Genomic DNA, 57,671 nt, shown 5'->3' with positions numbered 1-57,671 from the left:
TGGCATCATTCCCGGGCTTATGTGGCATGTTTCCGCCTTATTGCGGGCCGACATAAAAAATTGAATGAGCAACTGCAGGGGATATTGCAACTGCTGTGCCAACTTTGAAAAATAAATATCAACCAACTGTTATTAAAGAGAAAATATTTTCACCCCCTGATAAAAATAGTCCTGAATACCGTTATCAGTGCATTATCTTCCGGTTTATTCACTGTTTTACAAAAAAATGTCTCTGATTTGCGACAGTCTTTTTTGCTCTTTTTTACCCTCTTATATATCAGTAAGTTAAATGTCCCCTTTTGACGACACTCAAAAACCCTGTTGTCGTCGTTCTGTGACACACTGAGCATTTATACGGCAGAGAGATAAAAAAAACGGCGGGGATAACCCCGCCGCCGCGATGATAACTGAATGAAAAATCAGCCTAATTGTTTACGGGCATTACGGAAGATCCGCAGCCACGGACCGTCCTCACCCCAGTTCTCCGGATGCCAGGAGTTGCTGACAGTACGGAAAACTCGCTCCGGATGCGGCATCATAATAGTGGCACGACCGTCATCGGTCGTGACCGCCGTGATACCGTCCGGTGAACCGTTCGGGTTGGCCGGATAGCGTTCGGTGACCTGTCCGTAGTTATCCACATATTGCAGCGCCACCAGGCCGCGTTCCGTCAGTGCCTGCTGATGTGCCGCATCACGGAATTCCGCCAGCCCTTCGCCGTGAGACACTGCAATCGGCATCCGCGAACCGGCCATGCCGCTCAGCAGCAGAGACGGGCTTTGTGCCACTTCGACCAGACTGAAACGCGCTTCAAAACGTTCAGAGCGGTTACGGGTAAAGCGCGGCCATAAATCCGCCCCCGGGATCAGATCCCGCAGATTTGACATCATCTGACAGCCGTTACAGACCCCGAGTGATAAGGTATCCGGACGCGCAAAGAACTGTGCAAATTCATCCCGTACCTGCGGATTGAACAGAATCGATTTCGCCCAGCCTTCACCGGCACCCAGCACGTCCCCGTAAGAGAAGCCGCCGCAGGCAACCAGCGCCTGAAAACTGTCCAGCGGAAGATGCCCGTTCAGCAGGTCGCTCATATGCACATCGATGGCATCAAACCCGGCACGGTGGAAAGCAGCCGCCATTTCCACATGGGAGTTAACCCCCTGCTCACGCAGCACCGCGACTCGCGGACGCACACCTTTTACAATATACGGCGCGGCGATATCCTCATTCTGATCGAACGTCAGTACCACGTTGAGACCCGGGTCTGTCAGATCCTGTTTCGCTTCGTGCTCTTCATCCGCACAGGCCGGGTTATCGCGCTGACGCTGCATCTGCCAGGTGGTTTCCGCCCACATGATGCGCAGTTCACGGCAGGACTGATGATAGACTTCTGTATTGTGGCTGCGGACAATAAAATCATCCCCCGGTACAGCTTCACCGAGAACATGCAGCATATCTGCCAGCCCGGCATCGGTGAAGGCCTGCACTACGCCATCCAGATCCGCTTCACGCACCTGGAGCACAGCACCCGGCTCTTCGGTAAACAGCGCACCGAGGATATCCTCATCAAATGCACTGATATCCGCATTCACACCGCAGTGTCCGGCAAACGCCATTTCCGCCAGTGTAACAAACAGACCGCCGTCTGAACGGTCATGATACGCCAGCAGTTTTTCATCCCGCACCAGCGTCTGCGTGGTGTCAAAGAATGCGCGCAGCGCCTGCGGATTACGCAGATCCGCGCCTTTCTGTCCCAGCTGTCGATACACCTGAGCCAGCGCAGTTGCGCCGAGGGTATTACGGCCTTCCCCCAGATCCACCAGCAGCAGACGGTTCGCCACATCGCTCCGCAGTTGCGGCGTGACGGTCCGGCGTACATCATCCACACGGGCAAATGCGGTGATCACCAGCGACAGCGGCGAGGTCATCTCGCGCTCTTCGCCCTGCTCATTCCAGCGGGTTTTCATCGACATGGAATCTTTACCGACCGGGATAGTCAGGCCGAGCGCCGGACATAACTCCTCACCCACCGCTTTTACCGCCGCATATAACCCGGCATCTTCGCCCGGATGCCCGGCAGCCGCCATCCAGTTAGCGGATAATTTAATCCGCTTAATATCGCCAATCTGCACACCGGCAATGTTCAGCAGCGCTTCCGCCACCGCCATACGCGCTGAAGCGGCAAAATCAAGCAGTGCGACCGGCGCACGTTCACCGATGGACATTGCCTCGCCGTAGTAACTGTCGAGGCTGGCGGTGGTCACCGCGCAATCCGCCACCGGGATCTGCCACGGACCGACCATCTGATCGCGGGAAACCATACCGGTCACCGTACGGTCACCAATGGTGATCAGGAAAGTTTTTTCCGCCACCGCCGGTAAGTGCAGCACACGTTTAACCGCTTCATGCAGATTGATATCACGGCGGTCAATCGGTGTGCCATCCGCAGTCAGTGTGGTGACATCGCGGCGCATTTTCGGGGTTTTACCCAGCAGGATATCCAGCGGCATATCAATCGGCTGATTATCAAAATGGCGGTCATTCAGGATCAGGTCACGTTTTTCTGTCGCTTCACCAATCACCGCATACGGCGCGCGCTCGCGCTGACAGAGTGCCTCAAACAACGGCAGCTGCTCAGGCGAGACCGCCAGCACATAGCGCTCCTGGGATTCGTTACACCAGATTTCCAGCGGGCTCATGCCCGGCTCGTCACTGAGAATATCACGCAGCTCAAAACGTCCGCCGCGCCCGCCATCACTGACCAGTTCCGGCATGGCGTTGGACAGGCCGCCCGCACCCACATCATGGATAAACAGGATCGGGTTGTTATCACCCAATTGCCAGCAGGCGTCGATCACTTCCTGGCAGCGGCGTTCCATTTCCGGGTTATCGCGCTGCACAGAGGCAAAATCCAGATCCGCATCCGACTGACCGGATGTCATGGAGGAAGCCGCGCCGCCGCCCAGGCCGATATTCATCGACGGGCCGCCTAATACAACCAGTTTCGCGCCCGGCGGGATCTCCCCTTTCTGTACGTGGTCAGCACGGATATTGCCGATACCGCCCGCCAGCATAATCGGTTTATGGTAACCGCGCAGTTCCTCGCCGTTGTGGCTGCTGACTTTCTCTTCATAGGTCCGGAAATAGCCGAGCAGTGCCGGGCGACCGAATTCGTTATTAAATGCCGCGCCGCCGAGCGGGCCTTCGGTCATGATGTCATAGGCGCTGACAATGCGATCCGGTCTGCCGAAATCCTGCTCCCACGGCTGGGTAAAGCCCGGGATGCGCAGGTTGGAGACAGAAAACCCGGTTAATCCCGCTTTCGGTTTGGCACCGCGCCCGGTCGCACCTTCATCACGGATTTCACCGCCGGAGCCGGTTGCCGCCCCCGGCCACGGGGAAATGGCGGTCGGGTGGTTGTGAGTTTCCACCTTCATCAGGATATGAGTCTCTTCCTGATGATACTGATAGCTGCGCGCTTCCCCTTCAGGGAAGAAACGCCCGGCAGAGGAACCTTCCATCACCGCCGCATTATCTTTATACGCGGACAGCACATGATCCGGTGTCTGTTCGAAGGTGTTTTTAATCATCTTAAACAGGGATTTCGGCTGCTCTTCGCCATCAATCACCCAGTCAGCATTAAAAATCTTGTGACGGCAGTGTTCGGAGTTTGCCTGGGCAAACATATAGAGTTCCGCATCGGACGGATTGCGCCCGAGCCTGGTGAATGCATCCGCCAGATAATCAATTTCATCTTCCGCCAGCGCCAGCCCCAGCGAAATATTGGCTTTTTCCAGTGCCGCACGTCCCTGACCGGCGAGGTCAATAACGGTCAGCGGTGCCGGCTCATGACGGGCAAACAGTGCCTGTGCCTGTGACAGTTCGCTGAAAACCGTTTCTGTCATGCGGTCATGCAGCAGTGCACTCAGTTGCTGATGTTCATTCTCTGTCAGCCCTGTGGTAGTAATATAGTAGGCGATCCCCCGCTCCAGCCGGGTAACGGCTGACAGACCGCAGTTATGCGCGATATCCGTGGCTTTCGATGACCAGGGAGATAATGTTCCCGGGCGCGGCGTGACAAGAAACAGGATCCCTTCCGGCGCATGTTCCGCCAGCGACGGGCCGTAGCGGAGCAGTTGCTGTAATTTGGTGTGCTCATCGTCGGTCAGGGGTGCGGAAAGATCAGCAAAATGCACATATTCCGCATAGATGTTGGTCACCGGCAGGTGGTGTTCAGTGAACGCGCTGATAAATTTTGATACGCGAAACGCAGATAACACAGGTGAGCCACGCAAAATTTCCATAGTTGTCAGTTCTCTCTTTTTAACACGCAGAGCCATCGGCCCGGAGGGGAAACGGGCACATTATAGAGCAATACTGACGCAGACGAAACCGTTTGCGTGACGTTTTTTCCCGGGGGGATTTTTTCCGGATTTCAGCCCCGGAAAACGGAATAAAGTTGCACAGTGACAAAATGTTGAGCAAAATGTCCGATTACTGGAAATATAACCATGGTAATTTATGCCTCAGAATGAACTTTTTTGTGTAACCGGTGAGATGCGCCTTTGGTACATAAAAAGCTAAATTATGTCGTTATCGTCGTCGTCGCGCTGTTCGCTGCGGCGCTGATCGCCATCAATATCAGCTGGCCATCGCAGCAGCCGCAGCTCAACCGTATTCTCGCGCGGGGGGAACTGCGTGTCAGCGCGGTAGCATCACCGCTTATCAGCTTTAATAAGCAGGGACAGGCCAGCGGTTTTGATTACGAACTGGCGCAGCGTTTCGCGGACTACCTCGGTGTAAAACTGGTGGTGCGGGAACGCGACGGCGTCAATGACCTGTTCAGCGATCTTGCCAATAATGATGCCGATCTGCTCGCCGCAGGGCTTATCTATAATGAAGACCGCCTGGATACCGCGCTGAGCGGCCCGGCGTATTACACCGTCGCGCAGCAGCTTCTCTACCGCATGGGTAACAAACGTCCGCGGGATTTGGGTGATCTCGGCTCTCCGGTCTGGGTCACAGCCGGCAGTGCTCACGCCCGTCTGCTCCGCCAGCTCAAAGCGGATAAATATCCGGATCTGGATATCCGCGAAGTTGCCGATAAAAACAGCAGCCATCTGCTTCAGCGGCTGGCGAAAGGTGAGATTGATTATGTCGTCAGCGATTCTGTCAGCGTGGCACAGGAGCAGCATATTCATCCGAATGTCACGGTGGCCTTTGAGGTCACGGAAAACCAGCCGCTGACCTGGTATCTGAAGCGCAGCGAAGACAGCAGCCTGAACGCCGCCCTGCTGGATTTTTTCAACCAGACACGGGAAACCGACACTCTGGCGCGTCTGGAAGAGAAATATTTCAGCCACATGAATCAGTTTAATTATGTGGATACCAAAACCTTTATTAATGCCATCAACACCCAGCTGGCCACTTACCGCCCGCTGTTTGAAAAGTACGCAGGGAAAATGGACTGGCAGATCCTGGCGGCGATTGCCTGGCAGGAATCACACTGGAACCCGACCGCCACCTCACCGACCGGCGTGCGCGGCATTATGATGCTGACACGACCAACAGCGGATTTCTTCGGGATTGAAGATCGCCTGGACCCCGAACAGAGCATCAAGGGCGGCGGGACCTATATAAATTATCTGATGGACAAACTACCGGACTCCATCCCTGATGATGAAAAAATCTGGTTTGCCCTGGCCGCTTATAATATGGGCTACGGTCATATGCTGGATGTCCGCAAACTGACCGAGATGCAGGGGGCGGATCCGGACAGCTGGCTGGATGTGAAATCCCGTCTGCCACTGCTGAGCAAAAAAGCCTATTATCAGTCTCTGCCGTACGGCTATGCGCGCGGTTACGAAGCCTACCGCTATGTGGAGGGAGTGCGCCGTTACCAGCTCAGTTTACAGGGCTATCTCGATTTACATCAGGAAGAGCTGCTGTTACAGCAGCCGCAAGAAGAAACGGCAGAGATTCTGACCTCTGCCGCACCGGACTGATCACTCATTCTCTGTCTGCGGATTGTCCGCATGCTGTTTTTTCAGGGCTTTTTTCTCCGCACGGCGGCGGCGGAAAAATTCACTGAGCATAGCTGAACACTCCTCCCCCAGCACGCCCCCCGTCACTTCCATATAATGATTAAGACGCGGTAAGGTCAGCAAATCAATAAATGATCCCGCAGCACCGGTTTTCGGCTCTGCCGCGCCGTACACCAGACGTTTGATCCGGCTGTGGATCAGGGCCCCGGCACACATCATGCAGGGTTCGAGGGTGACATACAGTGTGGCATCGGTCAGACGATAATTTTCCAGCACCGCCCCGGCCCCGCGCAGCGTGACAATTTCAGCGTGGGCCGTCGGGTCATGGCTGAGGATCGGCTGATTAAAGCCACCGGCAATACGCTGATTATCTTTCACCAGCACCGCCCCGACCGGGATCTCCCCGGCCAGCGCCGCCTCTTCCGCCAGCGCCAGCGCCTGCCTCATCCAGAATTCATCATTATTATAAGGTGTTGTACTGTCAGTCACGTGAATACCTGCTTGTTTAAAATCAGGCACAGTATAGCGTCACTTTCAGCAGACAGGCAGTGTCTTTACGCCGTAAACAGCGCCAGTTTGGCGGCAAATCCCATGAAAAACAGCCCGATGGTACTGTTACCCACTTTTGCCGCCTGCTTTTTGTGGCGGAAGAACTGCGATAACTTAGTGCCGCTGTAAATTAAAAAGGAGAGATACAAAAAGCTGACCGTTTCCAGAATCAGCGCCAGCACACCATAACTCACCGCAGGATGAGAATAATTAAAATCAATAAACTGGATAAAGAAAGAGACATAAAACAGAATCGCTTTCGGGTTTGTCAGACTCAGGATCAGCGCTTTATTAAAGGCATTTTCCGCTTTCAGCGGTTTATCCTCATGATGCCCCTTCTTCTGCATAAAAGTGGCATAGAGGATTTTCAGTCCCAGATACAATAAATATGCAGCACCGAGGTAACGCACGGCGGTAAATAAAGCCGGAGAGGCTTTAATCACTGAGGCCACACCCAGAAATGACAACATGATCAGTACCGCATCACCGGTAAATACGCCCAGTGCGGCCTGATAACCTTTTTTATACCCGAATGTCGCACTGGATTTAAGGACATACAGCGAGTTCGGCCCCGGCACAAGAATAATAAAAATAACGCCGATAATATAAGTACCGATATTCAGTATGCCCAGATTTTCAAACATAACGCCTCCGTGGTGTGTGCAAATTTGCTGCTGTTTTTTATTATTTTGTGTTCAGATTAATAAATCACAAAACAGATGCCACGGATATACCCACTCTGTTATAAGGTTATTTTCCCGTTTTCCTGCGGCATTTTGCGGCGGCGGGGATAAAATATCAGGATAAATACCCATACTGCCGATAATGCTGCGCCTGCCATTGCCAGATTAAATCCGCCCGCAAAGGCGTCATAAACCGTATTCTGCACTGCAGCCGTCAGTTCTCCGCTCTGTGCACCGGTGATAATCTGCTCTGCGGACGGCAGCTGACGGTACTGCGCAATACTGACCGCCCGCTGTATCATCAGTGTGCCGAGCAGTGCCACCCCCAGCGTCATACCGGTCTGGCGCATCATATTCAGTGTCGCCGATGCCACGCCGGAACGCGCCGGGTCAGCAGCATGCATAATCAGCGCCCCGGTGGCGGGAATCGATAACCCCATACCAGTGCCGAGCATAAACAACATCAGCCCGGTCAGCGTATACGGCGTATACGGTGTCAGCAGAGTCATCAGCCCGCAGGATGCTGCGGTCAGCAGCAGACCGGTACCGAGGATCAGCCGGATACTCAGTTTGCGGGCGATCCGTCCGAAAGAGAATGCAAACAGCGCCATCGCGATAAATTCCGGCGACATCCGCCATCCCGCCTCCAGTGCATTCCAGCCCTGCGCTTTCTGTAAAAACAGGGCGATAAAAAACACATTGGTGTAAGCCGCAAAACCAATCACAAACGAGGCCAGATTATAGTGCAGATACTCGCGGCGTCTGAAATCCGCCAGCGGCATCAGCGGTTTTGCCACCCGGTTTTCAGTGTACAGAAATAATAAAAGAAAAATAATACCTCCGGTAACAGTAAACAGCGTCAGCGGATGCAGCCAGCCATGAATACCCGCCTCTGTCAGCCCGTACGTCACACAGCCCAGCGCTGCGATACTCAGCACCTGTCCTGCCGGGTCAAACGCTGCTTTCTCCGGGTCTGCACTTTCGCGGATACCGTACTGCCCGAGCAGAAACGTGATTATCCCAACCGGAATATTGATCAGAAAAATGCCTTCCCAGCCGGTGGTATGCACCAGTACACCGCCAAGGATAGGCCCGGTAATCAGTGACAGCGCACTGACCGATGACCAGATACCAATCACACGGATACGCTGCTGATTATCCGCAAAGGTATGTGTGATCAGCGACAATGCGCCGGGGATCAGCAGTGCTGCCGCGATTCCCTGTACCACCCTCCCCGCCAGCAACAGCGGCAGTGTATCCGCCAGCGCACAAAGCAGTGAGCCGACAGTAAAAATCAGCACACCCGCCAGCCACATCTTTTTGCGCCCGTAACGGTCACTCAGCGGACCGGCTGACAGGATCAGGGCGGATAAACACAATGCATAAGCATCTATCAGCCACTGCAATGACACCATCGGCGCATCCAGATCATGCTGAATGGCCGGCAGTGCCACATTCACAATACTGATATCCAGCGTTGCCATAAAAGTGCCCAGGCAAATCGCGGTGGTAAGGGCAAAATAACGAAGTCGGTTCATCGTGTTCTCCTTTCACAGAGGCAGAATACACATTGACCGACCGACGGTCAATTGAAATGAGAACGTATTTCATTTGCGTGTTTTTTTCGCCTTCATATCCCGGAAATGGCATAATCAGGGTTTTCCGTTATACAAGGCGCATTTATGACTCAGTCAGCAGAACAGAAACCCCGTTTTAAACCTGCCGACGTCCGGATCAATGAACTGATGGATGCCGCCGAATCACTGTTTCTCGAAAAGGGATTTGATGCCACTACAGTCAGTGATATTGTGGCGCGGGCCGGTGTCGCCAAAGGAACCTATTACCACTATTTTGCCGCCAAACCGGATATTTACGAGGCATTGCGCCACCGTTATATGGACTGGTTTTTGTCACAGACACAGCAGGCGATGGATGCCTGTACGGCGGGTGATGCGGACGCCAGACTGGCCGCCTGGTGTGACCGTTCTGTCACGGCCTATACTGAGAAACAGAAACTGCATGATGTCCTGTTCCATCAGGGGTTTCACCAGCAGGGCAATGACCATGAGAATGCCGTGCTGAATCAGCTGCTTGCCCTGATTGCGGAAGGTGAGAAGCACAGCCACTGGCGGGTGGCACATCCGGATATCACGGCCATGATTATTTATCACGGCATGCATGCAGCGGTGGATAGCCTGCCGCAATCCGGACAGTACACCGCACAGACGCTGGGCGGCGTGCTGTATGAACAGTTTCTGCGCTTTCTGAAAGGCTGACCACCCCGGATAAAAAAAGCCCGGTCGCAGCCGGGCTTTTCACACTCTGTTGTTTATACAGATAAAAATCAGCGTAATGTTTCATCCGCACGCAGAGTTAACACTTCATAGCCGGTCGCGGTCACCAGAATGGTGTGCTCGGACTGCGCAGATAATTTTTTATCCCGCGTCACCACCGTCCAGCCATCTTTTTTGGTTTTAATTTTTGCGCCGCCCTGGTTAATCATCGGCTCGATAGTAAAGGTCATCCCCTCTTTCAGTTCCGTTCCTTTACCGCGCACACCATAGTGCAGCACCTGCGGGGCTTCATGCATCTCACGGCCGATGCCGTGACCGCAATACTCACGCACCACGCTGTAACCGCGTGACTCGGCATAATGCTGAATAGCAGAACCGATATCCCCCAGCGTCGCGCCCGGTTTCACCTGCTGAATACCTTCCCACATGGCATCATAGGTGGTTTTCACCAGTTTACGGGCCAGCGGTGACGCTTCAGGCATCACATACATTTTACTGGAATCGGCAATAAAGCCGTTCTTTTCCAGAGTGATATCCACGTTAATGATATCTTTGTCTTTCACCAGTTCGTCCGCTTTCGGAACGCCATGGCACACCACTTCATTCAGCGAGGTATTCAGCACATACTGAAACCCGTACTGCCCTTTACTGGCAGGGCGTGACTGAAGGGTATTCACAATATAATCTTCAACTTTGTCATTAATCGCCAGCGTGGAAACACCCGGTTTAATGAAATCGTCCAGCATGGCAAAAACGCTTGCCAGCAGACGGCCTGATTCCCGCATCAGCTCAATTTCTTCAGGTGTTTTTATAACGATACTACTCATGCTGTTCTCCTTTCCGGCTGACAGATTCTTTTTCCAGCATTTCGCTGACAAGCATTGTGAAGGTTTTATCCGGATTCATTTCAGCCTGCATTCCGATTTTGATCCAGAATTCTGCCTGAGCATTGATAGAGCGCGACATCACTGTGCTCGCCCGGCGCAGATATTCATGTAATTCATCGGAGATTTTAACAATACCCACGTGAAATCCTTAACTGATAAACCATATATAAAACAGATATGGTTCATATAGTAGACCTCCCGCAAACGGGAATCAATCGCATCCTGCTTATTCAGCATAATCCGCAAAAAAAAACGCGGCACTGCTTAAGCATATGCCGCGCTGTTGCGCAGGAATAAAATTACCAGCAACCGCCGCGACGGTGATAACGGCCGTTATCATAATCATCGTTGTAACGGTATGACTGATTTCGGTTCTGCCGTGATTCCGCCCGGATTTTTTCGCTGAGTTTATCCAGGTCATTAATCAGTGCAGCGGCTTTATCATCCGTTTCCGCCACACCTTCATCATACAGCCGGTTGAGTTCGGCCCGTTTCTGACGGAATTCCTGTACTGCCTCAGAATTGTTATCAGAATAACGGTTGTGATAACCATTATTATACTGGTTATCACAGTACGGGCAGGCCATTGCCGCTGCGGAGAAGAAGAGCGGCAGTGCTGCCAGTACCGGGATCAAAATTTTTGCTTTCATCATTATGCTATCCGTAAAAGTACCTGTAATTCATCAGGTTGATGACCGCCGGATGATAGAGCAACATGCATAGCAGAAAGTGACAATTCGTGCGATCCGGTTCAGAAAACAAGCAGTCCCATTCCTCTTTTTACCTGGTCCAGCGTCTGCTGTGTCACCTCTTGCGCTTTTTCTGTCCCGCTGCGGATCACCGAGAGCAGATAAGGCTTATCCGCCATCAGCCGCGCCCGTTCCTCACGGATCGGTGCCAGCAGTGCCTGCAGGCATTCGTTCAGCACTGACTTACACTCTCTGTCACCTAACCCGCCCGCCTGATAACGGGCTTTCATCTCAGCAACCAGGGCTGTATCCGGATGAAACGCATCAAGATACGCAAACACCACATTGCCCTCAATCCGGCCGGGGTCAGACACCCGCAGATGCTGCGGATCGGTAAACATAGCATTGACGGCACGCGTCAGGTCATCCGCACTGACAGAGAGATTAATGGCATTTCCCAGTGATTTGGACATCTTACCGTTACCGTCAATCCCCGGCAGACGGCCGGTTTTACCTATTTCAGCACGGCAGTAAACCAGTAATTCCTGCCCGGTAATATGATTGATTTTGCTGACAATCTCATTGGTTTGTTCAATCATCGGCAGCTGATCTTCCCCGACCGGCACCAGATCAGCTTTAAACGCGGTGATATCCGCCGCCTGACTGACCGGATAGATCAGAAACCCCGCAGGCAGTGTACGGGAGAACTGCTTCTGAATGATTTCCTGTTTAACGGTCGGATTCCGCTCCAGCCGGGAAACGGTCACCAGATTGAGATACAGCAAAGTCAGTTCAGCCAGTGCGGGCAGCGCCGATTGCAGGCAAATCACCGAACAGGCGGGATCGATGCCTGCCGCCAGATAATCCGCCGCCACATCATAAAAATAACGGTTTACTTTTTCGGGTTGCGCACCGTTATCCGTCAGTCCCTGCATATCCGCCATCAGAATATATTGCACTGCAGAATGCTGGAGTGCGACCCGCTGTTGCAGCGAGCCGGTATAGTGTCCGAGGTGTAACGGCCCGGTGATACGGTCGCCGGTCAGAATAACGGATTGGGTGTGATGAACAGACATACGATTTCCTCTTTTATTGTGATCAGAGGCCGCCGGGGTGAATGCAATATGTCTGAAATGAAATCGCCGCACTCCGGCGGCGATTTTTGCAATTAAAACTGAATAACAAAACCGGCGCCGCACGTTGTGCGCCACCAGAAAGCATTGTGTGATAAACAGCCTGAAATTTTATTATTCATCATGCTGACAATGTACAACCTTTATATCTTATTACCAATCTTTTTTTGGCTGTGACGGATATTTTCATTTCTGCTGTTTTTATTTACATACTTTTTTCTTTGTCAGCACACCCCGGACAAAATGACAAATCATGACAATAAATCAGTTTTCTTTCATTGAGTTACCGGTTTTATCCGGTAGAATCAGTCAGTGAGAACACATTATGATTTATCACCCTCTGCCGGAGAATGTTTATCGGATCAGATTAAAGTTATATTAAGGAGAATATATGTTTTTACTGACACTCGGATTTATTATCTTATCCTGTCTGTTTGCCACCGTCATGAGCCCGAAATGGGATGATTAAATGAACGCAGACGTATTGTCTCTCTGAACGCCTTTCAGTGTTATATCAAAACTGAAAGGCGTTTTCATTTATGATTCCGTGCAATACCCTATTCTCCCTTTCCTTCCCGGCAAAAGCACATTTTCAGACTAATCACTTTTTGACTAATTCATATAATTTAACTATCTTTAAGATGTTACCAAGCTGAAAGTAACACCTGACGCCTCTGAACCGGTTTCATTTGTTCAGAGGCTTTTTTATTTTCTGCGAAAAACCCTGATCAGCATCCCGCCATTATATTGTATTTAATGAATAAATCATCCATCAATACATATACCCGGCCTGATACAAACCACTACGTGTAAATACTAAAAATAACCGTGAATACATTTTTATACTGTACATCTTCCGTACAGCGGCTATATTGATAAGCAGTTTTAATTAATTGATATTCACATTACTGATCTGCTCATGACTGTGCAGGTACACGTTCTGACATGATTTACCCGCACACTAACCTGTGCGGGTATTTTTTATTCCCCGGATGACGGACAGCAGCAGGATTTTTTACCTGTCAGTGCGGCTTCCTGCACCGGCGGACAAGCCACCGTGCCGTAAGAACAAAATACGCAGCAATCACCCTGAAGTGGTTTTAATAATGTATGGCAGTGCTCACATTCATAAAACCACTGACAGGCATTCACCGGCATCGTTTCTGTTTTTTCTGATCCGCAAACCGGACAACGCAGTGTCGACTGCAATTCAATTGCTGCTGAATTTTCCATTTCTTTATGCCTCTGATTATGGTGTGACATCGTATAAGACAACACCCGCCACCGGTTTCCCTGTAACGGCCTTGTGTTGTGTTTTTGTTTAGACAGCCTCCTTTATTATACACACATGAACTTTCCATACTGTTCATGATTATCATACCTATATCCTTTCCGCCCGGTCACATTTTGTGTCCGGGCTTTTTTTATTCCTTCCTCTTTCTTGCGGCCACAAAAAAAGGTCACCACAGTGACCTTATTTACTACCTTGCATCAGCGGGGAATTTTGACAATCCCGCCAATAAAAACACCGATGATAAACGGGAATACCCCAAAGCCGAGGCCGATTCCCCCGCCGATAATCAGCTTACCACCAGTTTTTTCCGGTGTTACCGGCGGAGAAACATCACCGGTTCCCGGCCGGAAAAAATCAGCGATTCCGCTGCCGCTGACAGCTTCACATTCATGAACAGATAATTCTTTCATACGGATATCCTTATCAATAAAAAAGTCATATAACGACATACCGGTTTACAGGTAAAGTCATGGTATGTGCATATATACTCCATATTATTTAAATATTAATCAAGAATTCATTTGTTATACCACAAAAAACAGAGAGTAATCCGTATATACCGGTATTCATGTTAACTAATCCGTAGTCTTATTTCTTATTCATAGCGATAATATAATCAGAAATTACCTATTACCACCCTCTTCAATAAAAAGTAATTCCATTATTTATCTTACAACTCAATTTTAATTACTGACTGTTATTAAATAACACATTACTTACACGGACTGAATCGTTCTTTATTAGCCTGAGACAGTGCCGATACTGCAAAATCTTTGGTTTTTTTCATCATACTGATCACTTTTCAGTACATCAGAGGCCAGAGTTTCAATATCGCTCCGGTTTGTTTTTTAGTATTTGATTGTGCCAGTACGGATGTGGCCAGTTTCTTTATCACAGGAGATGAATTTCTATGTCCCGGAACCCTGCCACCTGTGATATTAATTTATCAAATAACCGGGATTAATGACACCCGTTATTATTTACCAATGGAAATAAATAAAAAATAACAAGCATCATACCCCTTTACTTTATCCCTGTTTTTTCGCAGAAGAACAAAAATAAATTCCGGATATAATTAAAGCACCACTTAAAAAATGGAAACTGTGTAATTTTTCACTGAGGAAAAGAACACCAAAGAAACCGCCACTCAGCGGGATCAGGTGAGAGAAAATCTCCCCTCTTGTTGCGCCGATAGTCAGGATACCTTTATTCCACAGTAAGTATGAGAGCCATGACGGGAAAATAACCAGATAGGCAAGCCCGGATATAAACAGCGGCGAGGCATAGTTACCTATATTACTGATCTGAAAATCGTGTGAAAACAGGTAAATAATCAGTATCGGTAACATCATCAGGCTGCCGGTCACTGAGCTTATGGCCACAAATGCATTACCCTTTACCTCGCGGGGTTTCAGTCTTAAAAAAGCACAATATAACGCCCAACTGATGGCTGACCCCAGCGCCCACAAATCCCCTTTATTCAGATGACTGATCACTTCTGAAAAATTCAGATTACCTTTGAATATCAGATAAATCACACCTAACGTACTCAATAATACGCCGATATAATTTTTCCCCTGAATTTTTTCTTTAAACACCAGCGCATTGATCAGTAAAACAATTGACGGTGTTGCCGACATATAAATAGCAGCATTAAGCGCTGTGGTATATTGCAGACCGATATACAATGTGACGGGGAATAAAACCTGTCCGCATAACGACAGAAACAGAATTATCCCTTTTGCCTTTTTCATGAATTCCCACTGCTGTTTCACCTGACTGAAATACAGCGTCATCAGTAAAACCGCCGTCACCAGCCAGCGCAGTTGCGATAAAATCACCGGGTCTGCTTCTGTCACCAAAAGATGCCCGACAACATAGTTCCCGCCCCAGAAACACGCTGCCAGCGTTAAGAATAAATAAGGCATATCCCGCTCCAGCCTGGTTAATATTTATCCGACCGTAACATGGTGACCACAATGCAGGCTTGTTATTTATCAAAATAGTTGTGGGTTTTAAAATAATTTTTAATGGATGTGAGCCAGGGGGATAACCGGCTCCTCTCCGGGGTCAGGCGGTGCAGTACGTCATATTCAAACCGGTATGATTCTTCTTTTTCATTGACCAGCGCTTTCAGCCGCCCGAAGCGGTCGTAACGGAAGCCGAGACGGTGTCCCGCCGGGTATTGTAGCGGTAACGGGTGATACTGCCGCCCGGATCGGTCTGCTGAAGATAGTCCCCCTGTTCATCCCATACCAGCCGTGTGGCATGCCCCAGCGGATCCATATACAGGTGGATATCCCCTCTGGCATTTCAGGCGGCATAGTAAATAACGCCCTGACAACAGAACGATTTTATACCGTCGTGTAAGTATCCCGGAAAAAAGTCCCATTCACTTTCAGAGATCTTCATCCATACTGATATGTATCCTGAGGAGATCGCTATGCGCAACTGAACATCAGATTATCGCCGTTCTGAAATCCGTCGAAGCCGGACGGACAGTCAAAGATGTCTGCCGTGAAGCCGGTATATCCGAAGCCAGCTACTATAACTGGAAAGCCAAATACGGCGGGATGAACCGGTGATACAGGCGCTGACAGAGGCGGCAGAACGTTATCCCCGTTACGGGTTTAAAAAGCTGTTTCAGATCCTGCGCAGGCAGGGCAACGGGTGGAATCATAAGCGCGTTCACCGGATCTATTGTCTGCTGAAGCTAAACTTTCGCCGTAAAGGCAAACAACTCCAGTGCGTAGCTGTTAGTCTTTGTGTCAATCCATAAATCAAGTACATCAATAAGCTTTGTATATTTAACATCACAGAATACTTCTCTTGCCCCGAATGCAGACTTAATTTGTTTCAGACGACAACAGTAAGTACCAAAACTTCCCTCGCTAAGCTTATGACGTTTTACTTTCGCCTCCATATCCGCCTCATAACGCGCTAAGACGCCATGAACTGACTCAGCTGACAAACCCTCCCTGCCAATCTCGTGTGCTTTTTCACGGGCCATTGCCAGCGATAATTCAGGCCATTGACCCAGTTTACGTCCTTTAAGCTGCATCCCTTTAGGAAATTCGGCATAAATGGTAACCTTACCGCCACGGCTGAAATCGAGCCGCAAAAAATTGTCTCTTTCATACTTCGTTCTGCGCGATTTTTTGAGATAATTCAGGATAGAGACCGCAGCAGTAACACAAACTTTCATATCTGTATTGGTATAAGGCGGTTTGCAGGCTTCCCACCGCGCTGAAGCGGTTAAGTATTCGGTGTTTCCTGCCGAAACGGGTGTCTGCGTAACACAACGTGACATAAAATATCCTTATTTTGCAGTGAGTTATAGAGAGGTTCACAAACCAGGGTATTTTCAGGCAGGAGTAAAGGCTTGTGTTGCTGATTTGTGTTCCTGAAACAGGAAAACCAAGGTTATAATACTGGTTATATTTACAGAAACCGGTTAGATAGTAACGTATAAGTGCAAGATATAAGTTACTGAATTTTAAATAATTTATATGGTGATGGCGACTATGGCGTTACTGATTACCGAACGTTGCATAAATTGTGATATGTGCGAACCTGAGTGCCCTAATGAAGCAATTTCAATGGGGGATTCTATCTATGAAATTAATCCTGATTTATGTACTGAGTGTGTCGGGCATTATGATAAACCGACCTGCCAGTCAGTCTGTCCGATTACCAACACCATTATTATCGATCCTGAGCATACTGAAACACAAGAGATGCTGTGGGATAAGTTTGTGCTGATACATCACGCAGATAAGATTTAAGCGCAATGATGCGCCCGCAGACGGGCGCAATTTCAGGTGTTTGTTTCGAGAATAACCGTTGCACAAGCGTAATGGCGCTCGTCGGCAATAGAGACATGGTAGTGTGTGACTTCACGGGCGGCAGCCAGTTCTCCGGCATAGCCGAGAAAGGTCAGGTTAGGTTTGCCGAGTGAATCATTACTGACTTCAAACTGGTTAAACGCCAGCCCCTGACGGATCCCGGTGCCCAACGCTTTGGATGCCGCTTCTTTAACCGCAAACCGTTTGGCCAGAAAGCGCACCGGCTGTTTATGCTGCCGGTACACGTCCCATTCCGCGTCACTGAGGATCCGTTTTGCAAAGCGGTCACCGGAACGCCCGATAACCGCTTCAATACGACTTATTTCAACAATATCTGTACCAATGCCGACAATTGCCATTAACGACGGGCTTCCCGCAGCAGAGTTTTCATATCTGCAACAGCAGCAGCCAGTCCGCTGAAGACCGCACGGCCGATAATAGCGTGGCCGATATTCAGTTCATAAATCGCCGGCAGTGCTGCTACGCGCTGAACGTTGTGATAGTTCAGACCGTGTCCGGCATTCACTTTCAGGCCCTTACCAGCCGCATAGGCAACCGCATCTTTGATGCGGATAAATTCTTTATCTTCTTCCTGAGACGTTTCCGCGTCCGCATAAGCACCGGTGTGGATTTCAATAAACGGCGCGCCGACATCATCCGCAGCATCAATCTGGGTATGGTCAGGGTCAATAAACAGGGAAACTTTGATCCCGGCTTCAGTCAGGCGCTTCACCGCACGGGCGATTTTTTCTTTCTGACCGGCGACATCCAGACCGCCTTCTGTCGTTACTTCCTGACGCTTTTCCGGTACCAGGCAGCAGAATGCAGGTTTGATACGGCAGGCGATATCGACCATTTCGTCGGTGACCGCCATTTCCAGATTCATACGGGTCTGAATGGTTTGTCTCAGCAGTTCCACATCACGATCCGTAATATGACGGCGATCTTCGCGCAGATGCACGGTAATACCTTCCGCACCCGCCTGCTCTGCGACAAATGCCGCCTGAACCGGATCCGGATAGTTGGTGCCGCGTGCATTACGGACAGTTGCAATGTGGTCAATGTTTACACCCAATAAAACTTCACTCATTTTTTATCATCCTCCGGGTAACTTTTGTTATTCAGTTTAACCTTTTTCAGACGAAGAGGAACCACCGCGGCCATTTTCTTTTGAAACCAACGGCGGGCGCACAAATTGACGAAATAATTCGCGGCTTTTCAATGGCTTTCCGCCAAGATAGGGTTTTAAGGCAATGCGGGTGAAGCGTTTAGCGGCACGTAAAGTTTCCGCATCCGGGAATTCCCGGGCGGCAAGTGCTTTCAGTTCGCGACCGGTGAAACTGCTGTTATCCACCACCAGGCTGGCGATAAAGCCTTTTTCCTCGCGGTAGCGGTAGGTCATGGTGTCAGAGACTTCCTGCCCGCTGCCTGCACAGTGAAGAAAATCCACGCCGTAACCGATATGGTGCAGCAACGCCAGCTCAAACTGACGCAGTGCCTGTTCCGGTGTGGTATCGCTGGCCGCGAGATACTGAAGGCAGCGCAGATAATCAAAAAACAGAGCGGAATAGGTAACGCCGTTAGCCAGCACACGGGAGAGCAGCTCATTGATATACAGGCCGCTGTAAAGGACGGTACCGCTCAGAGGTAATGCGAGAGAAATAGGATCCGCATCGCGCAGGGTTTTCAGTTCCCCGCGCCCGCCCCAGCGGATCAGCAGCGGCGTAAAGGGCTGTAATGCCCCTTTGAGACCGGAACGGCGGCGGCGCGCCCCTTTCGCCAGCAGACGCTGCCGCCCTTCCTGTTCAGTGAATACATCCAGCATCAGGCTGGTTTCACTGTAAGGGCGACTATGGAGTACAAATGCGCGCTGCCAGCCGTCCATTATTGCGTTACTTCAGGTCGTCAACATAACCCAGGCTGCGCAGTGCCCGTTCGTCATCGGCCCAGCCGGCTTTGACTTTCACCCACAGTTCGAGATGAACACGGGCATCGAACAGACGTTCCATATCAATACGGGATTCGGTCCCGATTGTTTTGATACGGCTGCCTTTGTTGCCGATAACCATTTTTTTCTGGCCTTCGCGCTCAACGAGGATCAGACCGTTGATCTGAAATACGCCGTTGTCCTGGACAACAAACTGCTCGATTTCCACCGTTACTGAGTACGGCAGTTCATCACCGAGGAAACGCATCAGTTTTTCACGGATGATTTCAGAGGCCATGAAACGCTGCGAGCGGTCAGTGATGTAATCTTCCGGGAAGTGGAACGGCGCCTGCGGAATGTGCTGACGCACGATGTTCGCAATGGTATCGACGTTCATTTTCTTCTCGGCACTGAGCGGCACTACGTCGAGGAAATCCATCTGCTGGCTGAGGAACGCAATATGCGGCAGCAGTTTGGTTTTGTCTTCCACGTTGTCCACTTTGTTGATAGCAAGCAGCACCGGGCAGCGCAGAGAGCGGACTTTGTTCAGTACCATCTCATCATCCGGTGTCCAGTTAGTGCCTTCAACCATAAAAATCACCAGCTCAACGTCACCGATGGAGCTGCTGGCCGCACGGTTCATCAGGCGGTTGATCGCCCGTTTTTCCTCAATATGCAGCCCGGGGGTATCCACATAGATAATCTGGTAATTATCCTGTGTATCGATCCCCATAATGCGGTGCCGCGTGGTCTGCGGTTTCCGCGAGGTAATAGAGACTTTCTGACCCAGTAACTGGTTCAGTAAGGTGGATTTGCCCACATTGGGACGTCCGACTATCGCGACAAAGCCGCAATAGGTGTTTTCTTCGCTCATTCAAGCTCCAACAAAATTAATGCTTGTTCCGCCGCGGCCTGTTCGGCTTTCCGGCGGCTGGAACCGGTTCCTTTTACCGGCTGTTCAACACCGCTGATTTGGCAGTGAATGGTGAACTCCTGATCGTGAGCTTCACCTTTTACCTGAACAACCAGGTAGTTCGGCAGAGGCAGATGCCGCCCCTGAAGGTATTCCTGTAACCGGGTTTTCGGGTCTTTTTGTTTATCCCCGGGCGAGATTTCGTTCAGTCTGGATTCATACCAGCTGAGGATAATCCGCTCAATTGTCTGAATATCACTGTCGAGAAAAATCCCGCCAATCAGGGCTTCGACAGTATCCGCGAGGATCGATTCACGGCGGCTGCCACCGCTTTTCAGCTCCCCGGGCCCCAGGCGCAGACATTCGCCGAGGTTAAATTCGCGGGCCAGTTCCGCCAGGGTATTTCCGCGCACCAGCGTGGCGCGCATCCGGCTCATATCCCCTTCATCCACTTTCGGGAAGCGGTGATATAAATCATTGGCAATAACAAAACTTAAAATAGAATCGCCGAGAAATTCCAGGCGTTCGTTATGTTTGCTGCTGGCACTGCGGTGAGTGAGTGCCTGCATTAATAAGTCCTGACGGGTAAAAGTATAGCCGAGTTTTCGCTGCAGCTGGTTTATCACTATCGGGTTCATGTGCGACCAAAAATTAGGATGTTTATAAAACGCACACGCAACAGACCTGTAGCCGCGAAAAGCCGCGATACAAAACTGTTGCGTTTGCACTGGCTCCCCGTATACCGGGGAGCCAATCATTTTGCGGGGCATATTCTACACTGTGATTACAGGTAATGCTCAGCAAATTCTGTTTTTTCTATTCTATCCGTCCGAAACGGCTCAGGCGCAGACCGGTAGGCCATTCACCTTCCTGTTTTTCAAGGCTTAACCAGATAAAGCTGGCACGGCCGACCAGGTTTTGTTCAGGCACAAATCCCCAGACGCGGCTGTCCGCACTGTTATCACGGTTATCACCCATCATAAAGTAATGCCCTTCCGGTACCACCCAGGTGTATTCCGGTAATCCCGGCTGACGGAACAGACGCTGCCCGCTGATGCTGTCCGGGGTGATTTCCGGAACAGTCAGAATATGGTGAGCCACCGGCCCCAGGTTTTCAATCCGTTCCGCCTGACGACGATAACCGACTTCCATATCATCTTCGATCGGGAACTGACGGGCACCGCCGCTCATAAAGGAGCCGCCCAGCGGGGATTTTTCCCAGCGGATAGCCCACTCGCTTTCATATTCCTGACCATAAGTAACCGGCAGAGTTTCACAACCGCTCTGGTCTTTGGTGCAGCCCGGATAGACCTGTAACTCTTTGGCATACGGGTCATAAACGACTTTATCGCCCGGCAGACCAATCACACGTTTGACATAATCGACACGCGGATCCTCCGGATATTTAAACACGACAATATCACCGCGCTTCGGCTCCCCGGTTTTAATCAGGGTGGTCTGCGTGATCGGGTCTTTTAACCCGTAGGCATATTTTTCCACCAGCATAAAGTCGCCGATTAACAGTGTCGGCATCATGGACCCGGACGGGATCTGAAACGGCTCATAAATAAATGAGCGCACAATCAGGACAATCGCCAGCACAGGGAACAGGGATGCAGTACCTTCCACCCAGCCCGGTTTGGCCACAGTCTCAGCCAGATGTGCCTGATCCATGGTTCCTTCAGTCAGCTCCGCCATGCGCGCCAGTTTTTTCTTACGGGCCGGCTGAATTTTAAATTTATTCACCGCCCAGATGATCCCGGTAACCAATGTTGCCAGGGTCAGGATCAGCGCAAAGGTGTTCGCCATTATGTCTCCTTACAACCTGCTGAATGTTTAATCTTTGCCGACATGGAGAATGGCTAAAAACGCTTCCTGTGGTAACTCAACATTACCAACCTGCTTCATGCGTTTCTTACCGTCTTTCTGTTTCTGCAACAGTTTCTTCTTACGGCTCACGTCACCGCCGTAGCATTTCGCCAGGACGTTTTTACGTAACTGTTTTACTGTTGAACGCGCAATAATATGCATACCGATGGCAGCCTGGATTGCGATATCAAACTGCTGACGCGGGATCAGATCTTTCATCTTCTCCACCAGTTCACGGCCGCGGTACATGGAGTTATCACGGTGTGTAATCAGTGCCAATGCGTCAACCCGCTCACTGTTGATAAGGATATCAACACGCACCATGTCAGACGCCTGGAAACGTTTAAAGTTGTAATCCAGTGATGCATAGCCGCGTGAGGTAGATTTCAGACGGTCGAAGAAATCAAGCACGACTTCTGCCATCGGGATTTCATAGGTCAGAGCAACCTGATTACCGTGATAAACCATGTTGGTCTGCACACCGCGTTTCTCAATACACAGGGTAATCACGTTACCGAGGTACTGCTGCGGCAGCAGCATATGACATTCCGCGATCGGTTCGCGCAACTCTTCAATATTGTTAAGCGGCGGGAGTTTGGACGGGCTGTCAACATAGACGATTTCACCGCTGGTGGTTTCCACTTCATAAACAACCGTCGGCGCGGTGGTGATCAGATCAAGATCATATTCACGCTCCAGACGCTCCTGGATAATCTCCATATGCAGAAGACCCAGGAAACCGCAGCGGAAACCGAAGCCCAGCGCGGTAGAGCTTTCCGGCTCATAGAACAGGGAAGCATCGTTGAGGCTCAGTTTGCCGAGCGCATCACGGAAGGCTTCATAGTCGTCAGAACTGACCGGGAACAGACCCGCATAGACCTGAGGTTTGACTTTTTTAAAGCCCGGCAGCGGTTTATCCGCCGGTGCGCGTGCGCCGGTTAAAGTATCACCGACCGGCGCCCCGAGAATGTCTTTAATTGCACAGACCACCCAGCCGGCTTCACCGCATCTGAGGATATCTTTATCGACCTGTTTTGGTGTGAAGATCCCGAGGCGATCGGCGTTATACACCTGACCGGTGCTCATCACTTTGATTTTGTCGCCTTTGCGCAGTGTGCCGTTTTTAATCCGGATCAGAGACACAACGCCTAAATAGTTGTCAAACCAGGAGTCAATAATCAGTGCCTGTAACGGCGCATCAGGATCACCTTCCGGCGGCGGAATATCACGCACCAGGCGTTCGATCACATCGTTGACGCCCACACCGGTTTTTGCCGAGCAGCGCACGGCATCGGCCGCTTCAATCCCGACGATGTCTTCAATCTCTTCCGCCACCCGCTCCGGGTCGGCAGCAGGCAGGTCAATTTTATTGAGAACCGGGACAACTTCCAGGTTCATTTCCATCGCTGTATAGCAGTTCGCCAGTGTTTGTGCCTCAACACCCTGCCCCGCATCAACCACCAGCAGCGCTCCTTCACAGGCGGCCAGTGAACGGGAAACTTCATACGAGAAGTCAACGTGGCCCGGGGTATCGATGAAGTTGAGCTGGTACGTTTCACCATTCTGTGCGGTGTAATCCAGCGTCACGCTCTGGGCTTTGATGGTAATGCCGCGCTCACGTTCCAGATCCATTGAATCCAAAACCTGCGCCGCCATTTCACGGTCGGATAAGCCGCCGCAAATCTGAATAATGCGATCTGATAACGTGGATTTACCGTGATCGATATGAGCAATAATGGAAAAATTTCGGATATGGTTGATTTTCAAGATAAAATTCTTCTTTGTAATGCCCTATAAAACTAGCTTTGGACACCTGTAAGGACTCAAAGCCAACACTCTATATTGCTGGTTAATAGACTTATTGGCAGCATTCTACATGCTACAGACACTCAACTCAAAGAAACGTTCATTTTACCGCAGAAAAAACCGCGTCCGGCGAATAATCCATACGGATCGCATTCATTTTGTCATTTCACTGACACCACTTTTTTCATAAAAAAAACTGATAATAAATGTAAACGATAAAATCAACTCATTATTACCGCCCGCGCAATATATTTTTTATGATTAATAATCATATAGATAATTAGTTTTCATCAAAATAAGCACATCATGCTAGTCGTTCTGATTGACTATCCTCATTCCCAAACCGACACCCAATACTGGTTACATATATCGATATTTTCATTATTTAAGAAATATAATATTAGAAAATAATAAATTAAAGGTGTATTGTTAGGTACACATTCATATCATTAACTAAATTTCACATTTATAAGGACATTATCGATGGATCAAATAACCCGAATTCTTGAAAAACTGAACCGGGGTCGTAGCGACCAGCAGCTAACCCTGGCAGACTTTATGCCGCTTTCCCTTGCTGAAGTCCGGAACATGGCAGGCAGCCGCCTATCCCGCGAAGAAACACAATTACTTTACCGGGCGGCAATCAAAGAGAAACAGAACAACATTCTGTATACCGCCCGTGCGCTGACCCGCGCCAACCCGCTGCTGAGAAAAGAGATGGGCGTTGCCCGCTATCACGGCGCGACGCCATATGGCTATGATGATATTATTGTGCCGCGTGCCGGTGAGTTTGCCGCACCGGGTGCCGTCTCTTCCATGTTTTCACCGGCCGGCTATCTGACAGAACTGTACCGCGAAGCCCGTGGCCTGCATCAGAAAGACAGTGTCAATAATCTGGACAAACGCCGTCCGGATCTGGCAAAGCTGGTGTTATCTCAGGAAAATCTGGACAAAGAGATCTCCACCCTGTCACTGGCTAATGAGCAACTGGAAACAGCGCTGATAGCTCAAGCCGGTCAGACAGACAAAAGCAAATATTATGAAACCCTGGCAACCTCCCGCCGCAGTGGTGTCACACCGTATAACGTACCGTTTGAGGGAATTCGTGAAGCCCTGATACAACAGAATTTTGTTCTGCCGGATAATGTTCTTACCAAAGGTACAGAATCTGCCGCACAGATAGCGTTATACGCCGGTATCTCACCGGAGCTGTATGCCATTCTGACAGAAAAAACCGATGGGTTAAGTGAATCTGAAACAGACACACTGCTGAAGAAAAACTTCCCGGGCATCAATACTGACAGCCTGATGGATTTGAATGCCCTGGCCGGTTATTACGGACTGCCGCGGGATGAGATTCAGGCGCTGGTTACCGGCGAAATTGCAGATAAATCACAAACACCCGATATTTATAAAAGTAATAAACTGGTGATACCGGTAATACATTCTGACGGGAAAATTGTACTCAGTGAACTGACCAAAACGCCGGATGGTAAAACACAGGCATACTATATTGATTTAATTCCGCAGGGCGGAAACCGGTTTTTGGTGAACTTTAGTTTTCAAACAAACTCCGGGAATAATTTCTCAATATTTTATATCGGTACTCATGGCGGCGACAGTAGTGATTTATATCGCAACGACAATTTTATTCCTCAGGTCGGCCAACATTACAGCCTGGCTATTACACTGGATGCCGACAGACTGAAACAAGGTACAGAACTCGGGATTTCACGAAAAAAACCCGCTGACGGAAGCTATCAATACACCTCCGCCTCCTTTATCCGCACCGATCCGAAACCCGGGATCTGGCTCCTCAGCCTCAACAAAACCCTGCGCCTGGCCAAAACCACCGGTATGACGCCGGCGGAAACACAACGCGCATTAACCCGCCTGCGTTTCAGCAATGAAGATACAGATGCCATCGTGTTACACCGGTTTACCGAAGCGCTGCTCTGCCGTAAACGTTATGGTATTGATACTGAAACCGCATTAATGCTGTGTAATGCCGATATCAGCACGGTCAGCGATAACGGCCAGCTCAGCCAGTTTGATCGCCTGTTTAATAACCCGCCGCTGAATGGTATCACCTATACCTTAGGTGGTGATGCAATTCCGATGCTGCCGGATGCCGAAGACCCGCGCCGCGAAGTCCTGAAACGTGCTTTCCGGGTGGATAATACCGGGTTATGGCAGATATTTGATATCACCGCCCGTGACGACGGCGATAAAAAAGACGGAAACGATATTGAAAACCTCAGTGATCTGTTATTGGTTCGTCTGCTGGCGGATGTGCATAACCTGACCGTGGCACAACTGGATGCCCTGCTGCGGATTTCGCCCTACAGCACAACCAATATTTACCAGATAACGGAAGAAAAACGCCGGGAGCTGATGACCTTCCTGTACCAGACCACCCAATGGCTGAGCACACACAATATCACCGTTGAACAACTGGTTATGTTGCTGACAACGGATGTTCCGGCCACACCAACCAAAGAGATGACCACTCTGCTGGATGCCCTGCGTAACGGTGGCATTGACAGTAACGCCCTGCATACCACCATGGCTCCCGTGATCGCCGCCGCTATGCAGATGGAAACCCCGGAACAGGGGGAAGCACTGCTGAGCTGGCTGGACAATAACCATCCCGGCGATGTGCTCACCACCAAGGATATCCGGCCGCTTATCGCCACCGAAAAACCGTCTGCCGGGCAGCAGAAAAAACTTGCGGCATGGTGTCAGCTACTGGCACAACGCGTACTGGTTATCCGTACCTTTGCACTCAGTCATTCCGAACTTCAGATGTTGTCACAAGGTGCACCGGCTGATTCTGTTGATGCACTGCGTAGCATCAGTGATTTCCATGACCTGATTAACCGCTGCGGTGACCAGGCCGGTACTGTACTGGGGGCACTGCAAAGCAAGACACTGACAGTTAAAATCCTGGCACAAGCACTGAATCTGTCAGAAGATGTGATTACTCAGGCACTAAAACAAGCCGGACAAAAACCGGAACTGACCACATGGTCACCGCTGGCTGCACTGCCGTCACGGCTGGATTTGGCAGACGCCCTGCATATCACCCCGAAAGATATCACCAATCTGCTGACGGTATCTGAAAATGCATCACCTTCTTATGCAGATCTCACCACACTGGCAGGCCTGTTACAGGCCGGTCTGAGCGAACAGCAGACAAAACAACTGCAAAACCAGTCTGAGCCGCGCCGCAGTGAAGCCCTCAGCGGGGAATACCGCACGCTGATTATGAAAAAACCGCTGGCAAACCGTGATGATATCTGGCGTTATCTGCTGGCGGACGGCAAAGTCAGTGCTGACATCACCACCACCCGGCTGGCAGATGCGATTGCAGGTATTCAGCTCTATATCAACCGCACCATTGCCGGTGATGAGCCGGGCGCAGAGAGTGCCGTACTGGAACGTCAGTTCTTTAAAGACTGGGATACCTATAATAAGCGCTACAGCACCTGGGCGGGTGTTTCTCAGTTAGTCTATTACCCTGAAAACTTCATTGACCCGACTATCCGTATCGGTCAGACCGGGATGATGAATACCATGCTGGAGCAGCTTTCACAAAGTGAGCTTAACAACGATACCCTGGAAAACGGCTTCCGCCAGTATCTCACCGCTTTTGAGCAGGTCGCTAACCTGAAAGTGATCAGTGGTTATCATGATGCCGTTAATATTGAACAGGGTAATACCTGGTTTATCGGTACCAGCCAGACTGAGCCGAAAAAATATTACTGGCGTAAAGCCGATCACAGTAAATGCCAAAACGGCCGTTTTAACGCCAATGCCTGGAGTGACTGGAAAGAAATAACCTGTGCTATTAATCCGTATCAGGATATGGTGCGCCCGGTGATTTTCCGTTCACGTCTTTATTTGTTATGGATTGAAGAACAAGTACGGAAAGATGACGAAGGTAAAAAGGATATTTCGTCTTTTACCCTGAAGCTTACTCATATTAAATATGACGGTAGCTGGGCGTCGCCATTCAGTTATGATGTGACCAATGAATTTGTTAAAATGAAAGAGGGTCGTAAAGGATTATATTGCACTGAGAATCCCGGGAAAAATGCATTGGCTGTTGCCTGCTACCTGGTTAAAGACAGCTACGATGACAGTCAGAAGAAAACCACGCAACGCGATAACAATAAAGAGCAGGGAAAAACAGAGCATTTCGGGCGCTATATATTCTCCGATATGTCTGTGGAAAATATACCGGATATCCTGAGTGTACTGGAGTACACCGTCCCACAACTCGATACAACTACTATCACCAGGGTAAATAGCCTGCTGCTGCACAGCTATGACTCAACACTCACCCCGGAAGATGAAACCGGCACATCTAATGCAAATATCAGCCTGAACGCAGAATATTATTATCTTTCAACATACGGGAACAAAACACACCTCGTATTTAACTCTGATGTAGACGTTAATATTCATGTGGATTTTATTCCGTCATTATTACGTCCTGAATTTATTAAACAAATGAGTTTCGGCGCCAGTTCTTACCGGACTGAAGGAGCTGTTTACTCGCCAATTGGTGATTTCCCGGGCGGTGAATGTACTGTCAGCCTGACTGAAAACATTAAGACTGGCATAAACATTATTTACCTGAGTGTACCAGGAAACGATAAAACATTACCATTTGTTAATAGCATAGCATTATCAATAGCAACACCTTACGGAGCCTCAATTTATGATTGCACACACTATGGCTCAGATAAAAACAGACACTATTTCACATGTAAAATAGATGAATTAACTTCAGACCATCCTGACGATGAAATAATCATTGCACTTTTTATTAAAAATAGAAATTCAAAAAATGAAAAAATAGGGTTAATAAAATATAGCAGAATTAATAAAAATCTGACTCCAAACAACCTGAGAAATTGCTCACTTGAATATATTCATAACAGCAACACAATTAGAACGTTTAAGGCAGAGTCTATTGACTTCTTAAGTATAAATGACGATTTTAATAACAATTATATTTTTCAAGAGCATAGGCTGGACATTACTGATTTCATTCATAACAAGGAAGTAAGCTTAACATTACAGGTTAAGTTTAAAAATGGCAGTGTTGATATAGCCCGTAAGTACAAACTAAATATTAGTGTTCCCGGGAAAAGCCTTCGTGCTATTTCCCTGCACACCACCGCAGACGGCGCCCAATACATGGAATGGGATGCTTACCGTACCCGGCTGAATACCCTGTTTGCCCGTCAGTTAATTGAACGTGCCAATAACGGGATTGATGCGATATTATCACCGAAAACCCAGGACCTGCGTGAACCGAAACCGGGAGAGGGGATGTATGTTACCCTGATACTGAAACCGTATGATCCGGCCATTCATGGCAGTGACCGGAAGTTTACGATTAATCGGTATGATGTCTTCGTTGACGGCGATATATATCCTGTTATTGACTCCACTGTGAATACAGAAACATCAACCATTGTTAATCTGTTTTTCCCGCATATAGGATATAATGATAAAAGAATATTACTTGGTGCTCGTTTCCAGAGCGGCAGTCAAGACTGGCTTAATTTTATTCCTGACGGAAACAATGGCTGGAAATTAGATACCAGCTATAACAACGGTACCTTCCCCGGTCTGGAATCCGTCTCCGGCCTGTCGCAACCCGATGAACCGATGGACTTCAGCGGCGCCAATGCCCTCTATTTCTGGGAGCTGTTCTATTACACCCCGATGATGGTGGCCATGCGACTGTTACAGGAACAGGACTTTACCGGCGCCAGCCGCTGGTTAAGCTATATCTGGCGCCCTGTCGCCAGCGGTGCCGGGGACTGGCGTGTGCGGCCGCTGAAAGAAGATACCTCCTGGAATGCCGATCCGCTGGATTCGGTTGACCCGGATGCCGTCGCCCAGAATGACCCGATGCACTATAAAGTCAGCACCCTGATGAAACTGCTCGATCTGCTGATTGCCCGTGGTGACAGTGCTTACCGTATGCTGGAGCGCGATACCCTGACCGAAGCCAAAATGTGGTATATGCAGGCGCTGGGGCTGCTCGGGGATAAACCGCTGACCCTGATCAACAGCGACTGGAACAATCCGTCACTGAGTGATGCGGCCGACCAGACCAAAACCAAACAACGGCAGGATGAAATCAGCCGTCTGCGCAGCGGTGGCCTGCTGCCGGAAGTCCGTACCGCCAATACCCTGACCGGGCTGTTCCTGCCGCAGCAGAACGAAAAACTGCTCGGCTACTGGCAGACCCTGGAAATGCGCCTGTTTAATCTGCGTAATAATCTCTCCATCGACGGCCAGCCATTATCGCTGCCAATCTTTGCCGCACCGGCAGACCCGGCCGCACTGCTCAGTGCCGCTGCCGCAGCCTCCGGCGGCAGCAAACCTTTACCGTCTGCTGACATCCCGGCCATGCGCTTCCCGCAGGCACTGGACAGTGCACGTTCACTGACCGGGCAACTGATGCAGTTCGGTTCCACCCTCCAGGGGCTGATTGAGCGCCGGGATGCGGAAGCCATGAGTGAACTGCTGCAAAACCAGGCCGGTGAGCTGATGCTCTCCTCCCTGCGGATGCAGGAACAGGCACTCACCGAACTGGATGCCGAGAAGAAAACCCTGGAACAGAGCCGGGCCGGGGCACAGTCCCGCTTTGACAGCTACCGCGCCCTGTATGATGAAAATGTCAGTGCCGCAGAAAAACGGACCATGGATCTGAATCTCTCGTCCGCCATACTGAGCACCTCCGTTGGCGTGCTGGATATGGCTGCCGCCGCGGCCGATATGGCACCGAACGTCTTTGGTATGGCCGTCGGGGGCAGCCGCTGGGGCGGTATCCCGAAAGCAATTGGTTCCGGTATCGGCCTCGCCGCCTCCGCCACCAAAATTACCGCGGATAATATCAGCCAGTCTGAGGCATGGCGCCGCCGCCGTCAGGAATGGGAAATCCAGAAAAACAATGCCGAATCTGAAGTGAAACAGATTGATGCACAACTGGAAGCCCTGGCTGTCCGCCGCACCGCCACAGAGATGCAGCGCGAACATCTGGAAATCCAGCAGGCGCAGACTCAGGCACAACTGGAGTTCCTGCAGCGAAAATTCAGCAACAAAGCGCTTTACAGCTGGCTGCGCGGCCGTCTGGCATCCATCTATTACCGCTTCTATGACCTGACAGCAGCCCGCTGCATGATGGCAGAAGCCGCTTATGCATGGCAGACCGGCGAAACCACCCGTTACATCAAACCGGGCGCATGGCAGAGCAGTAACGCCGGACTGATGGCCGGGGAGTCCCTGCTGCTGAATCTGACCGAGATGGAGCAGGCATGGTTGAAATGGGATCACCGTGGACTGGAAGTTACCCGTACTGTTTCGCTGGCAGAAGTGTACAGCGCTGATAAGGTCGATCTGACCGCGAAAATTACTGAGTTGCTGAAAGGCAGTGGTTCCGGCAATACACCGGCAGCAACCGGGCTTTCAATGACCGCGGATAAACAGCTGCATGCCGCATTTAATCTGAAGGCACTCAACATTGCAGATGACTATCCTGCCGGGCTGGGTCAAACCCGCCGGATCAAACAGATCAGTGTGACCTTACCGGCACTGACAGGTCCTTATCAGGATGTGCGTGCTGTACTCAGTTACGGCGGTGATGTGAAACTGCCGGACGGCTGCAGAGCCATTGCGGTCTCCCATGGTATGAATGACAACGGCCAGTTTCAGCTGGATTTCAACGACGGCCACTGGCTGCCGTTTGAAGGTATCCCGGTGGATAACAGCGGCAGTCTGACTCTGAGCTTCCCCGGATCAACAGGTGATAAACAGAAAGCCCTGCTGCTCAGTCTGAGCGATATCATCATTCATATCCGTTACACCATCCGTTAATTTTTATCCTGACCCGGGCGGCCTGCGGGCTGCCCGTTCTGGAGTCTATAATGCAACAATCAGACAATATCAGTCCTCAGGCGCCGTCTCTGCCGAAAGGCGGCGGTGCACTGACCGGACTTTCCGGACAAGCGGGTACCGCCGGTCCGGACGGCGCGGCATCGTTATCGCTGCCGCTGCCCGTCAGTGCCGGACGCGGCTATGCCCCGTCTCTCTCACTCAGCTACAGCAGTCAGGGCGGTAACAGTGCCTTTGGTATCGGCTGGGATGTAAATCTTCCTGCAGTCAGCCGCCGTACCCGCAAAGGGGTTCCTGCTTATACGGCCGAAGATGAATTTCTGGATCCTGCCGGTGAAGTCCTGCTGGCTATCCCCGGTACGGCGGATAAACGTCAGACCCTGTTTGGCGTGAAACTGGCGGTTTCTTATCAGATAACAACATACCGCGCCCGGACGGAACGTGATTTCAGCCGTCTGGAATACTGGCAGCCGGATGGCAGCACCACTGAGCCGGATTTCTGGCTGTGGTATGCTGCAGACGGTCAGGTGCATCTGCTCGGTTATGAATCCGCCGCCCGTATCAGTAACGGCAGCAATACCGCCCGCTGGTTACTGAACGCCTCGGTCTCCGCCACCGGTGAGCAGATTTATTACCGTTACCGTGCGGAAGATGACATCAATTGCAGCGACCGGGAAAAAACCGATCATCCGGGCAGCCACAGCCAGCGCTATCTCAGTGAAGTCCATTACGGTAATATCACCGCCGGACGCACATTTCCCTGCTTTAACGGCAACGATGCCACCAAAGCAGGCTGGCTGTTTGTGCTGGTATTTGACTACGGCGAACGCACCATTAAGCCAGAAGAAAAACCACTGTTTAACGCCGGTTCCGGCTGGCTCTGCCGTCAGGACCCGTTCTCCGGCTATGCTTACGGGTTTGATCTGCGTACCCGCCGCCTGTGCCGCCAGGTACTGATGTTCCACCGCCTGGAAACGCTCGCTGAAAAAGCAGAAGGTGAGGATGTACCGGCACTGGTCTCCCGCCTGTTGTTTGAGTATCAGGAAACCCCGTTTATCACCACACTGACCGCTGCACGGCAGATGGCCTTCGAGGATGACGGCAAAGTGCTGTCCCTGCCGCCGCTGACCTTCGGCTGGCAGACCTTTGATATTCCTGCATCCCCGCAATGGTCTCAGCCGGAGATGGGTAAACTCAATCCGCAGCAGCCGTGGCAGTATCTTGATCTGCACGGCGAAGGTATTTCCGGGATCCTGTATCAGGACAGCGGCGCATGGTATTACCGGGCACCGGTTCGTGACAGCAAAAGCGATGATGTCAACGCGGTAATATGGGATAAACCACAGCGGCTCGATAACATTCCCGCCCTGAAAGAAGGCGCGATGCTGACCGATCTTGACGGTGATGGCCGTCTGCAGTGGGTTGTCACACAGCCCGGCGTACACGGGCAATACCGTCAGCAGACAGATAATCCGGCGCAGTGGCTGCATTTTACACCGCTCAGTGCCCTGCCGCTGGAGTACAGTCACTCCGCCGCACAAATGACGGATATCGACGGTATCGGTGCCACCGATCTCGTGCTCATCGGTCCGCGCAGTGTGCGCATCTGGCCGGGCAGCAAAGACGGCTGGTTATCCGCCAAAAATATTCCGCAGGCAGAAAAAATTGTCCTGCCGTCACCGGATGGTGATGCGGCCACGCTGGTTGCCTTCAGTGATGTGCTCGGCTCCGGACAACAACATCTGGTACAGATCAGTGCAGACGGTGTGATTTGCTGGCCGAATCTGGGCCACGGCCGCTTTGGTCAGCCGCTGGCACTTGACGGCTTCAGCAAAAAGCAGACGGAATTCAATGCGGCTTATGTCTCTCTGGCCGATATTGACGGCAGCGGTACTGCCGATATTCTGTATGCCCATAGTGATTATATTGAAATTTACCGTAACCGCAGCGGTAACGGTTTTGATAAACCGGTTACCGTGAAACTGCCGGCCGGTGTCCGTTATGATAATACCAGTCGCTTACAGGCGGCAGATGTGCAGGGATTGGGTGTCGCCAGCCTGCTGCTGACGATTCCCCATACCGCACCGCGTCATTATCTGCTGAACCTGACCACCGAAAAACCGTGGCTTCTTAATCAGATCAACAACCAAATGGGGATGTCACAGAATCTGCATTACCGCAGTTCTGCACAGTTCCGTCTGGATGATAAAGCCCGCGAGCCGGTCTCATATCTGCCTTTCCCGCTGCACACGTTATGGAAAACAGAAACTACCGACGAAATCACCGGCAATAAACTGGTGAGCGAAGCCCGCTATCACCACGGTGTGTGGGATGCCCGGGAGCGGGAATTCCGAGGCTTCGGCTGTGTGGACGTTCTGGATACCGATACCGCCGCCGCCCGTGATACCAGCGGAGTCCTGACGATGCCGGTACTGACCCGTAGCTGGTATGCCACCGGTTATGCCCCTGTCGATACACAACTGAAAAATGAGTACTGGCAGGGTGATAAAAGTACCTTTGCCGGTTTTGTGACCCGTCTGACAACCGGCAGCGGTGATAAAGAATCTGTCTGTTCTGACGCTCTGGTGCAAAAACAGGCATTCTGGCTCTGCCGCGCGCAGAAAGGGATGGTGTTGCGCAGTGAGGTATACGGCAAAGACGGCAGTCCGCAGCAGGACTTACCGTACAGTGTCAGTGAACAGCGTCTGAGCGTCCGCCTGATTACCCCGGATGCCGATATGCCGGTGCTCTGGCCCTCCGTATCCGAAAACCGTGAATATCACTATGAACGCATGGCCGCCGATCCGCAGTGTTCACAATCCGTTGTGCTCAGTGCCGATGAGTATGGTTATCCGTTGCGTAAAGCGACCGTTCATTATCCGCGCCGTCCGAAGCCGGCGAAAAACCCGCTGCCGGATACGCTGCCTGCGTCGCTGTTTGATTCCGGTTATGATGATCAGCAATTACAACTGGTGATTGCACTGACACGGACTGCGCAGGCGCATATTGGTGAACCCGCCCGTGAGTTCTGGCAGACCGGTCTGCCGCTTCGCGTGCGTAATGATATTTACACCGGCAGAAATACACCTGCTCAGGGATTCACCGCCGAAACGCTGCAAACGCTGCTTAACGGCGGCTCCGGTCTGTCCCGGTGTTTTGCCGGTCAGCAGCAAATCTGGTGGTATGATGATTCAGGTAAGCCGCCGACAAATACCACACCGTTCTGGCCGCCGCGTCAGTATTACACGGATACCGCAGAGTTTGATGATGCGATCATTGCTTCACTGGGAGCTGCTGAGGATATGACCGCTCATCTGGAAAAAGGCGCTTATCGTCAGTCTGATTACCTGTTTGCTGACAGCACAGAGACGAATAAAAAACTCTGGATTGCCCGTTCCGGTGATGTCACATTCGGTGAACCGGAACAGTTCCGGCTTCCGGTTGCCGTCCGCGATAACCCGCTGGTCGGTGAACGTCATCTGACCCGCGATAAACATCACTGTGTTATCACTAAACACCGCGATGCTGACGGGCTGGAGATAACCGCAAAATATGACTGGCGCTTCCTGTCTGTCTGCGAAATCACCGATGCCAATGACAATATCAGTCAGGTGCAGACTGATGCGCTGGGCCGGGTGATCAGCAGTCGTCTTTACGGCACGGAAAATGGTCAGAAAACCGGCTACAGTCAGAAACCACTGATTCTGCCGGCGTCTGTACAGGACGCGGTGGATATGCAAAAACAACTGCCTGCTGCACAGTGTTTTGTCTATGCCGCAGATAGCTGGATGCACAGCGGTACAGATAAACTGCCGCCACATGTGCTGACACTGACAACCGATCGCTATGATGACGAACCGGCGGATAAAAACACGCAGCAAATTCGTCAGCAAGTTACCTTCAGTGACGGTTTTGGCCGGATAGTACAGCAATCTGTCCGTTTTGAGGATGGTGATGCATTTCGCCGTAATAAAAACGGCTCACTGGCGGCCGGAAACCGGAAAAGTGAGAAAGCAGCAGCCCGCTGGGCGGTATCAGGCCGCACAGAGTATGATAATAAAGGGCATGCTGTGCGGACGTATCAGCCTTACTTTGTCAATGACTGGAAATATGTCAGTGATGACAGTGCCCGGCAGGAACTGTACGCTGACACACGCTTTTATGATCCGCTCGGTCGTGAGCATCAGGTGATCACTGCTAAAAATTACCGGCGGCGCACACTGTACACGCCGTGGTTTGTGGTCAGTGAAGATGAAAACGACACCGCAGAATAAGCCATACCACTGCGGAAGATCAATAACAGCCTGAATGACAGGCTGTTATTTTTTACTCATATTGCAGACGGGTGATTTTTCCCGGCGTGCAGTCAAAATTGATCGCACGGGCGATAGCCCGCCCCTGCGCCTCAGAAAATGCGGGATTTGTTACCGGGCTGAACATATCTGCATAATCCAGGCTGGCTTTGCCGTAAATAAACCCGCCAATAAGGGGATTATTCACCGAATACATCTGCGGCAGCATGGCCATCATGGAGGATACCGGCACACCGATCAGGTGTTTTTCCAGATCACCCTCCTGCAAGGTATCCTGAGGATAAAACCATAATGGTGTGCTGATAAAGAAGCGGGCGTTGTCATTCATATTAGTCAGAATATATCTGACCAGCCCAATAGCGGTATCTCTGTCCAGATGTTCGATCACATCCAGCAGACAAATCACATCATATTTGGCAAATAACGCCTGCGGGATATCCTGTGCCAGTCCGTGCCAGACATTCCGGTAAATATCATCATTAAATAATGTCTGGTTATAGCAGTTCGGTTCAAATCCATCCACACCATCAACCGACCAGTAAAATGTATCCGGATTTGCTTTGATCATCCGGCCTAATGTTCCGGTACCAAAACCGATATCCAGCACATTAACAGAAAGCTGAGTCATCAGGTCAGTTAACTGAAAAACCAACCCGCGGGGAGAGGCGGAGCTCCCTGCACTGGTCCCCTGAACCATTTTTTGTCTGCCTGAAAAACGGTAATCCTTTACTGTCTGTACCAGCATTACTGCCCTCACTAATCAGTGATATTTTCTTATACGGAAGTTCTCCATGCTACCTGAGCAGCATAAGAAAAATATAGGAATCACCGACATTCTCACGGTAAAAAAAATGCCGGTCAAATCATGACCGGCATTTTTTACAGAGAAGAAAACAGAATCAATCAGGACTCACACATATCAATACTGAGTTCTGACGGCGGCAGGCCGATTTGCAGTATCACCGGCTCATAATCCTCAGAACCGCTCCAGTGACGGGCAATTTTTCGCGCCAGCAGGAACCCGGCTGCGCCACCCAGAATACCGCCGGCAAGAACCAAAGACTGGCTTTCCGCCACTGCCTGCACCACTCCCGCTCCGGCAAACAAACCCAGCAGCGGCGTGAGATATACCAGCATTGCCGAACGTAATAAGCTGCCTTCAGGGATCCCGACTTCCACTTTCTGACCGGTCACCAGCGGTTCACTGACCGGAATCTCAAGCTGATGCTCTGCTTCCGGCCCCAGTTTATTCAGCAGATAAGAGCCGCATGCCGCCCGGGCTTTGCAACTGCCGCATCCGGCAGATGACCCGTAACGCAGGACCGCGCGCCCGTCCTGCCAGCGCACCACGGTTGCCCACTCTTTGACCATATTAACCTCCGCTGAATGTCACACCGTCAGCTATCTGCCGGGCCGTCGCCGGAGGCAGTTCGCCGAAGACGGTGATCTCATTATCACCTTTACGTATGGTGTACAGCGTACGTGAACCCTGGCGCATTGTCTGTTGATTTTCTGCTGTCTTCACCGCTTTGGCGACATTCACAGAAAAAGAAAACAGACCATCGCTGAACATGACCGTCTCCACCCATTCCTGTTCCCCCACCTGACGGCGGTTACGGGTCATTTCTTTAAACCCGTTAGGAAGACGCATCACATCCCAGTCAAATTTGATCTTTTCCGGCTGCGGAATCGCCAGTACCGGCGGCATGGTAACAGACTGCACCGCTTTCAGTGCCTCTGTCACACTACTGTTATTCACGGAAGCAGAAACCACGCGGAACTGCTCAAGTGAAACATTATTCTGATCCAGCAGGTCCACCTGTAACGGCAGACCGGTCTCTTCATCTGCAACCACAATATAATTGTAGCGGGAGTTATCTTTTGAGGTGATGCGCACCACCCGGCCCGGATGATCACCGATGTGGATCCGCCCGACATCAATAAAATTGTAATAGGCTTTCAGCGCATTGAAGTCAGCGAAAATAATCGACGGCAGATAATCAACAATGTGATTACCGCTCAGACTGAATGAATCCAGCCCCGGCTCATAGTAGCTGATTTCCTGACCACGCTGGACAATTTCCCGGCGGGAGCTGTCCATCTGCATAATCTGGGCGACAGGCTGACCATCCATAACCGCATAGCGGTAACGGACCGGCGTGATACCTTTCGGGGAGATGGTGATAAAAGAGAGTTCATAACTGAGTGTACGGGAAGCGTTACCCATATTCTGCAGCAACGCCTCAGCACTTTGTTGTGCTGAGGCCGGTGCTGCGAGTAACAGGCTGCCCGTCAGAAAAGCAACGGATAACCAGATTCGTTTCATTACTACTGCTGTGGTTGTGAAGACGCGCGACCCTGTTCCGGGGTGGCTGTCTGTTTAACTTCAGGCTGACCATCCGTGTGTACACGGCGATCCAGTTCATACTGCTGGAAAATCGCATTCAGACGTGCACCGCGCGCCTGATCAAAACGGGTCTGCGGGGCAAGGCCGGCGCCGTTTTTCAGATCCAGACTGACCGGTGAGGCACTGCCCATAAACGGTACGGTATTAAATGCGGATGCATCACCGTTAACCACGCTCTCTGTGCCGTCAGTATTATAGTGCTGAACACCGATAATCACGGCCAGTGACACACAGGCTGCCATACCGATTTGTGTTAACTGACTGGCCCACGGGCGCAGTTTTGCCACAAATCCGTAATCACGCCATGTTTTCGGTTCAGGCTGAGACTCAGGGATCGCCTGAGGTGCGATATAAACCGGCTCCTGCGCCAGTGCTTCAGCTACCCGTGACGCAATATCAAAATGCATAACATCCGGCAGGTCGCCGCGCATGGTATCACGGATAAGGTGATAACCGGCCCATTCTGCCTGCAGATCTGCATCCTGTGTCAGTGCGGTAACCACTTCACTGTCAAGAGTTTCTCCGTCCATCAGTGCGGAAAGTGTCTCTTTTTGCATGCCTACGTTCCCTTCAGTGTGATTTAAGTGCTCACTGATTTTGTATCAGTGGCTGAACTTTATTATCGATGGCTTCGCGTGCGCGGAAGATACGGGAACGAACCGTGCCGACCGGGCAATCCATAATCTCAGCTATTTCTTCATAGCTCAGACCATCGAGCTCACGCAATGTAATCGCCGTTTTCAAATCCTCAGGTAAGGAATCGATCGTGCGGAAAACCACCGCTCTTAATTCTTCAGACAACATTAAGTTCTCAGGGTTCGAAATTTCTTTTAACGCCCCTGAGGATTCAAAATTCTCAGCATCTCCGGCATCCACATCACTGGACGGCGGGCGGCGCCCCTGAGCAACCAGGTAATTCTTTGCTGTATTGACCGCAATACGGTACAGCCAGGTATAAAATGCACTGTCACCGCGAAATGACCCGACTGCGCGGTACGCCTTAATAAAGGACTCCTGCGCCACATCCGGAACATCACTCTGCGGAACATAACGGGATACCAGGCTCGCCACCTTGTGCTGATAACGTACCACCAGCATATTAAAGGCTTTCTGATCCCCTTTCTGTACCCGATCAACCAGCATTTGATCCGTTAACTGCTCGCTCATTCGCAGTGTTATCTCCCGAAGCTCAGCTTCACCATTCTCTTTCCTGTTTCGCTTCACTTCATCATGAGCAAGCGATACTTTGAGTCAGCTAAAATAGCGAAGTTCATTTTTCTTTTAAAAAAATTACAAAAAAGGATCCTTTTTGTGATCCTCACTGCATATTTTCCGGATAAATCCTGCGTACTTGTCCGCAGCTTGTTTTTCCGGCGATTAACGTTACAGATTACCACGTTTTCAGCGGTAATCCCTCTGATAATCACGGAAAATTGCCGCAGGACAGTGTAAATATCCTGTAAAATCGGCTTTTGACTGAAAAAAGTACCGTCGTAACTGCCACAATGACGCAGTTCAGTATTTCAGATAAAAACCGGTGATAAATGATTTGAAATCAGTGCTGTAACTGCCTTCTTCCGTTTTAATACTCATCGTTTTGTGCAGCGCACTGACCGGACGGCGCGATAAAGCGATTAATGTCCGGTGAAAAGGGGTCTCCGGTTTATCTGACACCGCAATCTGTGTGTGCAGAAACCAGTTCTGCTCACCGGCGGCGGCGATAAAATCCTGTCCGGTGGTGTACGGCAGCACCACACAGAACAGACCGTCCGGTGTGATAAGCTGTGCCGCATGCCGCAGCAGCTGCGGGTGTTCCAGTGATGTGGTATAGCGGGCGGTTTCCCGCGCACTGTCACGGCAGGCGACCGCCGGGGCGAAATACGGCGGATTACTGACGATAAGATCATAACGGGATTGCGGACAGGCACCGATAAACTCACCGATATCCTGATGAAACACCTGCAGCCGCTCTCCCCACGGTGACGCGAGGAAATTTTCTGCGGCCTGCGCTGCGGCATCGGCATCAATATCCACCGCATCAATCCGTGTCTCCGGCAATGAGCGCTGCGCCAGCATCAGCGCCACCAGACCGCTGCCGGTACCGATATCCAGAATACGGCGGGCATTTTCGCACGGTGCCCAGCCGCCGAGCAGCACCCCGTCAGTACCGACTTTCATGGCACTGCGATCGTGGGCCACAAAAAATTGTTTGCAGGCAAAACCACGGCGGCGCGGTGGTTGTTTTTCGTTTGTCATCATCACGGAACTGTTTGTCTGTTAAAATAAAGAAAACCCGGCGACAGGATACGGACTTCTGCCCGCAGAAGAAAGTCCCGCACGCTGACAACTATTTTTGATGAAGATCCTGTCCAAGCCGTTTATAATCAGCGGTCCAAACAGAGGTATATAATGACTGCAACTACTTTTTCTGAACTTGAACTGAACGATGAACTGATCCGCGCACTGGATGCCAAGGGCTATGAGCGCCCGACCGCCATCCAGGAAGCCACTATTCCGGCTGCGCTGGATAATCGTGATATTCTGGGTTCAGCCCCGACCGGCACCGGCAAAACCGCCGCTTATCTGCTGCCGGCCATTCAGCACCTGTCTGACTTCCCGCGTAAAAAATCCGGGCCGCCGCGCGTGCTTATCCTGACCCCGACCCGTGAACTGGCTATGCAGGTGGCGGATCAGGCCAGAGAATTCTGCCAGTTCACCCATCACGATGTTGCCACCATCACCGGCGGCGTGGCTTATATGAACCACGCCGAAGTGTTCAGTGAGAACCAGGATATTGTTGTCGCGACCACCGGGCGTCTGCTGCAGTATATAAAAGAAGAGAACTTTGACTGCCGCGCGGTTGAGATCCTGATCCTCGACGAAGCCGACCGCATGCTGGACATGGGCTTTGCCAACGATATCGAAACCATCGCCGGTGAAACCCGCTGGCGCACACAGACCATGCTGTTCTCCGCCACCCTCGAAGGCCAGGCTATCCGTGATTTCGCCAAACGGATCCTGAAGGAGCCGGTTGAGATCGAAGCTGACCCGTCACGCCGTGAACGCAAAAAAATCCAGCAATTCTACCTGCGTGCCGATGACCTGGATCACAAGAAAGCCCTGCTCGCACATTTGCTGAAACAACCGGATGTCACCAAAACGGTGGTGTTTGTCCGCAAACGTGAGCGCGTGCGTGAACTGTCTGACTGGCTGCGCACACAGGATATTGTCTCCTGCTATCTTGAGGGTGAGATGGTTCAGGCGAAACGCAACGAAGCCATCAGCCGTATGACTGACGGCCGTGCCACTGTGCTTATCGCTACCGATGTGGCCTCCCGCGGGATCGACATCGAAGATATCAGCCACGTCTTTAACTTTGACCTGCCGCGCACTGCGGATGTCTATCTGCACCGTATCGGGCGCACCGCCCGTGCCGGACGTAAAGGGGTGGCTATTTCACTGGTGGAATCCCACGACCAGCCGCTGCTCGGCAAAATCATCCGTTATATTGAAGAGCCGGTTAAAATGCGCGTGATTGATGAGTTACGGCCGAAAACCCGTGCACCATCGGAGAAAGCGACGCACAAGCCGTCGAAAAAAGTGCTCGCCAAGCGCAAGGAGCAGAAGGCCGCTGAAACTGAGAAGAAGAAAAAAACCAAAATCCGTCACCGCGTCAGTAAAAATATCGGAAAACGACGCAAACCAGGCGCAGATCACACGGGACAAACTCCTGCGGCCGCTGAGCCACAGGAATAAACGGAAATCCTTCTCTCTGATAAAAGAAAACGGACTGTCACAGTCCGTTTTTTTATGCTTACTCTCGGGTTTCATCCATCTGTTCCATCGCGGTAACCACCTGCGACAGGGTATGTGCCTTCACGCCGAGAACCAGTTTCTGCAAAACGGAATGCGCATGCTGCGGCGGATAATAATTCAGCGCTATCCGCTGCCCCAGTGCTTTCGGAAGATCCAGCCCGTCCTGGATATGCGTGAGCCAGTCATGCTCCAGCACATAATGACGGATAAGTTCTGCCCCGCGCGCGCGCGCCGTCACCAGAGAAACGCCCTCTTCCGCCAGTGTGTTTTCTGCCAGCCCCGCCGCATTGAATATCACCGCCGGCTGCTGAAGTACCACCGCACAAAATGAGGCCAGTCCGCCGCCGAGAGAATGCCCGACAAACAACCACGGGCAAACGGATTGCGACAACAGATGTGCTGCCAGCGACACCGCCTCCTGATACTGCCGGGCCGGTAATCCGCGCCCCTGGCGGATATTGGTTATCATATCTGACATATCATTACTGCCCGCAAACGCCAGAATACCGGTATCGCGGTAATGATAAATCATACTCTGCAGGCCGGACGGGCTGCTTAACTGCTCTTTCGTAAGCGAAAGCGAGGCCAGCGTCTGTGCATCAGAACGGCTGACACCATCGATATCACCGCTGCCGGGCTGATAACTGTCAGAACACAACCGGGCCAGGGTAATATCATCGGGAAAACCATCCTGCCGGATCCCGGCGGGTGGCGGCAGTAATAAATCCGCTGCGGTTAAATGCTGCCGCTGCAAAAGTGACTGACAATGCGGCGTGGATGAGAAAGCCAGTAACTGTGAAAAATAGTGTTCGATCAACATAAGTATACCTCCCCGGATACAGAAGGCTTCACTTAACGCTATTCATCACACCGTAACAATATCATTTTTTATCAGTGAGTTACCGACATCCTTATCCGCCAGACATAAAAAAACCACGCCGGAGCGTGGTTTTCGGAACAAGGACTGTTGCCGGAACGATTACAGGCTGGCAGTAAAAGTACGGGCAATAACGTCGCGCTGCTGTTCAGGAGTCAGTGAGTTGAAACGCACTGCATAACCGGAAACACGGATAGTTAACTGCGGATATTTTTCCGGATGGTTAACTGCATCTTCCAGAGTTTCACGACGCAGAACGTTCACGTTCAGGTGCTGACCACCCTCAACACGGACGGTAGGCTGAACCTGTAAATTCACTTCGCGGTACTCGAAAGGACCTAATGCGGCACGGGAAACAACATCACCGTCTGCATATTGTTCTTTTGCACAGATGCAGCGAACTTCGTCTTTGCTGTCATCCAGCAGCCAGAAAGAGTTAACCAGTGCAGCATTTTCGGATTTAGTAATTTGAATACCAGTAACCATGATGACCTCCGGGTGATTCGTTATCAATTTATTGATTGTCATTTAACTTGGAATATTGGTCTAACCAATGTCTCTGCATCTTATATACCAAGAATACAGGGGTGATTCTTTGATATATATCAATAAAAATCATATCAATTTTTAACCGCCATGATAAAAGCCTGTTTTAAATCAATATTTCATTTTTATCATTTTCAGGTTTTTTTGTAAAAAATCAGCCATTTTCGCCCTGCCGTTGTGGTTATCAGAACCGGGCCCGCAAAAAAATCCCTTCTTATTTCCTAACAACGGATAAGTCAGGTAAGCTGAATGCAACTCTTGTAATAAATGAAGGATAACGACACGATGTCTGCATCACTGACCTGGCATGATGTCATCGGCCATGAGAAAACCCAGCCCTATTTCATTGAAACTCTCCGTGTTGTCGCTCACGAACGAGAAATTGGTAAGACCATTTATCCGCCACAGAAAGATGTCTTCAACGCATTCCGTTATACGGAGCTGTCTGATGTGCGGGTAGTGATTCTGGGACAGGATCCGTACCACGGACCGAATCAGGCTCACGGCCTCTCTTTCTCTGTGCTGCCGGGCATTCAGCCGCCACCGTCGCTCGTGAATATGTATAAAGAACTGGAAGCGGATATCCCGGGATTTACGCGGCCAAATCACGGCTGCCTCGTCAGCTGGGCGCAACAGGGGGTGTTACTGCTTAACACTGTGCTGACGGTTGAACGCGGCCAGGCACACTCACACGCCAAACTGGGCTGGGAAACCTTTACCGATAATGTGATTGCGGCTGTCAATGCCCATTGTGAAGGTGTGATTTTCCTGCTCTGGGGCGCACATGCCCAGCGGAAAGGCCAGTACATTGATCAGCAAAAGCATGTGATACTGAAAGCACCGCACCCGTCACCGCTGTCAGCACACCGTGGCTTCCTGGGCTGCGGCCACTTCTCAAAAACCAATGCGATACTGACAGAGCGCGACCAGGCTCCTGTCGACTGGCAGCCGGTGATCCCGGCAGAACTTCAGCCCGGCGCATAATACCGAAACAAAAATGCCGCCCTTGCGGCGGCATTCCGTTGCGTGTGAAACGATCCTTATTTGGAGACCATCACCATCGCCGGACGCAGCAGGCGGCCGTTTAAGGTGTAGCCTTTCTGCATCACGTTCACCACATGATTGGACTCATGATCAGCAGCATCCACCATACTGATGGCCTGGTGCACATCCGGATTGAACGGTACTTTTGTTTCTTCAACAACTTCAATACCGAATTTTTTCACGGCATCCAGGAAGGATTTCAGCGTCAGTTCCAGCCCTTCCAGCATACTTTTCTGTGTTTCATCTTCCGGATTCACCGCACTCAGTGCGCGCTCCAGGTTATCAATCACAGGTAATAATTCATTAGAAAAACGTTCTAATGCAAACTTATGGGCTTTTTCAACATCCTGTTCCATACGGCGGCGGTTGTTTTCAATCTCCGCTTTGGCGCGCAGCATCGCTTCACGTTCTGTTTTACGGGACTCTTCCAGTTCATGCTCCAGCTCCGCGATACGGGCCTGCGCCGCTGCGGCAGCATCCGCCTGTTCCGTTTCCGGCTGCTCTGCTGCCGTGTTCAGGGTCTCCGCTGCATCTGCAACAGGTTCTTCGTGCGTTTTTTGTTCGTGACTACTCATAAAATCTCCGCGTATTTCGCAATAATCCTGATTCTTGTTTATTATGGGGATCAAACTCAGAGATTCAAGGGAATGGCGATTAAGTGAGGCTAAAACGCACATGCTGACGGACAATACCGCAAAAAACAAATCGTTCCGCTGTATCGGAATTGTCGGCCATCCGCGCCATCCTGAAGCGCTGGCAACACACGAACTGCTCTATCACTGGCTGCTGAAAAAAGGTCTGCGTGTGATTGTGGAAAGTGATGTTGCCGCTGAAATGCGGCTGACTGATGCCGTCACCGGCACGCTGCCGGATATCGGGCAGCAGGCCGACCTGGTGATCGTGATCGGCGGGGACGGCAATATGCTCGGTGCCGCCCGTGTGCTCTCCCGCTATGGCGCGGATGTGATCGGCGTAAACCGGGGAAACCTCGGTTTTCTGACTGATCTCGCGCCGGATAACGCACTCCAGCAGCTTGACCGCGTGCTTACCGGGGAATATCACGTCGAAAAACGGTTTCTGCTGGATGCCGGGGTACTCAGCCCCAACGGCAAACTGCGCCGCAGCACCGCACTCAACGAAGTGGTACTGCACCCCGGGAAAGTCGCACACATGATTGATTTTGAAGTCTATATTGATGAGCGCTTTGCTTTTTCCCAGCGTTCTGACGGCCTGATCATCACCACCCCGACCGGCTCCACCGCCTATTCGCTTTCCGCAGGCGGGCCGATCCTGACACCCAATCTTGACGCTATCGCCCTGGTACCGATGTTCCCGCACACCCTCTCCTCACGGCCGCTGGTGATCAGCAGCCACAGTACTATCACCCTGAAATTCCCGCAGACCAATATTGATTATGAAGTCAGCTGTGACAGTCAGATAGCGCTGCCGATACAGGAAGGGGACGTGGTCAGGATCAAACGCAGCAGCAAAACACTCGATCTCATACATCCGATTGATTATAACTATTTCAATACGTTAAGCACAAAACTCGGCTGGTCTAAAAAAATGTTCTGATTTTTTTCATTCCGCCTCTTTACCGGATACAAATCCCGATTATACTGTATGAAAAAACAGGTATGTGTATATCCACAGGAGAGGCGGCATGTTAACCCAGCTCACCATCAGTCAGTTTGCTATTGTCCGCGAGTTAGAGATCGATTTCCGCGCCGGTATGTCAGCTATTACCGGCGAAACCGGTGCCGGTAAATCCATTGCGATTGATGCACTTGGATTGTGCCTCGGCAACCGCGCGGATGCCAATATGGTGCGCCCCGGCGCTAACCGCGCTGATATCTGCGCCCGCTTCTCCCTGAAAGATACCCCTGCCGCCCGTCTCTGGCTGGAGGAACATCAGCTGGATGATAACCAGGAATGCCTGCTGCGCCGCACTATCAACAGCGACGGACGTTCCCGTGGTTTTATCAACGGCACAGCCGTACCACTGTCACAACTGCGTGAACTGGGCACACTGCTGATCCAAATCCACGGGCAGCATGCCCATCAGCATCTGCTGGAAAGCAGCCATCAGAAAATCCTGCTGGATACCTATGCCAACCAGGGCTTACTGCTCGGTGAAATGAAAAAAGCATGGCAGCAATGGCACAACGCCTGTCAGGCACTGGCGCTCTATCAGCAACAGGCACTGGAACGTGAAGCCCGTCAGCAGCTGGTTGATTATCACCTGAAAGAACTCGGTGAATTTGAACCCCGTGAAGGGGAATTTCCGGATATTGATGCAGAATATAAACTCCTGGCGAATGCCGGTCAGTTTCTTAGCCTGAGTCAGGGCACGTTAAATATTCTCAGTGAAAATGATGAAAACAACATCATCAGTATGCTCAATCATGCCCGTCATGAACTCAGCGAACTGATCTCCCTGGATGAAAGCCTGTCCCCGTTACTGAACATGCTGGAAGAAGCCGCCATTCAGGTGGATGAAGTCAGCAATGAACTGCGTCACTACAGTAACCGGGTGGATCTCGATCCGAACCGGCTGTATGAACTCGAGCAACGAATCTCCCGTTACATCAGCCTGAGCCGTAAACACCACACCACGCCGGAAGAATTATATGTTCTGTATGCACAGTTACAGGAAGAGCAGCAGATGCAGCAGGAAAGTGAACAGCACAGCGAAGAACTGAGCCGTGAAGCGGAACAGTATTATCAGCAGGCGCTGACGATTGCACAGCAGTTACATATGGTCAGAGAGCACTACGCCGCTGAACTGAGTGAGCTGATCACACAGAGTATGCACCATTTATCGATGCCGCACGGCCGCTTTACCGCTGATGTAATTTTTACTCCGGAACAACTGAATATGGATGGCGCAAGCAGAGTTGAATTTAATGTCACCACCAACCCGGGACAGCCTCATCAGGCACTGGCGAAAGTGGCATCCGGCGGGGAGTTATCCCGTATTGCGCTGGCAATTCAGGTGATCACCGCGAAGAAAATGGATACTCCGGCACTGATTTTCGACGAAGTGGATGTGGGGATCAGCGGCCCGACAGCGGCTATCGTCGGAAAACTGCTGCGTGAGCTGGGCGAATCCACGCAGGTCATGTGTGTGACTCACCTGCCGCAGGTTGCGGGTTGCGGACATCAGCACTACTTTGTCAGCAAGCACACCAACGGCACTGAAACCGAAACCGCTATGCAGTTGCTGGATAAAAAAGCACGGGTACAGGAACTGGCCCGGTTACTAGCCGGTGCCGCCGTCACCAAAAATACCCTTGCCAGCGCAAAAGAATTGCTGGCAGCATGACAAACAAGCTGATTTCATCTAACTTTTATGCGATCCTGCGGTCATAGAAAAATGTAAAGGTTTTCAATTTGATTATTGTCGATTATCATCGTCACAAAGAATCCTAAAGGAATGAAATCACCATGCGTTGTAAATTGCTGATTGCCGCAACGACATCTTTGTTGCTGTTAACTGCCGGTTGTTCCACTCTGGAGCGTGTCGTTTACCGCCCGGATATCAACCAGGGTAACTACCTGACACCGGCAGACGTGGCGAAGATCCAGAAAGGAATGACCCAACAGCAAGTCGCCTATACACTCGGTACTCCGATGTTACGTGACCCGTTCGGAACACAGACCTGGTACTATGTCTTCCGCCGTGAACCGGGCCATGAGCCGGTGAAACAGGAAACGCTGACACTGGTCTTTGACTCAGCCGGTACACTGAGCCAAATCACGAACACCAATTACAAACCGGACGGTGGTGACGAAACAGCAAGTGAAATCGCCAGCGAGACTGTCACTGACTGATCTCCGGCTGTCACGCTGAAACAACGTGTGGTTAGCAACAAAAAACCCGCTGATATATTACGGATCAGCGGGTTTTGTTCATTTATTTGTTTCGGTTTGCTGTTACCGGCGTGGCGTTACTGATTGGTGTCACCGATTTATTGCCACATCCTGCCTGCTGCACACAAACCATTCACCACATTTATAACGAATAATTATTCATCACTATGATTTATCACTCTCCGGTATTTTCTCTGTTCCGTCCTGATAGTAATCAGGATACTCAAACATTACTTTGCTTATATTTCCGTAAATTAGCCGGAGATATATTACTTCTCAGGGTAACCACACGATAAAAATGGATATAAATCATTAGTATAATTAACTTTTCAGAAATATCTCACTGACCGATAGTATCGTGCTAGTATTCACGATTATTTCATTTTCACGCATGTTTAATAAGTAAGGTTAATGGCATGTCTAATCGCTTAAAGCTACAGGACGGAAAAACGCTGACTCTTGCGTCTTTGGGTGGTGCGCTGGAATTTTACGACTTTATCGTATTCCTCACCTTCGCACCCTTTTTGCAGACACTCTTCTTCCCGAGTGACTCACCGCTGCTTTCGAGCATCATGACCTATCTGACCTACGCGGTCGCTTATTTTGTCCGCCCGCTCAGCGGCGTGATCATGGCACATTTCGGCGACCTGATTGGCCGCAAGAAAATGTTTATGCTCTCCCTGTTCCTGATGGCGATCCCGACCCTGCTGATCGGCCTGCTGCCAACCTATGAGCAGATTGGCTATGCCGCACCGGTCTTACTGCTGATTATGCGTCTGTTGCAGGGTATCGCATTAGGCGGAGAAGTGCCGAGCGCACACGTCTTTGTCACCGAGCATGTCCCGCAGAACCGCATCGGCCTGGCGAACAGTATGATTGCCAGTGGCCTGACATTCGGCGTGGTTATCGGCCATTTCGCGGCTTACCTTATTTACACCAACTTCAGCAATGACCAGATCTTAAGTTTCGCATGGCGTTATCCGTTTATCTGCGGCGGAGTTTTAGGCCTGATTGCCGTATATTTACGCCGCTATCTGCGTGAAACACCGGTATTCCTGGAAATGAAAAAACGCAAAGAACTGATTGATATGCCGATCAAAGAAGTATTAAAGAGCTACAAACCGGCCACTATGATCTCTATTCTTGCCACCTGGCTGCTGACCACCGGTGTGGTTCTGGTTGTCCTGGCCCCAAACCTGATGAAATCCGATATCTTTAAAATCGACCCGGAATTTGTCAGTAAAATTGCTATCCTCGCCACCGTCATGAACATGGCCGGCAGTATTATCGCGGGGATTGTGTCCGACAAACTCGGCATCCGCAAAACCGTTGTGATATACAGCATCCTGCTCGCCGCCGCCAGTTACGCCTTCTTTAATTCCCTCGGCAGCGGTGACCACACCACTATCGGCTTCTTATATTCCCTGGCCGCCCTGTTCCTGGGTCTGGTTGCCTGTGTACCGATTATTATCATCAAACTGTTCCCGGCCAATATCCGCTTAAGCGGTATCGGGTTCTCCTATAACATCGGTAACGCTCTGTTCGCCGGGCTGACCACCTTCACTGTACCGGTCATTGCCGAACACGTTAACCCGATGTTTATCGCCTACTATATTCTGTTCCTCTGTGCTCTCGGCCTGTTTATCAGTTTCTGCCTCGGCAAAAAATCGATGAAGTTTTATGTCTGATAACGATATCTGATAACAACGCGCAGCAATAAAAAACGGGGAATATTCCCCGTTTTTTATATCTCCGTATATCGTTTTATTGTATATCTTCCGGATATATAGCGATATATCATTACACGATAGTGCCATTTTTATCTTAATTATTCTCTCAGATATAGTGTCTTGCCTTTCCCCAAAAAGGATGGAACGATGACTGTAAGTGAATACTCTCTCTGATTAAGGATAAACAGTGACACAATCACCGGCTGTTGCAGAAAAGACCGCAGCACTAATCGCATCCTGCTTATTAAAATATCGTCTTAAATCGGCAGTGATGGATTATTCAGAAGGATCGATGTTTACACTCTTTCGGCTGGCACCTTCCGCCGGAATACGCAGTTCACAAATTTCCGCCCTCATTCCTGAATTATGCCGCTCTCTGAATGTAACTGAAATCCGGATGATTGATTTTATCCCCGGAACACCGTACATAGGATTGCTTGTAAAAAATGAATTCCGGAAAATCGTCTCCTTCAGCCACTGTTTTACTAAATGGACAGAAGATAAATCACTGCCGCAACTTTCGATGATGGCGGGCGAAAATATAACCGGCGAACCAGTCAGTCTGGATTTAACACAATTACCACATCTGCTGATCGCCGGAACAACCGGCTCCGGTAAATCCATGCTGATGCACTCCCTGATACTGAGTCTGCTGTACAGGACATCTCCTGCGAATGTCCGGCTGGTGCTGTGTGATGCCCACCATCCTGAACTCAGCCTTTACCGTGATACGCCGCATTTACTTTTACCTGTTCTGTCTGACAGCACTGAAATAGCAGAAGCCCTTCATTTTCTGACCACAGAAGCAGAAATACGACGCAAACAATTCTCCGTAATAAATGCCCCTGATCTCCGGCGTTATAATGAAAAAATTGCTATAGCAGAATCATTCGGAAGACCGATTCCGGATCCATTTTGGCGACCGGAAGACTGTATGGCGGAACATCCCCGTCTGAGTCATAAACCGGCGATTGTTATCTGTATCGAGAATGCTGTTCAGCTGATTAATGATCACAGCAATATTGAAGATTTAATTTTACCTCTGCTGCAACAGGGAGGAATGACCGGTATTCATTTATTGCTCACAACACGCAGCCCGCTGCCGACAAAAATAAACCAGCAACTTAAATTTCATATCCCTGCCCGCATTGCAATGACAGTGACTTCCAAAGCGGACTCTCATTTTATTATCGGGCAACATGGTGCTGAAATATTATCCGGAGATGGTGATATGTTACTTATCACCGCTGATTCCGCAGAGCCTCAGCGCATTCAGGGAGCGTATATCAGCGACAGTGATATACATAATGCCGTTGATTACTGCAAAAAATGGGGGGATGTCAGCTATCTTAATACCGGAAAAACAGTTGTACAGAACACCTGTGATTTAGATCCCCTGTTTGACAGGGCTGTTCAGTTTGTCACAGAAACACAACTGGTTTCGATATCCGGCATTCAGCGGGAATTCCGCATTGGTTACAATCGTGCAGCCAGAATCGTTGAGGAAATGGAAGAGTCGGGAATCATCAGCGAACCATTTTCAGACGGAAGGCGGGAGGTTTTAGTTCCGGGGCTTTTTTGATCATAACCACCCGCATCACGGGTGGTTATGATTTACCAATGTAGCTGGGTTTTTATAAATCCAGTGACCGTTTCCACAGCAGAAAATCGAACTGCTCCAGACGGTCTGCTTTCACCTTGTATTCCCCGCCCGCCGTTTCAATCACGCGCTCAAACAGCCCTTTGCTGATTTCCGGTAATGGTACACCGTCTATCACCGGCCCGCAGTCGTAGTCAATCATGTCTGACAGACGCTGTGCGATGGCGCTGTTGGTGGAAATCTTGACGACCGGTACGATAGGGTTTCCTGTCGGTGTTCCCAGCCCCGTGGAGAAAATAACGACGTTACACCCGGCTGCCACCAGTCCGGTCACCGCATCCACATCATTTCCCGGTGTGCAGACCAGAGACAGTCCGCTGTCCGGCATCGGTTCCGCATAATCACACACAGCACTGATTGGCGATTTCCCGCCTTTTTTTGCCGCGCCGGTTGATTTAATCGCATCGGTAATTAATCCATCAGCAATATTTCCGGGACTCGGGTTATCCGCGATAGTGGTATTAAAGAAGTTCGCGGTTTTCTCATACTGTCCCATCAGATCGAGGAATTTCTTTTTATCCTCAAAACGGATGCAGCGCTTTACCATATCCCCTTCCGCACCACACAGCTCCGGGAATTCAGCCAGACCGGAAGCGCCGCCGAGTGTCACCAGCCAGTCAGATACCAGCCCCATCGCCGGATTGCCGGAAATACCCGAGAACCCGTCAGACGCCCCGCACTTCACCCCAAGCTTAAGATAGGACAGCGGCACATCCGTACGGCTCTGAGGTTTCACCGCCTTCATGCACTCATAGGTTTGCTTCAGCGCCGTCTGCATCATCTCTTCTTCGCTGTTCCATTCCTGCTGCCGGAAATAGAGCGCCGGTTTATCAAACGCCGGATTACGTGCCGCCAGCGACTCTTTGAACATCTTGCGCTGCGCTTTTTCACATCCCAGGCTGAACACAGTAATGCCAATCACATTCGGGTGATCCGCATACGCTGCCAGTACATCACACATGGTTTTACTGTCAGAAGTGGCACCACCGCAGCCGCTGGTCACCGTAATACAGCGCACACCCTCAATATGCGGAAACAGCTTAGGTTTTGTGGTCTGCACCTGTTCACCGGCGGTCAAATCCAGGGCGAAACTTTTCAGGCTGTTATTGGTGTAACCCAGCGCCTCATTCAGCGCATCCGTCAGTTTGGTGACATTGCGGTTTTCACAGAACACCAGCGGGAAAATCAGCCAGTAATTTGCCGTACCGACCCGCCCATCATCACGGACATAACCTTTAAATGTCCGGTCCTTCCAGGCTGATACATCCGGGATCTGCCATTCATAATCTCCGCTCTCCTCCAGTGATACCGGGGCGGCATAATGGCGGATATTATCCACGGTAATCACTTCCCCGCGGGCAATCGGCTTTGTCGCTTTTCCCACTGAAGTTCCGTACATGGAGACAATGCCGCCTTCCGGCACATCTTCCAGGGCAAACTTGTGTTTGGCTTTCACATCCGTAACCAGAGTGATTGATTCATCACCCCACTGATATACCTCACCGGCATACAAGTCCTTCAGTGCCACGATTAAATTATCAGTTTCATCAATACGTAATATCTTTTGCATAACTCACCTTCCGGTTATTGCCGCCAAAATGACGACAATGAATCAGGATTATTTTTGTGTGTTCTTTTTCAGTAAGGCAATCAGGAGTGCACAGCCGACAGTGATCACCGCGAGTGTGATAATCCCCGCCGTATTGCTGTTCATCAGTTTATCCATTTCCACACGGATGATCGGTGCGAGGAAAGAACAGAATGCCCCCATGGTGGTACAGAACCCGATGCCGGCAGCCAGCGCAGGACCGCTCAGTAACTGCGGCGGGAATGTCCAGAACACCGGCTGTACCGACAGGAAACCGACGGCACTGAGACACAGCGCGGCGATCGCAAAGACCGGACTGGCAAAGGCGGATAATGCCAGACCAACTGCCGCTGCCAGCATACACATCACGGAAATAGCCACACGGCGGGACGGATTTTTATCTGCCAGGCGCGGGATGTAATACACACCGAACGCCGAGCATGCCCACGGAATAGCTGCCACCAGAGATGCTTTAAACCCGAGACTTTGTCCCATCAGGGAAGCCACCTGCGACGGCAGGAAAAACATCAGCCCGTAGACCGAGATCTGGATGGTGCCGTAGATAAGTGCCAGATGCCAGACCTTGATATTTTTCAGCGCGGACAACACTGACGTGGTTTCTGTTTTCGCATTCTCACTGGCCAGTTGCTCTGTCAGGGCTTTCTTCTCTTCCGCTGTCAGGAAGCGGGCTTTCTCCGGGCTGTCATCCAGCCAGAAAAAGGCGAAGATCCCGATAACAACCGCCGGTAAACCTTCAATCACAAACATCCAGAACCAGCCCGGACGCCCCATCCAGCCGTGTAATTCCAGCAGTGCACCGGATAACGGCGAACCGAGTGTCAGCGCCAGCGGTACACCGAGAACAAAAATACCAATCACCGAGCCGCGGACTTTATTCGGGAAATAGATGGAGGCCAGTAATAAAATTCCCGGATAAAAACCCGCCTCGCCCAGTCCCAGCAGGAAACGCAGCACAATAAATTGCGTCTCGTTGGTCACGAACCCGGTCATTGCGGATAACACACCCCAGATAACCGTTGTAATACTCAGCCACTTTTGTGCGCCGATTTTATTGAGGATCAGGTTTGCCGGGATCCCGAACAGTGCATAAGCGGCGAAGAAAATCCCCGCCCCCAGTGCAAAGGCGGAATCGGATAGTCCGATATCCAGTTGCATGGCATCTTTCGCAAAGCCCACATTCACGCGATCAATAAATGCCACAAAATACAAAATAAACATCAGGGGTACTAAACGCTTCCACGATTTCTGAATCGCGGAATTTAAAGCAGGATTGTCATAAGCTGTGATAGTCGCCATGATAATATTCCCTGTCGGTAAGATGTTCTGTCGTTATAATCAGGAAAAATCAGCGTGCTGTTTCAGCATCCGCCAGTATCTGCATCAGCTGTTCAGTCTGCTCCGCATTCAGGCTGCTGAATGGCGCTGTACAGTAGTCTGACTGAATAATGCCCCGCATCTGTAATGCTTTTTTAAAGGTCGGGATAAACGGTGAGTGCACGCCGTAAACGGCCATCAGCTGATCCACTTTGCGCTGATGTGCAGCTACAGCAGCCATATCACCCTGTGCAAATGCCTCCATCCAGGAAGCGAAGAACTCAGGCACAATATTGGATAACCCGCCGATACAGCCATTTCCCCCCGCCAGCACAACATGGGCGAAGTTATTGTCATAACCGGCATAAACCTCAAAATGCGGGATCTCTTTTTTTACCGTCTGAATAATCTGCGACGTATGTAATGTATCGGGGATCGTATCTTTCAGCCCGATAATATTCGGATAGCGATCCGCCAGACGCAGACACACCTCCGGTGACACCGAGTAACCGGTACGCTCCGGGAAGTTATAGATAAAAATATTGGCTGACGTTTTTTCCGCGACCGCGCTGTAAAACCGGTAAACGCCCTCATCATCCAGCGGGAAATAGTACGGGCTGATAATCATGACCCCGTCCACACCCTGCTCATGAGCATAGTTCGCCAGCGCGGCGGACTCATTCACATCCGGGCGGCTGGTCCCGGCATACACTTTCATTCCCCCTTTGTCATAACTGCCGCATAACCTGATCAGTGTTTTTGAGCTTTCCATATCCAGTGAAAAAAACTCGCCGGTACTGCCCATGACGACAAATCCGGAGACATGCCCCTTCAGAGAGTCATACACCTGCTGGTTTTGTTCGGTATCAATCCGGCCTTTGTCATCAAAAATTGTTACAGCCGGCGTGATGTAACGGCTTTCCATACCCACATTGTTCATATATACAAACCTCGTTAATAAATAAAAACACCGGTAAGTAATCATGAAAATCAGAGTGAGTCAAATTTTGTACATTTGCTGAAAAAACAGGCTAACAGGCTGTTTTAATTGCGGTTGAAAACTATATCTGCGGAAAAACCCGATCCGGATTGCGGTTATTTATTATTTATCTGTGAGGAACAGCACATTACGGGAACAATAAAGCGGATTGCCGTGACACCGGCAGGCAATGTCACAAACGGACATCCGGACATGATTTACTTAGCGGGGCTTTGTACCTAGAATAACGGCATAAACTGTCAGGGAGGTGAATTGATGTCAACGGAGCATATGCCGACAATACGGGTGTTAGAAGTACTCAGTGTTCTGGCGGCAGAAAACACCGGGATTTCCCTCACGCAGCTGGCCGGAAAAACCGGTATCTTAAAAGGCACGCTCTACCCGATTCTGAAAACTCTGGCAGAACGCCGTTATATTAATTATGACGAAAACACCCAGCTTTATTTTCTGGGTATCGCCTGCTCCATTCTTTCCCGTTCTTTCTTTGAAAAATCGTACTGGCTGAAAATGGTGCACCGCGAGATGAATAATATTGTCAACGAGTGCAACGAAGTGTGCCAGATGGGTATATTAGATGGCCCGGATGTGTTGTATATCGATAAAGTGCAGTCTGTCCAGAAAGTTCAGTTAGTCTCCAATATCGGCACCCGCTTACCGGCGGTTTATTCCGCATTAGGTAAAGCGATGATATGTCATTACAGCGATGACGATATTCTCCGCTTATATCCTGACGGCTTTACCCCGCTGACAAAATACAGTATCACCACCATTGCGGAATTACGTCAGCAGCTGGAAGAGGTCAAATTAAATCATTACGCCACTGACAACCGGGAAATAAACGAAGAAACCCGCTGCTATGCCGTTTCATTACGTCAGCGCAATAAGATTATCGCCGCCATCAGTGTCTCCGTCCCGACATTCCGCAGTAATGATGAAAAAAATAACCAGATTATCAGTGTATTACTCCGCAGCCGCGAACGTATTGAGCAGGAATTGAATACATTGCAGGATGTGGAGTTTTATCAGTAAAGATTAATATCAAAAAGCCGCTTAGCGGCTTTCATCGTCAATAATATTAAGTAATTCATCAGTCAGGACGGAAAGCGGTAACGGATTCATTTCTGAAAATTCAGATAAATGGGTATATGAGCGCGGTGTTGCTATAGGTTTCTCCCTTTCGGGAGACCAGCAGATAATGTAAGCACACCCGTTTCAGTTCCACACACTTTTTGAGATTTCGTTATTTTCAGCTAATAACCGGTATTCTTCCGGTGTCAGATTATTCAGGAATTCATGTGGACGCTCCCGGTTATATTCCCTCAGCCAGCATTCTGTGATTTCCCGTACTTCATTCAGTGTCCGGAACAGATAAAAATCCAGTATTTCAGTCCGGTATGTCCGGTTAAAACGTTCAATAAAGGCATTCTGAGTCGGTTTAATAAATTCCAGTATTACCCCATGCTCTTCCGCCCAGTGTGCCAGTGTCAGTGATATAAGCTCCGGACCATTATCCATCCGCATTTTCACCGGGTATCCGCGTGTTGCAACTATTCTGTCCAATACCCGGACAACGCGTTGGGCCGGGATATTCAGATCAATTTCTATCGCCAGGGCTTCACGGTTAAA

Annotated in this window: 46 protein-coding genes and 2 pseudogenes; 15 read left to right on the top strand and 33 right to left on the bottom strand. The window is 50.5% G+C overall.

Annotated features, from left to right (window positions below; translation table 11 throughout):
• Positions 1–419 precede the first annotated feature (419 nt).
• A complete protein-coding gene (purL, locus tag AB7038_RS06280; protein ID WP_369452960.1) occupies positions 420–4,307 on the bottom strand; it encodes a phosphoribosylformylglycinamidine synthase in 3,888 nt (1,295 codons plus the stop codon).
• A 261-nt stretch (positions 4,308–4,568) separates the two neighbouring features.
• On the opposite strand from purL, the gene mltF reads away from it, so the two are divergent.
• Entirely contained in the window at positions 4,569–6,008 is a 1,440-nt protein-coding gene (gene mltF, locus AB7038_RS06275) for a membrane-bound lytic murein transglycosylase MltF (RefSeq protein WP_368888616.1), read from the top strand.
• Here mltF and tadA read toward each other — a convergent pair whose 3' ends face one another.
• From tadA to AB7038_RS06260, 3 genes are all read right to left on the bottom strand, one after another.
• Positions 6,009–6,536 (bottom strand): tRNA adenosine(34) deaminase TadA, encoded by a 528-nt coding sequence (gene tadA, locus AB7038_RS06270; protein ID WP_349418456.1) that lies wholly within the window; start codon positions 6,534–6,536, stop codon positions 6,009–6,011.
• A 65-nt stretch (positions 6,537–6,601) separates the two neighbouring features.
• Entirely contained in the window at positions 6,602–7,240 is a 639-nt protein-coding gene (leuE, locus tag AB7038_RS06265) for a leucine efflux protein LeuE (protein ID WP_004236962.1), read from the bottom strand.
• A gap of 98 nt (positions 7,241–7,338) precedes the next feature.
• Complete coding sequence (locus AB7038_RS06260) at positions 7,339–8,817, bottom strand: MFS transporter (RefSeq protein WP_369452959.1); 1,479 nt, start codon at positions 8,815–8,817, stop codon at positions 7,339–7,341.
• A gap of 144 nt (positions 8,818–8,961) precedes the next feature.
• On the opposite strand from AB7038_RS06260, the gene AB7038_RS06255 reads away from it, so the two are divergent.
• Complete coding sequence (locus tag AB7038_RS06255) at positions 8,962–9,555, top strand: TetR/AcrR family transcriptional regulator (protein ID WP_368888618.1); 594 nt, start codon at positions 8,962–8,964, stop codon at positions 9,553–9,555.
• A 68-nt stretch (positions 9,556–9,623) separates the two neighbouring features.
• On the opposite strand, the gene map is transcribed toward AB7038_RS06255, so the two are convergent.
• The 8 genes from map to AB7038_RS06210 form a co-directional block, all read right to left on the bottom strand.
• Positions 9,624–10,400, bottom strand: coding sequence for a type I methionyl aminopeptidase (gene map / locus AB7038_RS06250; protein WP_004236966.1), 777 nt, complete (start codon positions 10,398–10,400; stop codon positions 9,624–9,626).
• Entirely contained in the window at positions 10,393–10,599 is a 207-nt protein-coding gene (locus AB7038_RS06245) for a ParD-like family protein (RefSeq protein WP_004241949.1), read from the bottom strand. Before AB7038_RS06245 ends, map begins: the two co-directional genes overlap by 8 nt.
• 160 nt (positions 10,600–10,759) lie before the next feature.
• Positions 10,760–11,113, bottom strand: a complete 354-nt coding sequence (locus AB7038_RS06240) for a hypothetical protein (protein ID WP_108657411.1) — start codon at positions 11,111–11,113, stop codon at positions 10,760–10,762.
• Between the two features lie 98 nt (positions 11,114–11,211).
• The gene (trpS, locus tag AB7038_RS06235; protein ID WP_369452958.1) at positions 11,212–12,225 is read right to left on the bottom strand and encodes a tryptophan--tRNA ligase; all 1,014 of its coding nucleotides are present in this window, start codon (positions 12,223–12,225) and stop codon (positions 11,212–11,214) included.
• Positions 12,226–13,263: 1,038 nt separating this feature from the next.
• On the bottom strand, positions 13,264–13,515 hold the full coding sequence (locus AB7038_RS06230; RefSeq protein ID WP_072871683.1) for a GDCCVxC domain-containing (seleno)protein: 252 nt from the start codon (positions 13,513–13,515) through the stop codon (positions 13,264–13,266).
• 258 nt (positions 13,516–13,773) lie between these two features.
• Positions 13,774–13,986: a hypothetical protein gene (locus tag AB7038_RS06225; RefSeq protein ID WP_072871831.1), complete on the bottom strand. Its 213-nt coding sequence runs from the start codon at positions 13,984–13,986 to the stop codon at positions 13,774–13,776.
• Positions 13,987–14,604: 618 nt separating this feature from the next.
• Positions 14,605–15,504, bottom strand: coding sequence for a DMT family transporter (locus tag AB7038_RS06220; protein ID WP_369452957.1), 900 nt, complete (start codon positions 15,502–15,504; stop codon positions 14,605–14,607).
• Between the two features lie 205 nt (positions 15,505–15,709).
• The gene (locus AB7038_RS06210) at positions 15,710–15,862 is read right to left on the bottom strand and encodes a hypothetical protein (RefSeq protein ID WP_440590459.1); all 153 of its coding nucleotides are present in this window, start codon (positions 15,860–15,862) and stop codon (positions 15,710–15,712) included.
• Between the two features lie 143 nt (positions 15,863–16,005).
• Between AB7038_RS06210 and AB7038_RS06205 the strand changes: the two are divergent.
• Positions 16,006–16,316: pseudogene (locus AB7038_RS06205) on the top strand (transposase); the annotation flags it as partial.
• Here the strand turns inward: AB7038_RS06205 and AB7038_RS06200 are convergent.
• Positions 16,290–16,886, bottom strand: a complete 597-nt coding sequence (locus AB7038_RS06200; protein WP_369452956.1) for a hypothetical protein — start codon at positions 16,884–16,886, stop codon at positions 16,290–16,292. The pseudogene AB7038_RS06205 and the gene AB7038_RS06200 overlap by 27 nt on opposite strands.
• Before the next feature lie 214 nt (positions 16,887–17,100).
• On the opposite strand from AB7038_RS06200, the gene AB7038_RS06195 reads away from it, so the two are divergent.
• The gene (locus AB7038_RS06195; protein WP_072870685.1) at positions 17,101–17,361 is read left to right on the top strand and encodes a YfhL family 4Fe-4S dicluster ferredoxin; all 261 of its coding nucleotides are present in this window, start codon (positions 17,101–17,103) and stop codon (positions 17,359–17,361) included.
• 32 nt (positions 17,362–17,393) lie between these two features.
• Here AB7038_RS06195 and acpS read toward each other — a convergent pair whose 3' ends face one another.
• The 7 genes from acpS to lepA all read right to left on the bottom strand — a co-directional run bounded on the left by acpS (position 17,394) and on the right by lepA (position 23,891).
• Positions 17,394–17,780, bottom strand: a complete 387-nt coding sequence (acpS, locus tag AB7038_RS06190) for a holo-ACP synthase (RefSeq protein WP_004236981.1) — start codon at positions 17,778–17,780, stop codon at positions 17,394–17,396.
• Positions 17,780–18,511 (bottom strand): pyridoxine 5'-phosphate synthase, encoded by a 732-nt coding sequence (gene pdxJ / locus AB7038_RS06185; RefSeq protein ID WP_024473957.1) that lies wholly within the window; start codon positions 18,509–18,511, stop codon positions 17,780–17,782. The genes acpS and pdxJ overlap by 1 nt, the downstream gene beginning before the upstream one ends.
• Before the next feature lie 36 nt (positions 18,512–18,547).
• Positions 18,548–19,306 (bottom strand): DNA repair protein RecO, encoded by a 759-nt coding sequence (gene recO / locus AB7038_RS06180; RefSeq protein ID WP_126323933.1) that lies wholly within the window; start codon positions 19,304–19,306, stop codon positions 18,548–18,550.
• Positions 19,307–19,313: 7 nt separating this feature from the next.
• Positions 19,314–20,222, bottom strand: coding sequence for a GTPase Era (gene era / locus AB7038_RS06175; RefSeq protein WP_004236984.1), 909 nt, complete (start codon positions 20,220–20,222; stop codon positions 19,314–19,316).
• Positions 20,219–20,899 (bottom strand): ribonuclease III, encoded by a 681-nt coding sequence (gene rnc / locus AB7038_RS06170; protein ID WP_004236985.1) that lies wholly within the window; start codon positions 20,897–20,899, stop codon positions 20,219–20,221. Before rnc ends, era begins: the two co-directional genes overlap by 4 nt.
• A 178-nt stretch (positions 20,900–21,077) precedes the next feature.
• Positions 21,078–22,070: a signal peptidase I gene (gene lepB, locus AB7038_RS06165; RefSeq protein ID WP_072870690.1), complete on the bottom strand. Its 993-nt coding sequence runs from the start codon at positions 22,068–22,070 to the stop codon at positions 21,078–21,080.
• 27 nt (positions 22,071–22,097) lie between these two features.
• Entirely contained in the window at positions 22,098–23,891 is a 1,794-nt protein-coding gene (lepA, locus tag AB7038_RS06160; RefSeq protein ID WP_368888827.1) for a translation elongation factor 4, read from the bottom strand.
• 528 nt (positions 23,892–24,419) lie between these two features.
• Here lepA and AB7038_RS06155 point away from each other — a divergent pair.
• Both AB7038_RS06155 and AB7038_RS06150 read left to right on the top strand, forming a co-directional pair.
• Positions 24,420–31,838: a neuraminidase-like domain-containing protein gene (locus AB7038_RS06155; RefSeq protein WP_369452955.1), complete on the top strand. Its 7,419-nt coding sequence runs from the start codon at positions 24,420–24,422 to the stop codon at positions 31,836–31,838.
• 50 nt (positions 31,839–31,888) lie between these two features.
• On the top strand, positions 31,889–36,130 hold the full coding sequence (locus AB7038_RS06150) for a SpvB/TcaC N-terminal domain-containing protein (protein ID WP_369452954.1): 4,242 nt from the start codon (positions 31,889–31,891) through the stop codon (positions 36,128–36,130).
• Positions 36,131–36,182: 52 nt separating this feature from the next.
• Here AB7038_RS06150 and AB7038_RS06145 read toward each other — a convergent pair whose 3' ends face one another.
• From AB7038_RS06145 to AB7038_RS06120, 6 genes are all read right to left on the bottom strand, one after another.
• The gene (locus AB7038_RS06145; RefSeq protein ID WP_368888625.1) at positions 36,183–36,866 is read right to left on the bottom strand and encodes a class I SAM-dependent methyltransferase; all 684 of its coding nucleotides are present in this window, start codon (positions 36,864–36,866) and stop codon (positions 36,183–36,185) included.
• A gap of 206 nt (positions 36,867–37,072) precedes the next feature.
• Positions 37,073–37,540 (bottom strand): SoxR-reducing system protein RseC, encoded by a 468-nt coding sequence (rseC, locus tag AB7038_RS06140; RefSeq protein ID WP_349418433.1) that lies wholly within the window; start codon positions 37,538–37,540, stop codon positions 37,073–37,075.
• 1 nt (position 37,541) lies between these two features.
• Positions 37,542–38,495: a sigma-E factor regulatory protein RseB gene (gene rseB, locus AB7038_RS06135; RefSeq protein WP_049243279.1), complete on the bottom strand. Its 954-nt coding sequence runs from the start codon at positions 38,493–38,495 to the stop codon at positions 37,542–37,544.
• A gap of 2 nt (positions 38,496–38,497) precedes the next feature.
• Positions 38,498–39,133 carry an anti-sigma-E factor RseA gene (rseA, locus tag AB7038_RS06130; RefSeq protein WP_368888626.1) on the bottom strand — a complete coding sequence of 212 codons (636 nt, stop codon included), beginning with the start codon at positions 39,131–39,133 and terminating at the stop codon, positions 38,498–38,500.
• A gap of 31 nt (positions 39,134–39,164) precedes the next feature.
• A complete protein-coding gene (gene rpoE / locus AB7038_RS06125) occupies positions 39,165–39,743 on the bottom strand; it encodes an RNA polymerase sigma factor RpoE (RefSeq protein ID WP_004236997.1) in 579 nt (192 codons plus the stop codon).
• Between the two features lie 348 nt (positions 39,744–40,091).
• Positions 40,092–40,835: a tRNA1(Val) (adenine(37)-N6)-methyltransferase gene (locus AB7038_RS06120; RefSeq protein ID WP_369452953.1), complete on the bottom strand. Its 744-nt coding sequence runs from the start codon at positions 40,833–40,835 to the stop codon at positions 40,092–40,094.
• Positions 40,836–40,985: 150 nt separating this feature from the next.
• Here AB7038_RS06120 and srmB point away from each other — a divergent pair, with 150 nt between their 5' ends.
• Positions 40,986–42,332, top strand: a complete 1,347-nt coding sequence (srmB, locus tag AB7038_RS06115) for an ATP-dependent RNA helicase SrmB (RefSeq protein ID WP_369452952.1) — start codon at positions 40,986–40,988, stop codon at positions 42,330–42,332.
• 58 nt (positions 42,333–42,390) lie between these two features.
• On the opposite strand, the gene AB7038_RS06110 is transcribed toward srmB, so the two are convergent.
• Together AB7038_RS06110 and grcA are read right to left on the bottom strand one after the other, a co-directional pair.
• A complete protein-coding gene (locus tag AB7038_RS06110) occupies positions 42,391–43,212 on the bottom strand; it encodes a hypothetical protein (RefSeq protein WP_369452951.1) in 822 nt (273 codons plus the stop codon).
• Positions 43,213–43,371: 159 nt separating this feature from the next.
• A complete protein-coding gene (gene grcA / locus AB7038_RS06105; RefSeq protein ID WP_004237002.1) occupies positions 43,372–43,755 on the bottom strand; it encodes an autonomous glycyl radical cofactor GrcA in 384 nt (127 codons plus the stop codon).
• Between the two features lie 345 nt (positions 43,756–44,100).
• Here grcA and ung point away from each other — a divergent pair, with 345 nt between their 5' ends.
• Complete coding sequence (ung, locus tag AB7038_RS06100) at positions 44,101–44,799, top strand: uracil-DNA glycosylase (RefSeq protein WP_368888630.1); 699 nt, start codon at positions 44,101–44,103, stop codon at positions 44,797–44,799.
• A 56-nt stretch (positions 44,800–44,855) separates the two neighbouring features.
• On the opposite strand, the gene grpE is transcribed toward ung, so the two are convergent.
• Positions 44,856–45,434, bottom strand: coding sequence for a nucleotide exchange factor GrpE (grpE, locus tag AB7038_RS06095; RefSeq protein ID WP_368888631.1), 579 nt, complete (start codon positions 45,432–45,434; stop codon positions 44,856–44,858).
• Positions 45,435–45,534: 100 nt separating this feature from the next.
• Here grpE and nadK point away from each other — a divergent pair, with 100 nt between their 5' ends.
• The 6 genes and pseudogenes from nadK to AB7038_RS06065 all read left to right on the top strand — a co-directional run bounded on the left by nadK (position 45,535) and on the right by AB7038_RS06065 (position 52,044).
• Positions 45,535–46,434, top strand: a complete 900-nt coding sequence (nadK, locus tag AB7038_RS06090; RefSeq protein WP_004237006.1) for an NAD(+) kinase — start codon at positions 45,535–45,537, stop codon at positions 46,432–46,434.
• Between the two features lie 88 nt (positions 46,435–46,522).
• On the top strand, positions 46,523–48,184 hold the full coding sequence (recN, locus tag AB7038_RS06085; protein WP_369452950.1) for a DNA repair protein RecN: 1,662 nt from the start codon (positions 46,523–46,525) through the stop codon (positions 48,182–48,184).
• A gap of 122 nt (positions 48,185–48,306) precedes the next feature.
• Positions 48,307–48,693 carry an outer membrane protein assembly factor BamE gene (gene bamE, locus AB7038_RS06080; protein ID WP_004241898.1) on the top strand — a complete coding sequence of 129 codons (387 nt, stop codon included), beginning with the start codon at positions 48,307–48,309 and terminating at the stop codon, positions 48,691–48,693.
• A 455-nt stretch (positions 48,694–49,148) separates the two neighbouring features.
• Entirely contained in the window at positions 49,149–50,420 is a 1,272-nt protein-coding gene (locus tag AB7038_RS06075; protein ID WP_369452949.1) for an MFS transporter, read from the top strand.
• Positions 50,421–50,649: 229 nt separating this feature from the next.
• Positions 50,650–51,501 (top strand): annotated as a pseudogene (locus tag AB7038_RS06070) (DNA translocase FtsK); the annotation flags it as partial.
• Positions 51,502–51,522: 21 nt separating this feature from the next.
• Positions 51,523–52,044 (top strand): DNA translocase FtsK, encoded by a 522-nt coding sequence (locus tag AB7038_RS06065; protein WP_369453107.1) that lies wholly within the window; start codon positions 51,523–51,525, stop codon positions 52,042–52,044.
• A 52-nt stretch (positions 52,045–52,096) separates the two neighbouring features.
• Here AB7038_RS06065 and AB7038_RS06060 read toward each other — a convergent pair whose 3' ends face one another.
• The 3 genes from AB7038_RS06060 to AB7038_RS06050 are packed head-to-tail and all read right to left on the bottom strand — an operon-like array spanning position 52,097 to position 55,970.
• Positions 52,097–53,692: a UxaA family hydrolase gene (locus tag AB7038_RS06060; protein WP_369452948.1), complete on the bottom strand. Its 1,596-nt coding sequence runs from the start codon at positions 53,690–53,692 to the stop codon at positions 52,097–52,099.
• 48 nt (positions 53,693–53,740) lie between these two features.
• Positions 53,741–55,027: an MFS transporter gene (locus tag AB7038_RS06055; RefSeq protein WP_032098426.1), complete on the bottom strand. Its 1,287-nt coding sequence runs from the start codon at positions 55,025–55,027 to the stop codon at positions 53,741–53,743.
• Positions 55,028–55,076: 49 nt separating this feature from the next.
• Complete coding sequence (locus AB7038_RS06050) at positions 55,077–55,970, bottom strand: dihydrodipicolinate synthase family protein (RefSeq protein WP_186724556.1); 894 nt, start codon at positions 55,968–55,970, stop codon at positions 55,077–55,079.
• A 330-nt stretch (positions 55,971–56,300) separates the two neighbouring features.
• Between AB7038_RS06050 and AB7038_RS06045 the strand changes: the two genes are divergently transcribed.
• Positions 56,301–57,074 (top strand): IclR family transcriptional regulator, encoded by a 774-nt coding sequence (locus AB7038_RS06045; protein ID WP_369452947.1) that lies wholly within the window; start codon positions 56,301–56,303, stop codon positions 57,072–57,074.
• Between the two features lie 183 nt (positions 57,075–57,257).
• Here AB7038_RS06045 and AB7038_RS06040 read toward each other — a convergent pair.
• A partial coding sequence (locus AB7038_RS06040) for an integrase core domain-containing protein (protein ID WP_369452946.1) occupies positions 57,258–57,671 on the bottom strand: 414 nt, incomplete at its 5' end.

This window comes from Morganella morganii (genome assembly GCF_041099235.1).
Classification (GTDB): domain Bacteria; phylum Pseudomonadota; class Gammaproteobacteria; order Enterobacterales; family Enterobacteriaceae; genus Morganella; species Morganella morganii_E.
Note: the sequence above shows the minus strand (reverse complement) of the source record. Positions and strands in the feature narration are given on the sequence as shown.

What these genes read in the sequence shown, in the direction of transcription:
- purL (WP_369452960.1), bottom strand. Translation starts at nt 4,307, where the DNA reads ATGGAAATTTTGCGTGGCTCACCTGTGTTATCTGCGTTTCGCGTATCA.
- leuE (WP_004236962.1), bottom strand. Translation starts at nt 7,240, where the DNA reads ATGTTTGAAAATCTGGGCATACTGAATATCGGTACTTATATTATCGGC.
- AB7038_RS06260 (WP_369452959.1), bottom strand. Translation starts at nt 8,817, where the DNA reads ATGAACCGACTTCGTTATTTTGCCCTTACCACCGCGATTTGCCTGGGC.
- AB7038_RS06255 (WP_368888618.1), top strand. Translation starts at nt 8,962, where the DNA reads ATGACTCAGTCAGCAGAACAGAAACCCCGTTTTAAACCTGCCGACGTC.
- map (WP_004236966.1), bottom strand. Translation starts at nt 10,400, where the DNA reads ATGAGTAGTATCGTTATAAAAACACCTGAAGAAATTGAGCTGATGCGG.
- AB7038_RS06240 (WP_108657411.1), bottom strand. Translation starts at nt 11,113, where the DNA reads ATGATGAAAGCAAAAATTTTGATCCCGGTACTGGCAGCACTGCCGCTC.
- trpS (WP_369452958.1), bottom strand. Translation starts at nt 12,225, where the DNA reads ATGTCTGTTCATCACACCCAATCCGTTATTCTGACCGGCGACCGTATC.
- AB7038_RS06230 (WP_072871683.1), bottom strand. Translation starts at nt 13,515, where the DNA reads ATGGAAAATTCAGCAGCAATTGAATTGCAGTCGACACTGCGTTGTCCG.
- AB7038_RS06225 (WP_072871831.1), bottom strand. Translation starts at nt 13,986, where the DNA reads ATGAAAGAATTATCTGTTCATGAATGTGAAGCTGTCAGCGGCAGCGGA.
- AB7038_RS06220 (WP_369452957.1), bottom strand. Translation starts at nt 15,504, where the DNA reads ATGCCTTATTTATTCTTAACGCTGGCAGCGTGTTTCTGGGGCGGGAAC.
- AB7038_RS06210 (WP_440590459.1), bottom strand. Translation starts at nt 15,862, where the DNA reads ATGGATCCGCTGGGGCATGCCACACGGCTGGTATGGGATGAACAGGGG.
- AB7038_RS06200 (WP_369452956.1), bottom strand. Translation starts at nt 16,886, where the DNA reads ATGTCACGTTGTGTTACGCAGACACCCGTTTCGGCAGGAAACACCGAA.
- AB7038_RS06195 (WP_072870685.1), top strand. Translation starts at nt 17,101, where the DNA reads ATGGCGTTACTGATTACCGAACGTTGCATAAATTGTGATATGTGCGAA.
- acpS (WP_004236981.1), bottom strand. Translation starts at nt 17,780, where the DNA reads ATGGCAATTGTCGGCATTGGTACAGATATTGTTGAAATAAGTCGTATT.
- pdxJ (WP_024473957.1), bottom strand. Translation starts at nt 18,511, where the DNA reads ATGAGTGAAGTTTTATTGGGTGTAAACATTGACCACATTGCAACTGTC.
- recO (WP_126323933.1), bottom strand. Translation starts at nt 19,306, where the DNA reads ATGGACGGCTGGCAGCGCGCATTTGTACTCCATAGTCGCCCTTACAGT.
- era (WP_004236984.1), bottom strand. Translation starts at nt 20,222, where the DNA reads ATGAGCGAAGAAAACACCTATTGCGGCTTTGTCGCGATAGTCGGACGT.
- rnc (WP_004236985.1), bottom strand. Translation starts at nt 20,899, where the DNA reads ATGAACCCGATAGTGATAAACCAGCTGCAGCGAAAACTCGGCTATACT.
- lepB (WP_072870690.1), bottom strand. Translation starts at nt 22,070, where the DNA reads ATGGCGAACACCTTTGCGCTGATCCTGACCCTGGCAACATTGGTTACC.
- AB7038_RS06155 (WP_369452955.1), top strand. Translation starts at nt 24,420, where the DNA reads ATGGATCAAATAACCCGAATTCTTGAAAAACTGAACCGGGGTCGTAGC.
- AB7038_RS06150 (WP_369452954.1), top strand. Translation starts at nt 31,889, where the DNA reads ATGCAACAATCAGACAATATCAGTCCTCAGGCGCCGTCTCTGCCGAAA.
- AB7038_RS06145 (WP_368888625.1), bottom strand. Translation starts at nt 36,866, where the DNA reads ATGGTTCAGGGGACCAGTGCAGGGAGCTCCGCCTCTCCCCGCGGGTTG.
- rseC (WP_349418433.1), bottom strand. Translation starts at nt 37,540, where the DNA reads ATGGTCAAAGAGTGGGCAACCGTGGTGCGCTGGCAGGACGGGCGCGCG.
- rseB (WP_049243279.1), bottom strand. Translation starts at nt 38,495, where the DNA reads ATGAAACGAATCTGGTTATCCGTTGCTTTTCTGACGGGCAGCCTGTTA.
- rseA (WP_368888626.1), bottom strand. Translation starts at nt 39,133, where the DNA reads ATGCAAAAAGAGACACTTTCCGCACTGATGGACGGAGAAACTCTTGAC.
- rpoE (WP_004236997.1), bottom strand. Translation starts at nt 39,743, where the DNA reads ATGAGCGAGCAGTTAACGGATCAAATGCTGGTTGATCGGGTACAGAAA.
- AB7038_RS06120 (WP_369452953.1), bottom strand. Translation starts at nt 40,835, where the DNA reads ATGATGACAAACGAAAAACAACCACCGCGCCGCCGTGGTTTTGCCTGC.
- srmB (WP_369452952.1), top strand. Translation starts at nt 40,986, where the DNA reads ATGACTGCAACTACTTTTTCTGAACTTGAACTGAACGATGAACTGATC.
- AB7038_RS06110 (WP_369452951.1), bottom strand. Translation starts at nt 43,212, where the DNA reads ATGTTGATCGAACACTATTTTTCACAGTTACTGGCTTTCTCATCCACG.
- grcA (WP_004237002.1), bottom strand. Translation starts at nt 43,755, where the DNA reads ATGGTTACTGGTATTCAAATTACTAAATCCGAAAATGCTGCACTGGTT.
- ung (WP_368888630.1), top strand. Translation starts at nt 44,101, where the DNA reads ATGTCTGCATCACTGACCTGGCATGATGTCATCGGCCATGAGAAAACC.
- grpE (WP_368888631.1), bottom strand. Translation starts at nt 45,434, where the DNA reads ATGAGTAGTCACGAACAAAAAACGCACGAAGAACCTGTTGCAGATGCA.
- nadK (WP_004237006.1), top strand. Translation starts at nt 45,535, where the DNA reads ATGCTGACGGACAATACCGCAAAAAACAAATCGTTCCGCTGTATCGGA.
- recN (WP_369452950.1), top strand. Translation starts at nt 46,523, where the DNA reads ATGTTAACCCAGCTCACCATCAGTCAGTTTGCTATTGTCCGCGAGTTA.
- bamE (WP_004241898.1), top strand. Translation starts at nt 48,307, where the DNA reads ATGCGTTGTAAATTGCTGATTGCCGCAACGACATCTTTGTTGCTGTTA.
- AB7038_RS06075 (WP_369452949.1), top strand. Translation starts at nt 49,149, where the DNA reads ATGTCTAATCGCTTAAAGCTACAGGACGGAAAAACGCTGACTCTTGCG.
- AB7038_RS06065 (WP_369453107.1), top strand. Translation starts at nt 51,523, where the DNA reads ATGACCGGTATTCATTTATTGCTCACAACACGCAGCCCGCTGCCGACA.
- AB7038_RS06060 (WP_369452948.1), bottom strand. Translation starts at nt 53,692, where the DNA reads ATGCAAAAGATATTACGTATTGATGAAACTGATAATTTAATCGTGGCA.
- AB7038_RS06055 (WP_032098426.1), bottom strand. Translation starts at nt 55,027, where the DNA reads ATGGCGACTATCACAGCTTATGACAATCCTGCTTTAAATTCCGCGATT.
- AB7038_RS06050 (WP_186724556.1), bottom strand. Translation starts at nt 55,970, where the DNA reads ATGGAAAGCCGTTACATCACGCCGGCTGTAACAATTTTTGATGACAAA.
- AB7038_RS06045 (WP_369452947.1), top strand. Translation starts at nt 56,301, where the DNA reads ATGTCAACGGAGCATATGCCGACAATACGGGTGTTAGAAGTACTCAGT.